The following is a 50,860-nucleotide window of genomic DNA, read 5'->3' as shown; positions in this document are numbered from 1 at the left end:
AGGACACGCTGTCCGAGAAGATCCTGTACGCGGAGCTGCGCCCGGGCTCGATCGTGGTGGTCGGCACCGAGGGCGACGGGGAGAACGAGAAGTTCACCTTCGTCGGCGAGGAGAAGGCCGCACTGCCGGACGTCCCGCCGGTCGAGGCCGCGGGCTCCGGTCCGGACCTCACCAAGGGCGAGGCGAACTGACCCCGCTCTGACGCTCCGTCGCGACACCTAGGCGACACGCGAGGGCCGCCCCCGGGAAACCGGGGGCGGCCCTCGGCCTTTCGGGCCCCGCATATGGAGGGCCTACGCGGGGACCGGGAAGCACGCGCACAGCGCCTTGCGGTCACCCAGGACGAGCGCTTCGACGCGCGACGCGAGCGTCTGCGCGATGAGCAGCCCGCGGCCGCGCTCCTGCTCGTCCCCCGGTTCGTGGAGCCCCGTCAGGTCGGGCACGAACTCCGGTGCGAAGTCGACCACCTCGATCCACAGCACCCCGGGGCCGACCGAGACCCAGACCTCTATACCGCCGCACATCCCGGCGTGCTCCACCGCGTTGCCGGCGAGCTCCGAGACGACCTGGACGGGGCCGAAGCTGTCCACGCCGAACTTGTGGCACAACGTTTCGACGTGGTCGCGGGCCATCGCCACGGACGTCGGGGCCGGGGGCAGCCGGACGATGTACACGGGCTCTGAGTACGCGGCGGTGGCGTGCACAGACTCTCCCTGATGGTTGCTCTCTGTATTGACGTAAGAGCATTGTGTAGTCAAGATGAGTGAAGCACTCGTGAAACTGCACGTGCAAGTAGATGCGGAAAAGTCGCACAAGAATCATGAATCGTCCTCCGGGGAAGGCGAGCAGCGATGGCGACCGACTCTCAGCACACGTTGAAGCGCAAGAGGCTCGGTCAGGAGCTGCGTCGCATCCGCGAGGAACGCGAGATCACCCGCAGCGCGGCGGCCGCGGCGATCAAAGGCGACGTCACCAAGATCAGCCGTATGGAGCTCGCGCGCGCCTACGTGAGCCCGCACGACCTGAACACGCTGTGCCGGCTGTACGACGTGCCGCCTCAACAACAGTTCGAACTAGAGCAGTTGATTGTGGAGAAGCGCCCGCGACATTGGTGGCGCGAGTACTCCGATGTGATGAATACGCACCTGGCCGAGTTCGTCGCGCTGGAGGACGATGCGGTCGTCGAGCGTGAGTATCAGCCGATGGTGGTCACCGGGCTCCTGCAAGTGGTCGACTACATGGCGGCGGTCATGGAGACGGGGCTCTTCGCGCTGGGGCCGGACCAGATCGAGAGCCTCATAGCGGTACGCCTCGGCCGACAGCGGCGGCTCGTTGACCAGCGGGTCTTGGAGTACCACGGCATCGTGACGGAGGCGGCACTGCACATCGACACGGGCGGCCGCGACGTGATGCGGCAGCAGATGCTGCACCTCGTCGAGATGGCGAAGCTGCCCAATGTCACGTTCCAGGTAGTGCCCTTCAACGGGCCGCGAAGGGCGGCGTATGCGACGGGATTTGTCACCCTCGGGTTCGCTGATTCGGCCGATCCCGACGTCGCGTTCATGGAAGGCCTCGGCGGTATGATCCCGCGAGACGCGCGACGCGAAGTCCAGCGATTTGACCGGCTGTTCCACACGATCGAGGCTGCGGCGCTGTCGCCGGACGACACGGTCGCGCTGCTTCTCGAACGAGCGGAAAGTCTGGAATGAACAAGTCCTCGCTGTACAAGGCCGATACGACCGGCGTCACATGGGTCAAGTCGACCTTCTCGGCGGACCAGCACGGCTGTTGTGTCGAACTCGCGCGGATCCCCGGCGGTGTCGCGATGCGTGACTCCAAGGACATCGCGCGTCCGGCACTCTGCTACACCCGTGACGAACTCGCGGCCTTCATCGCCGGTGTCAAAGCCGGGGAATTCGACCACTTCCTGTGACGGCCGCCAGAGCGTCGTGCAGATCGCTCGCGCGTGAGCGCATATCCCGGTGCGAGTAGGCGAGTTCGCTGTCGCACGGAGTCCACGAAACCGCCGCCCGGTCCTCCGGGTGAACCGCGACCGCGGCCAGGTACGCGGCGGGTTCGTCGGGGATGGGTGCGGCGGCGTCCAGGTCGAGTGCGCCGTCCGGGACGTCCGGGCCCCAGGCCAGTACCGTCCGCAGACAGGGCAGGGCGACGGCGGTGGACGCCGGGCGGTGCGGCCCTATGCGGGTGCTGGTCACGATGACGCGTGCGCCGGTGCGCAGTGAGCGGTAGGTGAGCGACCGGTCGCTGAGCCGGGCCGGCAGCGGCATGGCGGCGGCGCCGATCCGCCAGCAGGCCAGGACGGCCTGGGCGAGTTCGACGCCGCCGGGGAGCTGGATCGCGAGCGTGTCGCCGCGGCGTAGGCCGTGGGTGAGCAGGAGCGCGGCGAGCCGGTCGACCTCCTGGTCGAGCCGGCTCCAGGTCCACGTCGCGGGGCCGCGTCCGGTCAGTTCGCGGATGCCCGGCGGGTCGGTGACGGCCGGCTCGTCGGGGTGCACCGCGACGCGGTCGCGCAGCAGGTGGTCGAGGGTCTCGGCGGTCCGGTCGGGGCCGCTTCCGGGCACCGTCCGGGCGGGCGGCTGCGGGGCGTGCGGTCCCATCGCGCTCTCCTCGGTCTGTGTGTGGTGCGGTGCGCGGTCAGGCAGGGGCCAACTACCTGTGGGTGTCCGGACGTTGCCCCACAGTAGTCGCCCCTGCCTGTCGGCGCGAGGGTCACACAGTCCAGGTTCGGACCAAAATCAGACCAGGATCCGCTCGTCCGTGTCGGACGGGCTCTCGCTGACGCCGACCTTGGCGTGCAGGCGGCGCAGGCCGCGCGGCGCGTACCAGGCGGTGGGGCCGAGCAGGCGCATGGAGGCCGGCACGAGGACGCCGCGGATCAGGCTGGCGTCGATCAGGATGGCGACCGCGGCGCCGAGGCCGAACAGCTGGAGGAAGCTGACGCTGCTGGTGACGAACGCGATGAACGTGACGGCCAGCAGCATGGCGGCGGTGCTGACGATGCGGCCGGTGCGGGCGAGGCCGTAGGTCACCGCGTCGGTGTCGGAGGCGCCCGCGTCGTGCAGCTCCTTGATGCGGCTCATGACGAACACCTCGTAGTCCATGGACAGTCCGAAGGCGATGCAGAACAGCAGCACCGTCATCGACGTGTCCATCGGCAGCGGCGTGAAGCCGAGCGGGCCGGACAGGTGTCCGCTCTGGAACACCCACACGGCGACGCCCATGGCCGCGGCGATGCTGAGCCCGTTGAGCAGCAGGGCGCGCAGCGGCTGGACGACGCTGCCGGTGAACAGGAACAGCACGACGAACGTGGTCAGGGCGATGAGTCCGAGGGCGAGCGGTACGCGGTCGGCGATCGCCTTCTTCGTGTCGATGAGCTGCGCGTCGACGCCGCCGACCATGACGTGGGTGTTCTGCGGGCCGTCGAGCGCGCGGATGTCCTTCACGAGGCTCTGCGCGGCGTCCGACTTGGGAACGAGCGTGCTGGAGACGGAGAACAGCTGCGCGTCCCGGGCGGCGAGCCTGGGGTTGCCGGGCGCGGGGACGGCGGTGCCGTGCGCGTAGCTGCCGGTCGAGGTGTCGACGCGGGCGACGCCCTCCAGGCCGGAGATCCGGACGGCGTACCCGGACAGGTCGCCGCCGGCGCCCTTGCCCTCGACGATGACGTCGATCGCGTGCGCCTCGTTGGAGGAGTAGTCGTTCCGCAGTGACTCGCCGACCTTGTACAGCGACGCGCTGCTCGGCAGCACCCGCTCGTCCGGGGTGCCGAACTTGACGCCCAGCAGCGGCGACGCGGCCAGCAGCAGCGCCGCGAGCACGGGCAGCGCGGTCAGCACCGGGCGCTTGGCGACGGTGCCGGCGAGCCGTGCCCAGAACGGCGTCTCGGCGCCCTGCACGCCCTTGATGCCGCGGATGCGCCCGGCCTCGACGCGCGGCCCGAGCACCGACAGCAGCGCGGGGGCGACGAACAGCGCGGCGAGCGCGGAGATGATCACCACGCCGATGCCGGCGTAGGCGAACGAGCGCAGGAAGTACATCGGGAAGACCAGCATCACGGCGAGCGCGGCGGCCACGGTGGCGGCGGAGAAGACGATGGTGCGACCCGCCGTCTGGACGGTGCGGACGACGGCGTCGGGCACGCTCATTCCGCCGTGCACGAGTTCGCGGTGCCGGGCGACGATCAGCAGCGCGTAGTCGATGGCGAGGCCGAGCCCGAGCGCGGTGGTCAGGTTGATCGAGAAGACCGACACGTCGGTGATGTTGCCGAGCACGAAGAGTTCGGCGAACGTGCCCATGATCGCGACGAATCCGATGGCGAGCGGCACGAGCGCGGCGACGACGCTGCCGAACGCGAGCACCAGCAGCAGCATGGTGAGCGGCACGGCGATCGCCTCGGCGATGGCGAGGCTCTTGCCGACCTGGCCGGTGACCGTCGGGGAGAGCGGCGCGTCGCCGCCGAGTTCGAGGGTGATCGGGCCCTTGGGGGCGAGGTCGGCGGCCATCGCTTCGCGCACCGGGGCGGGCAGCTTCTCGACGTCGTCGGGGGAGCGGGCGACGAGGAGCGCCTTGGTGCCGTCCTTGGACTTGAGCGCCGGCGAGCCGGTCGTCCAGTAGGAGGCGACGTCCTTGTAGTCGGGCTGGGCGGCGAGCGCCTGGGTGAGGCGGCGTCCGGCGTCGGCGATCGCCGGGTCGTCGACCGGGCGGCCGCCGGTGCGGACCTCGACGACGAGGTTCGGGGTGCCGCCGAAGGTCTCCGAAACGGTGTGTTTGGCCTTGTAGGAGTCCGAGCCCGGGTCGTCGAAGCCCTCGGACTTGAGGACGCCGAACGCGCCGAAGCCGAGGCCGGCGGCCGCGACGAGCAGGACCAGGGCGGTGACGAGGACGGTGCGGGCCCGGTGGGCGGCGAGTGTGCCGATGCGCTCAAGCATGGGAGCCTCGATGTTTATGCCGTCAACAATGTTGTCACTGATAACTTGGCATCCAATGTTGCCGCTGTCAACATGGAACCGGTGAACGATCACCGGAGGTGAGGCGGGGAATGGCGGAACAGCACGAGCCGGACAGTGGCGGCACAGGCCGCAGACGGCGCGCGTACCACCACGGCGACCTGCGCAACGCGCTGCTCGAGGCCGCGGTGCGGCAGGTCCGCGAGAACGGGCCCGACGCCGTGGTGCTGCGTGAGGTGGCCCGTGCGACGGGAGTGTCCTCGACCGCCGCGTACCGGCACTTCGCGAACCACCAGGACCTCATCGAGGCGGTCAAGCAGACCGCGTCGGACCTGATGGCCGCCAGCGTCCGCGCCGAGCTCGCCGCCGCACCGCCGAGCGCCGACCCCGCCGAGGAGGCCCTGCGGCGCGTCCGCGCGGCCGGAAGCGGCTACGTCAGCTTCGCGCGCGCCGAGCCCGGGCTGTTCCGGATCATGTTCCGCGGCGGCGAGAAGCCCTGCGAGGACCCGGTGATCAAGCACCTCCGCGGGGTCTCCGACGAGGGCATCGACGGAGGCGTGAAGAAGGACGCGTCCTACACGATCCTCGCCGAGGCCCTCGACGACTTGGTCGTCCACGGCGTGCTCAGCCCCGCGCGGCGGCCGTTCGCCGACGTCGCGCTGTGGTCCGCCGTACACGGCATCTGCACGCTCCTGCTGGAGTCGGACCTCGCCGCGCTGCCCGAGGAGGCCAAGCAGGCCGCCGTCGAACGCACCTTCGACGTCCTGCTGCGCGGCATCGACGACCGCGAGCCGCCCCCGGCCGGCTGAGCGCGCCCCGCCGGCCCGACCCCCGCGCGACACGATCGGCTCACCCGGGCTGCCGCCGCCCCCGACCCGGTGTGACCCTGGACGCTATGGGCACTCTGGCCGGTGTGGGCAGCGACTACGCGGAGTTCGAGGGCCGGACCGCGCTGGTCACCGGCGCGGCGTCCGGCATAGGAGCCGCCGTCGCGCTCCGCCTCGCGCGCGGCGGAGCCAACGTCGTCGTCGCCGACATCGACGACGTCGGGGCCGCGCGCACCGCGTCCCGCATCAACGACGCCGGCGGCCGGGCCCGCGCGCTGAGCGTCGACGTCGCCCGCCCCGAGTCCGTCGAGGCCCTCGTCGACGCCGCCGTCGAGACGTTCGGCGACCTGCACCTCGCCGTCAACAACGCGGGCGTCGCCGGGCCCGTCGAGGAGACCGCCGACTACCCGCTCGACGACTGGCGCCGCGTCCTGGCGGTCGACCTCGACGGGGTCTTCTACTGCCTCCGTTACGAGATCCCCGCGCTGCTCGCCCACGGCGAGGGCGGCGCCATCGTCAACACCGCCTCCATACACGGCCTCGTGGGCACCGACCGCGCCGCGCCGTACGTCGCCGCCAAGCACGCCGTCGTCGGCCTCACCCGCTGCGCCGCCCTCGAATACGCCGACCGCGGCATCCGCGTCAACGCCGTCGCCCCGGGCGTGGTGGACACCCCGCTGCTCGGCGGCTTCGACGACGACGCCAAGGCCGCGCTCCGCGCCGCCCACCCGCTCGACCGCTTCGGCCGCCCCGACGAGGTCGCCGAGCTCGTCGCGTTCCTGCTCTCCGACCGCGCCGCCTTCATCACGGGCAGCACCCACGCCGTCGACGGCGGCTACACCGCGCGCTGAGGTCCGCGCCCCGCCGGATAACCGATCGCGCCCGCGCCGGGCCCGGGAACACAATCGGGCCACATCCCGTTGACGGCACTGTCCGCGGCCGACCCCCGCGCGACGACCGCCCTCGGCGCCGAAAGGAGCGCACGTGACGATGCAGACCACCGGCATGACCCTGGAGAACTACCGCTGGGCAGAACAGCTGGTCGAAGCCCGCGACCCGCTCGGCGCGCTCAAGCTCATCGAGCCGGTCCTCGACGACGAGCGCGACAACGTCGCCGTGCAACTCCTCGCCGCCCGCGCCTACTTCGGATCCGCCCAGCTCGGCCGCGCGGAGGCCACGCTGCGCCGCGTCATCGAGCTCGACCCGCGCGACGCCTGGGCGCTGCACGCGCTCGGGCGCACGCTGGAGCGCGCCGGGCGCGGGTCCGAGGCGGGGCCGTACTTCCGGCTCGCCGCGGCCATGTGCCCCGAGCCCGAGTACGTGACGGCCGCGTGGCGCTACACGCCCAGCCCCGAGGGCACCGACTGACGCACGGCGCTCAGACGGCGGCGGACCTGCCCGGGTCCGCCGCCGTCGCGTTTCCGGCGACGGCCTTCCCGTACGGCCACGGCGCCCACGACGTCATCAGCAGCAGCTGCGCGGCCAGGTAGAGCGGCATGACCAGCGCGTCCTGGCCGGGCACGACGTCCAGGTCGGCGATCCCGAACGCGATCACGGTGTCCGACACCAGGAACGCCGCCCCGCCGAGCGCGGTCAGCCGGTCCATGCCGGCCGCGAACGCCGCCATCGTGGTCAGCAGCAGGCTGTAGCCGATCACCGGCACCAGCAGGTCGTCGAGGCCGCGCCACAGGACGGCGATCATCGCCGCCCAGGCCAGCCCGTAACCGACCGGGATCCACGCGTTCTCGACCAGCCTGCGCCCGGCGCCGGCCTTGGCGAACGCCCGGACGTACGCGACGTGCCCGACCGCGAACCCGCCCATGCCCACCATGAACAGGCCCTGCTTGTCGGGCAGCAGGCCGACGTCCCCGACGAACCCGCCCGCGAGCGCGATCAGCGGCAGCCGCAGCTCTTTGACGGGCCGCCGCGCGGCGGTGACCACGAACGCCGCCAGCAGCGGCATCAGCAGGGGCTTCGTCGCCCAGCGCACCGGGCCCGCGTCGACCGCGGCGAGCACCGTGTCCAGCGTGCCGAGGACGAGGTACGCGGCCAGCCACCCGCGCGACGCGCGCGAGCCGGTCACGCGGCGGCCTCGGCGGCACTCGGCGCGGCGGCGACGGGGGCCTTCGGCTCGGGACTCCACCCGGGCCCGCGGAACACCCGGCCGAACCGCTCGCGCCAGGTCGTCGCGTGCCGCACGTCGCGCCCGATCGCCCAGTATTCGTGCACCGCGACCCGGAGCGGGTTGTACGTCGAGATGTTCTTGGTCAGGCCGTAGTCCACCTTCTCGCCCTCCGGCTCGAAGGAACGGAACAGCCGGTCCCACACGATCAGGATGCCGCCGTAGTTGCGGTCCAGGTACTGCCGGTTCGACCCGTGGTGCACGCGGTGGTGCGACGGCGTGTTGAACACGTACTCGATCGGTTTCCACAGCCTGTGGACACGCTCGGTGTGGAACCAGAACTGGTAGATCAGGTTCACCGAGTACGCCGCGAACACCATCTCCGGCCGGAACCCGAGCAGCGCCACCGGCAGCATGAACACCATGTGGTGCGCGCCGGTCCAGCTCTGCCGCAGGGCGGTCGACAGGTTGTAGTGCTGGCTCGAGTGGTGCACGACGTGGCTGGCCCACAGCAGCCGGATCTCGTGCATCGCGCGGTGTTCCCAGTAGTAGAAGAAGTCCACCGCGAGCACCGCCAGCGCCCAGCCCCACCACGCCCCGGGCACGTCCAACGGCGTCAGGTGGTACCCGGCCACCCAGAGAAGCGCGGCGAGCAGACCCCAGACGAGGTTCGCCGCGATGCTGCCGACGCCCATGGAGAGGCTGGTGACCGTGTCCTTGACGGTGTAGCCGCGCTTGTCGTCGTCCGGTGAGTACTTGTAGGCCAGGATCTCGACGGCGAGAAGCAGCACAAATGCCGGGATCGCGTACGTCGTGAGGTCCATGATCCGGAGATTACTCGCGGGTAGCCCCGGGGGGAAGACGTCACTTCCCGACGGAGTGGTGGGTGAAGAAGACCCCTCGAAGCCACCCGTCGTGACTTCGAGGACAGGGCCGGTCACGGCCTGTTCACGGTGAAACAGGCGCCCCCGTCGGCAGCCGGTAGACGCCCTCGGCCACCGGCTCGACCAGTCCGTCGGCGACCAGGCCGTCCAACGCCCGTGCGCGCTGGACGGCGTCCTCCCAGACCTCGTCGAGCAGCGCCTGCGGGACCGGTTCGCTGGCCTCGCGCAGCACGGCCAGGAGCTTGCCGCGGACCTGGCGGTCGGTGCCCGCGTAGGTCTGGCCCCGTCGGGGCGGGCCGTCGTACGCGGGCTTCCCCGCCAGGCGCCAGGCGCACAGGGCGGCCACGGGGCAGTCCCCGCACCGGGGCGTGCGGGCGGTGCAGACCAGGGCGCCGAGCTCCATGATCGCGACGGCCCAGGTGGCGGCGGTCTCGTCGACGTCCGGCATGGCGGAGGCGGCGGTCTTGCGTTCCGCCGGAGTGGTCGACTGCGGCGGGTACTCGGTGCCGTCGACGGTTCGCGCGAAGACGCGGCGCACGTTGGTGTCCAGCACCGCGTGCCGCTGCCGGAACGCGAACGACGCGATCGCCGCGGCGGTGTACTCGCCGACCCCGGGCAGGGCCAGCAAGTTGGCGTGCACGTCGGGCACTTCCCCGGCGTGCAGGTCGCGGATGGCGGTGGCGGCCGCGTGCAGGCGCAGCGCACGGCGCGGGTAGCCGAGGCGGCCCCACGCCCGGACGGCCTCGCCGGGCTCGTCGTCGGCGAGCGCGGTGGGCGTGGGCCAACGGGCAAGCCACGCCTCGTACATCGGCAGGACGCGGTTGACGGGGGTCTGCTGGAGCATGAACTCGCTGACCATCACCGCCCACGGCGTCGCGTCCTCGGTGCGCCAGGGCAGCTCGCGGGCGTGCTCGGTGTACCAGTCGAGGATGGGGTCGTTGAGTGCGTGCGGCATGAGGCCTCGATCCTCCCACGGCCGGCGGTCCGCCGAGGCGCGCCGGTGGGACGTCCGTCTCGCCGTTCGGACCAAGATCGACAACGTGAGCGGGATCACGCGCCTCACTCCTGTGGGGGAGCGTGCGGAGGGGCGCGCGGGTTGCTCGTTTTTGCCCGGGAACGCCCCGCGTGCGACCGTCTCAACATCCAAAATCCCACGTCGCATGCGGCGCGGCTGCGCCAGACGGCCTAACGGGCGGCCCTAGAGTTGCCCGGTGGACTCTGTAACCCGCCCCGTTGGACATCTTCCCCCGTCCGTGTACTGGCGCCGGCGAGCCATCGTGTTGGTCGGCCTCGCTGTGCTCATCGCGCTCGTCGCGTGGGCGTGCAGCGGGGGCGACAGCGGTGACGACAAGGGCAAGGCCGCCGCTGAGAGTTCGGCGTCGCCGAGCGGCGTCGCGCCCGCGCCCGGCCAGATCACGCCCGGCGGCACCGCTGGTGCCGCGGCGGGTTCGTCGACCGGGGCGACCGGCGGCACGAACGGCCAGCAGCCGGGCGCCGCGTCGGGCGGCTCGGCGGGCAACGGCGGTGCGGCGGGCGGCGGTACGGCCGCCGGAGGCTCCAACGGCGGTGCGACCACTGGCGCGACCGCGGGTGCGACCGCGGGCCAGCAGGGCGTCCCGGCGACCGGCGGTGCCGCGTCGGGCGGCGGTGCGCCGCCGATGCTGGGCGGCATTCCGGCGTGCACCTACCAGCAGGGCGGCAACGCGGAGCTGACGCTCTCCGGCGACCGTCCCGCGGACACCAAGTACCGGGTGGGCGAGCAGGTCCAGCTGACCCTGAACGTGCGCAACGTCGGCACGCAGACCTGCGCCGTCGACCTGTCGGCCAAGTCCGCCACCGTCGAGGTCACGTCGGGCAGGGACCACATCTGGTCGCCCGCCGACTGCGCGCCCGCCAACAAGCCGGAGATCGTGCAGGTGCAGCCCGGCCAGTCCGCCGCGCGCAACTTCACCTTCACCTGGACCCGCTCGGACCCCGCGCACTGCACCGGCGCCGCCCCCGCGCTGTCCCCGCCGGCCGCCGGCTCGCTCTTCAGCGCCTCGGGCAAGGTCTCGGGCATGCAGTGGGCGACCAAGCAGTACCAGTGGACCGTCGCGCAGTAGGTCCGACGAGCCGGCCGGGCCCGGCCCGGCCGGCCTCCGGGCACGGCGCGTGGACCGGCCGGGCGTGACGGACAGAGGCCGACAACACGAAAGGGCCCCCACCGACGGTGGGGGCCCTTTCGCGTCGCATGCGCGGGACGGAGCCGTGAGGCGCTGAGACACCCCGGGACACCCCGCGGATACGCCGGAGCCCGCGCACGCCCCCGGAAGGGCGGCGCGGGCTCGGTGTCCGCGGTCGGCCGGACCAGCCGCAGCGCCGTGCGCGGCCGACGACGGCCGCGCGAGCTTCGGCGCACGGTGCTCCGGTCCACCCGGGCCCGGCCCTCGGCGGGCCGGGCCGGTGTGTCCCGTCAGACGTAGCGTTCGAGGATCGACGACTCCGCGAGCCGCGACAGCCCCTCGCGCACGCTGCGCGCCCGGGCCTCGCCCACGCCGTCGACCGCCTGGAGGTCGTCGACGCTCGCCGCGAGCAGCTTCTGCAGGCCGCCGAAGTGCTCCACGAGCCGCTCGATGACCACCGGTGGCAGCCGCGGCACCTTGGCCAGCAGCCGGTAGCCGCGCGGGCTGACCGCCGAGTCCAGCACCTCGGCGCTGGAGGTGAAGCCCAGCGCGCGGGCCACCGTCGGCAGGTCGAGCAGGTCGGTGTGGGTCAGGCCGTCGAGTTCGTCGAGGACGTCCGCCTCGGTGCGGCCGCGCTTGAGCGCCCGCTCCGGGATGTAGTCGCGCGACACCAGCGAGCGGTCCGGCTCGACGCCCGCGATCAACTCCTCGAGCTGGAGCGAGAGGAGCCGCCCGTCGGTACCCAGTTCCGCGACGTACCCGTCGATCTCACGCGCGATCAGACGGACCATCTCGAGGCGCTGCGACACGGCGCACACGTCGCGCACCGTGACCAGGTCCTCGATCTCCAGCGCCGACAGCGTGCCCGCCACCTCGTCGAGGCGCAGCTTGTAGCGCTCGAGCGTGGCCAACGCCTGGTTGGCGCGGGACAGGATCGCCGCGGAGTCCTCCAGGACGTAGCGGCGCCCGTTCACGTACAGCGCGATGAGGCTCATCGACTGGCTGACCGACACCACCGGGTAACCGGTCTGCTTGTTGACCCGCTCCGCGGTGCGGTGCCGCGTGCCGGTCTCCTCGGTCGGGATCGACGGGTCCGGCACGAACTGCACGCCGGCCCGCACGATCTTGGTGCAGTCCTTGTCGACGACCAGGCCGCCGTCCAGCTTGCACAGCTCGCGCAGCCGGGTCGCGCTGAACTCGACGTCCAGCACGAAACCGCCGGTGCACAGCGCCTCGACGGTCTTGTCGAAGCCGAGAATGATGAGGCCGCCGGTCTTCCCGCGCAGGATGCGTTCGAGCCCGTCCCGCAGCGGTGTACCCGGCGCGACAGCCATCAGCGAAGCCCGTACCAGCGCCTGGTCGGTCGTGCCCCTGTCGGTCCGGTCATTCGTTGCCACAGAACTCCCCGTGGTCGTCGCCGTCCCCGGCTACGACGGCGGTGCCGGGCCCGGGTGTCGCCCGGGGATACGGCGCCGCTGCCGCTGAGAAAGATCGGTGGAAAAGTCTACCGGTGAGACACAAGGGAGAATGCGCGCAGCGCCTCGGAGATGTCGGCCACTTCCGTCACACGCATTCCGTCGGGCACCTTGCCGGGGTCCGGCGGCACCAGCGCGTGCGTGAAACCGAGCCGGTGCGCCTCGGCGAGTCGCCGCTGGACGCCGGTCACGCGGCGCACCTCGCCGGCCAGTCCGACCTCGCCGATCGCGACCAGCTTGGGCGGCAGCGGATGGTCCGCGGCGGCCCCGGCGAGCGCGAGCGCGGCGGCCAGGTCGGCGGCCGGCTCGGTCAGCCGCACGCCGCCGACCGTCGCCGTGTAGATCTCGGTCTTGTCGAGGCGCACGCCGCCGCGCCGCTCCAGCACCGCGAGCACCATCGACATGCGCGCCGAGTCCAGGCCGGACGTCGCGCGCCGGGGGGTGGGGATCTGGGACGGCGCCACCAGCGCCTGCACCTCGGCCACCAGCGGCCGCTTGCCCTCCAGCGTCACCGTGACGCAGGTGCCCGCGACCGGAACCTGCCGCTGGGTGAGGAACAGGCCGCTCGGGTCGGGCAGGCCCTTGATGCCCTCGTCGTGCAGCTCGAAGCACCCGACCTCGTCGGCGGCGCCGTAGCGGTTCTTCACCGCGCGGACCAGGCGCAGCCGCGCGTGCCGGTCGCCCTCGAACGACAGCACGACGTCCACGAGGTGCTCGAGGAGCCGCGGGCCGGCGATCGAGCCGTCCTTCGTCACGTGGCCGACGATGATCGTCGCGATGCCGCGTTCCTTCGCGACCCGGATGAGGCCGCCGGCGACCTCGCGCACCTGCGACACCCCGCCCGGCGCGCCGTCGATCTCCGGCGAGGCGATCGTCTGCACCGAGTCGACCACCATCAGCGCGGGCTTCACCGCGTCGACGTGGCCGAGCACCGCCGAAAGGTCGGTCTCCGCCGCCAGGTACAGGTGGTCGTTCAACGCGCCGATCCGGCCCGCGCGCAGGCGCACCTGCGACGCGGACTCCTCACCGGTCACGTACAGCGTCGGGGCCCCGGGGGTGGCGAACGCGCTCGCGACCTCGAGCAGCAGCGTCGACTTCCCGACGCCGGGCTCGCCGGCCAGCAGGATCACCGCGCCGGGCACGACACCGCCGCCGAGCACCCGGTCCAGCTCGTCGACGCCCGTCGAGTGGAAGCGGGCCGCCTCCACGTCGATCCGCGGGATCGGCAGCGCGGGCGAAGTCACCGGACCCGCCGTGACGGTACGCAGCTTCGACGCCGAGCCGTACTCCTCGACGCTGCCCCAGGCCTGGCACTCGGGGCACCTGCCGAGCCACTTGGGCGTGGTCCAACCGCACTCGGTGCAGCGGTACGACGGGCGGGCTTTACCGGTCGTACCGGCGGTCTTGGCCATACGCGGCACGGTAGCCGCCCGAACCGACACCGTGCGGGGCGACCCGCCAGCGGGGTCACCACGGGGGTACGGGGGCTCGTGTGGGGAGTGTCCGGGTGGCGCCAGGTGGCGCCCGGAGGGCGGGTTTGTCACGGGAGGGTGACAGCGCGACCGGAATCGGGTGGTCCTCCGCCAAAACCATGGTGGGCCCGCTCGCGCGTGCGTACGGTGAGGCCTCATGCATGGTGGGGGAGCACCGGGCGTGGGGCCCGGGCTTGCCGCGGCGCTTGCCCGCGGCCACGAGGAGGGGACGCCGGAAGGCGTCGCGGAGCTCTACGACACCTACGCGGACGAGCTGTTCGCGTACCTGCGCACGCTGACCGGCGACGACCGGATCGCGGGCGAACTGCTGCACGACACCGTGGTCGTCGTCCGCTCACGGGCACGCGGCCTCGGCGGAAGCGCGGGCGCGGGGGGCGCCGGCGCCTCCGGCGGGGGCCGTGGTCCCGGGCGTACGGCCGGCGGCCCCGAGGGCGTCGGCGGCCGTGCGGCGGGGCGTGGGGACGGCACCCTGCGGGCGCTGCTGTACGCGGTCGCGCGCAGCGAGGCGGCACGGCACGGCGGCGTCGCGGTGGGCGCGGCGGCGTCGGACGGATTCGGGGCCGCCAGCGCGACGGGAGCCCCGGCCCGCCCCGACGCAAGGGCGGCGGAATTCGGTCAGGTCTGGCGGCCGGGCGTGGTCGACCTCGGCGCGGTAAGGGACCGGGCGCGGCTGCTGCCGCTGGTGCCGACCGCGCTGAAGGGCGTCGAGCCCGCCGAACGCGAGGCCCTCGAACTGACCGTCCGGCACGGGCTGGACGCGGCCGAGCTGGGGCGCGTCCTGGAACTGTCCGAGCGCCAGGCCGTGCGCCTGGTCGCGCGCGGGCGCACGCAGTTCGCCGAATGCCTGGTGGTGCACGCCGTGTGCGTGCACCCCGACCAGGAGTGCGCCGAACTTGCCGTGCTGCTCCCGTCCGGCGTGGTGTCGGGCGCCGCGCTGCCGGGACCGATCGAGCCGGAACTGCGCGTACCGGCCCGGCTGCACGTCGAATCGTGCGGCGCGTGCAGGCCGTTCATCCCGGAGGGGCTGCGGGAGGACGGTGCGCGGTACACGGGACCGCGCGCGGAGTCACGGGCACACGGAGCCGTCGCGCCCGACGCGGGAGCCGTGCACGTCGGCGCCACGGAGCTTGGGCGGGGCGCGGGAGGCCCGGCCAGGGACCGGCAGACGGGAACCACCGCGACAACGCACTCGGGCACGACGGCACCGCCGCACCCGGACCGCGAATCCGCCGCCGCCGTCACCGCGGAGCGGCGCCCTGACGAAACCGGCACCCGACGCACCTACCCGCGATCCCCGGGCGAGCAGAGCCCGTTCAGCGCGGGACCCGGCGTCCCGCCGGGATTTCGGGCGCGAGGTGTGGACGCGAGCGGCGCGCAGGCGCCCGGAGGTTCCGCACGGCGCAGCGGCACGGCCGGGGCCGAGGACCCGAGCGCGGAGAGCGCCCGGCGGGGAGACGGTCGGGCCGCCGGCCGTCATTCCGCCGAGGGAGGCTCCGCGCACCATGGTTCGCGCGGTCCCGGGGGCGAATCCGCGTGGCAGGGGGCGGGCGCCGGATCCGCAGCGAGGCGGACTCGGCCGGACAGTGCCCTGAACCTCGGCGACGCGGCAACGGAAGGCGCGGCGCGGGGGAGAAGCCTCGGCGGGGCGCCTGATCTGTCGTCAGCAACGCGTCGTTCGACGGTCCCCGGGCCGAGGCGTCGGGCGAAGGCATCCCGCGAAGCCACCCAACCCCTCGCCCCGACAGTCGTGTTCGGCCAGGTCGAGGCCACCGCGGAGTCCGGCTCGCCGGGCCTCGCGGCGACCGTGGACGCGTTGCTGGGCACCGGGCCCGCGCGGCCGGCGCCCCTGGCGGTGCGGGCCGAACTGCTCCGTACCACCTCGCACGGCGCACGCGCCGCGCACGGGCTCGTCGTCGCACGCGCGGTGCGCGCCGGGCGCGACGGGTTCCCGCGCACCAAGAAGCGCCGGATACGCACGCCGCTCGCGACCACCGCGGCAGCGGCGGCCGCCGCTGTGCTGCTCGGCGTGGCCCTGACCACCGGCGGCGACGCGCATCCGAGCACCCAGGCCGACGCGCCGGTGGCCCTGGCCACGCACACAGGCGCCGAGTCCACCGAACCCACGCCGGGCCCGGGCGTCGCGGGCGCGGGCGGGCCGGGCGCCGGCGTCGAACTGCCGCCCCCGGCACGCGACGACGGTGCCGCAGCGGCCACGACGCAGCCGCCGAGCCCGTCGAGCACACCGTCCCCGACCGCCCGCCCGTCCGACAGGACCACCGCCGGCGCGACCAAGGGCTCCGGAAACGGCAACGGCAAGCCCGGCGGCGACGCGCGGATCGCCGGCGCGATGGACGGCGCCGACACCGGAGGCGGCAACGGGCCGCGAGTCCTCACCCCGTCGGTCGTCCTGACCGCCGGAAACCCGGTCGGCACACTGCGCCTTTCGGCCGCCGACGCTCCGGTGAACTGGACGCTCGGCGTGTCGGGCGCGCCGTGGGTCTCGCTGTCGCGCACGTCGGGCACTTTGCGGGCGGGCGCCACGGTGTCGGTCACGGTCGCGTGGGACACCGCGCGGGCACCCGCGGGCGGGCCGGTCACGGTCACGATCGCGGTCGGCCCCGGCGGTCAAACGATCACCGTCACAGGCCCTGGGAGGTCATCCGGTCCGCGATGAACGCCGATGATCACCATTCACTCGCAAGTGTGATTATCGCTCCCGAAAGAAGTATGAAAGTGCAATTCACCTGAGTTCCGGAGCGTGCGCCGCCTACGTTCGCCCCTGTGATGGAATCGGTGACGACGGGAGCCCCCTCAGCTTCGACGCGCGCGGCGCACTACGCGGCGCGCTCCTGGGGGCGGGCCGCGTACGACGCGTACGCGGAAGGGCTGTACACGTACTGCCTTTCCGTCCTGCGCGACCATGCCGCGGCCGCGTCGTCGCTGCGCAGCACCTTCGTGCTCGCCGACCGGCACATCGGACGGCTCCCGGACCTCGGCCTGCTCAAGCCCTGGCTGTACGCGCTGGCCCGGTACGAGTGCCTGGTCCGGCTCGACGGCGGCCTGCCCCCGAGCGAACCCGCCCCCGCCCCGGAGGCCGACGACGACACGGGCGTGATCCCGCTCCAGGCCCGCCGCGAGGCCCGAGAACGCGCCGAACTCGCCACGCTGGCCTGGCCCGAGGCCATCGGCCTGGAACCCGAGCAGCGCGAGGCCCTCGAACTGTCCGTGCGGCACGGCCTGGAGCCCAGGGGCCTCGCGGCCGTGCTCGGCTGGAACGAAGAGGCCGCCCGGCACACGCTCCTGCACGCCGGCCGCGAAGTCGACCGCACCCGCGCCGCCCTCGAAGGCGCGGCCGCCGCCCTCAGCTGCCCCGACGGACCCGCCCTCGCCGCCGACGCGTCGGTGCCGGGCGTGCGCGACAAACTCGTGGCCCACGTCGACGACTGCCGCCGCTGCGGCCCGCACGTCCGGCTCGCCGCAGCCCGCCTGGTGCCGACCACCGGCGCGGCCGCCACACCGGAATCACTGCCGACCATTCCGCCGCCGAACGCACTGCGCGACCAGGTCCTCGGCGACGTGGGACGCGGCCGAGCCGCCCACCGCCCCGCCGAACTCACCAGGCGCGTAGCCGAGTTCGACCGGGCCGGGTTCCCGGTGTTCCGCTCCAGGGCGGGCCGGGGACGCGGCGGACGGCGGCGCCTCACCGCGTTCGCGGCCGCCGTCATCGCGATCGTCGCCGCGGTCCCGGCGATCGTGCTGTGGGAGGCGGCGCAGCGAGGAGACGACGCGGCGCCGCGAGACACCACGATCTCCGCCGCGCGCGTCGTCACCGTGCCGACTGCCCCCGGCGAAGCGGACATCACCCAAGCGGGCGCCGGACACGCGGGCGCGGCCCAACCGACCGCAGGCAGCGCGGCACAGCGCCCGGTCCCGTCCGCGGGCACCGGCGCCCCTGCGGCCCAAGCCGGCACCCGCTCGGGCCCCCAGGCGGCGGCGATGCCGGGCCTGGTCGTCCTGGGCCCGGCCGCACCCCAGGCCGTCGTCCCGCCGCCGGCCGAGGCCCCGGCCCCAGGCCCCGCGGGCGGCTCCGGCACTCCGGTGGGCGGGCGGCCTCCGGTCACGCCGGTGCCGCCCGCGGTCGACGTCACCCACGACAAGAACCGCACCGTCGTGACCCTGCGGAACACCAACGCCACGGCAGTCGACTGGACCGCCGACACGACGGCGAACTGGCTCCAACTCAGCCGCACCTCGGGCACCTTGGCCCCGGGCGCGAGCGACACGATCGTGGTGACCGTTGATTCGACGAAGGCCCCGACCGGAGCCTGGAGTGCGAACGTACGGATCCAGCCCGGCAGTTCGCAGGTCACCATCGAGGGCAACACGGGCGCCACGGACCCGACGACGAGCCCGAAGCCGACCACGAGCCCGACGGCAAGCGGCCCGGCGACGACAGGCGGCACCGGCACGACGGCCCCGACCGCCCCCGCGAAGCCCTAGACCCAACCCGGCCACCGAGCCCCACCCGGTGACGCGAGTGTGACGCCGAGACCCCCCGATGAGGGAGTTCTGGTGATTCGCATACGTGACGGCACAGTGACCAGGGGGAAGAGCCTGGCGCGCGCCACCCTGGAACGAAGCCCTGGCAGCGCAACGAAGCCCGGCAACACAACCCGCACCGCGATCCGCACCGCAACGGAGGCGTCCTCCCCCTCCCGCGTGGCGATGGTACGCGGGGCCGGACCGGCGTCAAGGCGCGCTGCGGGCACGCCCGTTCACGCGTCCTCCCCCCCGACACAAGGGGGCGCCTTGACCCCGCCCCGCCCCCGCGAAAAACCTCGGCGACTGCGCGGGAGGGGGAGGAGGTGTGGAGCAGCAGAGAAGCCGGCGCGCCCCACGCTGGGACCGCAACACGGCAGCGAAAGCCGTCCGCGACCAAGCCGCACCGCACCACAAGCAACACCGCAGCCCGGCAGGGCAACGAACCCAACGTGCGTCCACACCCCGCGCCCCTCCCGCCAGTCGCCAAGGTAGTCAGCGCGGACGGCCCGCGGGTCAAGGCGCCCCGTCGAAGCCAAGACAGGTCACCTGACCCGCATCAGCGACAACGCGCCTTGACGCGCGGGCCGTCCGCGCGAAAATCCCAAAGCGGGAGGGGCGTCAGGCCACCACCACAAGCCAGGTCAGGAACGGTGCAGCCACCGCAAGACCAGGCCACCCCGTCCAAGGCCTAGGCACACTGCTGCTGCATAGCCACCTTGTCGGCATCCGTCACCGGCAGGTCGTACTTCAGACTCACCTGCGCATACCGCACGACGTACGCACAGCGGATGTCCTTGTTCGGCGGCAGCCAGGTCGCCGGGGAGCCGTCGCCCTTCGCATTGTTGGTCGGCCCGTCGACCGCGATCAGGTTGAGGGGGTCGTTGGCCAGTTGCTGGCGCTTGTCGGCCGGCCACCGCGCGGCGCCCATCTGCCAGCTGGCGCTGAGGGCCACCACGTGGTCGATCTGCACGGTGCTGGCCTTGCTCTTCGTGAAGGCGATGGTCTTGCCGGTGTACGGGTCGGCCAGCGTCATCGTGTTCACGACACACGTGGACCCGCTCTTGAACTGCACGCCGGTGCCGTCGCGCTTCAGTATGTCGTCGCGCGTCCCGCAGCCGTTGCCGCTCATCGGGACGCCGGCGGCCTTGTCGGTCCAGGCCGGCCCGTACTGGTCCCGGTCGTAGCCGGTCTTCGCGCCGCGCCCCGCGGTGCGGACCTTGTCGATCACGGCGCGCGCGGCGGTCCGGTCGGCGTCGGCGGTGACGGGCCCTAGACCGGGCGCGGTGCCGTCGGTGTTGGTCAGCGGGACGGCGCCGGGACGGGCCGCACCGGGGGCCACGGGGGCGGCGGCTCCGCCGGGGCTGACCTTGTCGCCGTCGTTCTTGCAGCCGGACGCGGTCAGCGCCGCGGTGACCAGCAGTGCCGCCGCGGCTATGCGGCGGCCGCGTCCCCATCCCCTGGACATCTCCCCGAGTCCCCTCACCTGTTGTTGACGCAGTCTCGTCGACAGTCGTCAGTTTGTTGACGCAGTCTCGTCGACAGTCGACAGTCGTCACTCGTCAGTCGTCGTCTGCCGCGACCTCTCTACCCGCCGCGCCCCCGCTGATTCGCGGTCGACGCGCAGGCTTTCCCCCTCTGGTTCGGGACCCCGCGGTGCGGTGTCCCAGTCGGCAGTCAGCGGCGTCGGCTGCACGCACTCCGCGAGTGCGGCGAGCGCCGCCAGGGGGACACGGAACCGCATCGCCAGGCCTTCCGCAGGGATCTTGGGAAAAACCCTAGCCACCCTGGGGTGATTCGTCCCGAAATGCCGCGAGTGGGCGTGTCCTGGTGTCCAGGACACGCCCACTCGGGTCGGGCTCTCGCGAGGCCGGGTCGGCGACGACCCGGCCGCGGTGCGTCAGTAGCGGTAGTGCTCCGCCTTGTACGGGCCCTCGACCGGGACGCCGATGTACGAGGCCTGGTCGTCGGTCAGCTTCGTCAGCTTCACGCCGAGCGCGTCGAGGTGCAGGCGCGCGACCTTCTCGTCGAGGTGCTTCGGCAGCACGTACACGCCGATCGGGTACTCGGCGGTCTTCGTGAAGAGCTCGATCTGCGCGATGGTCTGGTTCGCGAAGCTGTTGGACATCACGAAGCTCGGGTGCCCGGTCGCGTTGCCGAGGTTGAGCAGGCGGCCCTCGGACAGCACGATGAGGACCTTGCCGTCGGGGAAGGTCCACGTGTGGACCTGCGGCTTGACCTCGTCCTTCACGATGCCGGGGAACTTGGCGAGGCCGGCCATGTCGATCTCGTTGTCGAAGTGGCCGATGTTGCCGACGATCGCCTGGTGCTTCATCTTCGCCATGTGCGAGGCGAGGATGATGTCCTTGTTGCCGGTCGTGGTGACGAAGATGTCGGCGATCTCGACGACGTCGTCCAGCGTGGTGACCTGGTAGCCGTCCATGGCCGCCTGGAGCGCGCAGATCGGGTCGATCTCGGTGACGATGACGCGCGCGCCCTGGCCGCGCAGCGACTCGGCGCAGCCCTTGCCGACGTCGCCGTAGCCGCACACGACCGCGACCTTGCCGCCGATGAGGACGTCGGTGGCGCGGTTGATGCCGTCGATGAGCGAGTGGCGGCAGCCGTACTTGTTGTCGAACTTCGACTTGGTGACCGAGTCGTTGACGTTGATCGCCGGGAACAGCAGCGTGCCGGCCTGGAACATCTCGTACAGGCGGTGGACGCCGGTGGTGGTCTCCTCGGTGACGCCCTTGATGTGCGGGGCCATCGCGGTCCACTTGTTGGCGTTCTCGGTGAGGTTGCGGCGCAGCAGGTCGAGGATGACCGCGTACTCCTCGGAGTCGCCCGCGGCGGTGTCCGGGACGGCGCCGGCCTTCTCGAACTCGACGCCCTTGTGGACGAGCAGGGTGGCGTCGCCACCGTCGTCGAGGATCATGTTCGGGCCGTCGTGGCCCGGCCAGTTGAGCGCCTGCTCGGTGCACCACCAGTACTCCTCCAGCGTCTCGCCCTTCCAGGCGAACACCGGGACACCCTGGGGGTTGTCGACCGTGCCGTTCGGGCCGACCGCGACGGCGGCGGCGGCGTGGTCCTGCGTGGAGAAGATGTTGCAGGACACCCAGCGGACCTCGGCGCCGAGCGCGACGAGGGTCTCGATGAGGACGGCGGTCTGCACGGTCATGTGCAGCGAGCCCATGATGCGCGCGCCGGCCAGCGGCTGGGTGGCCGCGAACTCCTTGCGGATCGACATCAGGCCGGGCATCTCGTGCTCGGCGAGCTGGATCTCCTTGCGGCCGAACGGCGCGAGGGAGAGGTCGGCGACTTTGAAGTCGGTGAAGGTCATGGGAAAGCAGCCTTCCGCGGGTCGAGGTCTCGTACGGGAACCGGGTACGCGTCGGTGGCAGGCGTGCGAACAGGCACACCACACCCTCGGCGCGATCCAGTCGGAGGCCTTCTGTGCCCTCAGCCGCGGGGCGCTGTGACGCCCGGGGCGGTACTGACTGCCGTCTGCAGCGACTGTGCTCGCCTTGCTCCGCACGACGTTAGCACCTGTGCTCAGGCCTCCGGGACCGCAGCGGCGCCGGGCGCGCGGTAGATGTCGGGCTCCAGGTAGATCACCCGCGCGATGGGCACGGCGGCGCGGACGCGGGCCTCGGCGTTGTCGATCGCGTCCGCGACCTCGGCGGCGGTGTCGCGCGCGTTGACCGCGATCTTCGCGGCGACGAGCAGCTCCTCGGGGCCGAGGTGGAGGGTGCGCATGTGGATGATGCGCTCGACCTCGTCGCCGTCGACCATCGCCTTCTCGATGGCGCGCACGGTGTCGAGGTCGGCGGCCTCGCCGAGGAGCAGGCTGCGGGTCTCCATGGCGAGCACGATGGCGATGACGACGAGCAGGAGGCCGATGCAGAGCGTGCCGACGCCGTCCCAGCGGCCGTTGCCGGTGAGCACGGTGAGGCCGACGCCGAACAGCGCGAGGACGAGGCCGACCAGCGCGCCGAAGTCCTCCAGGAGCACGATCGGCAGTTCGGGCGACTTGGCGCGGCGCACGAACTGCGGCCACGAGAGCTTGCCGCGGATCTGGTTGGACTCCTGGATGGCGGTGCGGAACGAGAAGCCCTCGAGGACGAGCGCGAAGACCAGCACGCCGACCGCCCAGTACCAGCTGTCCAGCTCGTGCGGGTGGACGATCTTCTCGTAGCCCTCGTAGACCGCGAAGACGCCGCCGATGGTGAACAGCACGATCGAGACGAGGAAGCCGTAGATGTAGCGCTCGCGGCCGTAGCCGAACGGGTGCTCGGGAGTGGCCTCGCGTTCCGAGCGCTTGCCGCCGATCAGCAGCAGCACCTGGTTGCCGGAGTCGGCGAGCGAGTGGACGCCCTCGGCGAGCATCGAGGAGGAGCGGGTGATGGCGAAGGCGACGAACTTCGCGACCGCGATGCCGAGGTTGGCGGCCAGCGCCGCCACGACCGCCTTTGTTCCGCCGCCCGCACTCATGCTGTACCGCCCCGTCGTCGCGTGTCAGTGGTCGTGATCCGAGGCATTGTGCCATCGGAGCGCCGGCGCCGAATCGATTCTCCCGAGACTGCCTATATGTGTGTCGGACGCACCGACGCTCCGGTACGGATCAGGCCGCGGCGCCGTTCGGGCTCGGCACCGTCGCGCGGAACACCAGGCCGTCGCCGGCCAGCGACACCGCCGGGTCGGACGCCGGCACGTACACCGACTGGCCGCGCGCCAGCTCGACCGTGCCGTGCGCACCGGCCAGCTTGGCGCCGCCCGCGGTGCACAGCAGGATCTGCGGCCGCCCGTCCGGCAGCAGGCGGGCCGCGCCGCCGTCCAGGACGTAGCGCGACAGCCGGAAGTCGGGCACCGGCGTGTGGTAGACCTGCTCGCCGTCCGGCCCCTCGATCGGCGCGAGCACGTCGACGGGCCCGGCCCGGAACTCGAGCACGCGCAGCAGCTCCGCCACGTCGATGTGCTTGTCCGTCAGTCCGCAGCGCAGCACGTTGTCCGAGTTCGCGAGGATCTCAACGAACGTGCCGCTCAGGTACGAGTGCGGCAGCCCCGCCGCGAAGTAGACCGCCTGCCCCTCGGTCAGCCGCATGTGGTTCAGCAGCAGCGCCGCGACCACGCCCAGGTCGGCCGGGTGCCGACGGGCCAGGTCGGCGACGGCCAGGCACGCGGCGGCGAACGGCGACGGCGTCCCGGCGACCCGCAGGCACGCCGACGCGACCTCGCCGACGACCGCGGCCTTGCGGTTGTCCGGAAGGGTCAGCGCCTGCGTCATCGCGCTGCGCAGGCCCTCGGACTCGGGGCGCTCGCGCAGCGCGTCGGCGCACGGCTGCAGCTCGGGCACGCCGAGCAGGTCGAGCAGCTTGACCGTCGCGGCGACCTCCCGGAAGCCGCACAGCGCCTCCAGGTCGGTGAGCGCGCAGGCCAGCTCGGGCTTGTGGTTGGCGTCGACGTAGTTGCGGAACGGCGCCTCGCGCGGGATGCCGCGCGCGTCCTCGTCGGCGAACCCGGCGGCGGCCTGCGCGGCGTTGGGGTGCACCTGGAGCGACAGCGGCTTGTCGACCGCGAGCACCTTGAACAGGAACGGCAGCTGTGCGCCGAACCGCGCGGCGGTCGCCGCGCCCAGCTCGTCCACGGGGTCGGCGGCGATGACGTCGACCAGCGAGCGCGGGCCGGCGCCGCGGTCGACGCGGGACGGGTCGCCGGGGTGGGCGCCCATCCACAGCTCGGCCTGCGGCTCGCCGGTGGGCGTTGCGCCCAGCAGCTCCGGGATCGCGGTCGCGGACCCCCAGCCGTAGGCGCGCACCCGGTTGATCAGGCGGTCCATAGCTATCGGGCTCCGTCCCTACCTGGCCCGTCCGGCCGCGCCGGGCCGCCGGGCAGGTCGGCGAAGCAGCCGCCCGCGCCCGTGTCGTGTCCCGTGGTCAGTCCGAGGTAGGTGGCCGTGAAGTCGGCGAGCGCGACGAGGTCCCCGAGCCGGGCCAGCGGGTCGCGGCCCTCGGCGGTGACCTCGTTGCACGGCAGCGCGAGGTCGGCGGCGACGCGCCGCACGTGGTCGACCTGGCGGCGGACGGCCGGGGCGTCGTCGTCGACGAACAGCACCGGGCGCAGCCGCATCGGTTCGGGGTCCTCGACGCGGTCGCGGAAGAAATCGTCGGAGTCGGTCGCGGCGCCGCCGAGCGAGCCGTCGAACAGGTTCCCGGACGTGACGGCGGCGTCCGGCAGCGTGCCGGACAGTGCGGGCAGGCCCGCGACCGAGCCGAGCGCGGCGGCGAACCGGGCGGCCGCGACACCGGCGATCGGCCCGGTGCCCCAGACCACGGGGACGGTGCCGGCCAGGTCGAGGGCGAGCGCCTTCGCCGGGTTGGAGTACGCGTCGGCGGCGGGGCGGCAGCGCAGCCCGACGGCGTCGAGCCGGTCGGCCAAGCCGTCCAGCGCCTCGCCGGGCCCGTACCCGCCGACGCCGCACGACTGCCCGATCGAGAGCAGTGCGGCGAGCAGCGGCCAGAACGCGGTGTTCGGGGCGAGCGTGTCGGGGCCGCCGGCGGTCGGGGCGAGCGCGTGAACGCGCAGGCCGCGGGACTGCTCGGCGGCGCCGTCGAGCGGCGATCCGGCGCGGGTGACCGCGGCGACGCCGCAGCCGCGCCGGTAGGCCTGCTCGGCGAGCCGGAGCAGCTCGGGCTCGGTGCCCTCGGGACCGGCCAGCACCAGCAGGTCGAGCGGGCCGACCCAGCCGGGCAGTATGTCGCCGGTCACCGCGACGACGGGCACCGCGGCGGACGCGGCGGTCAGTGCGGCGAGCGCCGACACGACCGGGCCGCACTGCGGCGGCACGGCGACGGCGAGGACGCGCGGCCGGTCGCCGGGCGCGACCGGGCGCAGGCCCGACTCGGCGACCGCCCAGGCGGCGCGGCGCACCTGCGCGCCCGCGCCGGCGAGGGAGAGCAGCGCCTGCCCGCCGTCGGCGCGGCCGAGGCCGTCGGCGTCGTCGAGCAGCGCCTCGTCGACGGGGATCATGCCTTGCCGGTGCCGCGGGTGTCGGAGCCCGGGCGGCGCGCCTCGTCGGCGAGCAGCACGGGGATGTCGTCGCGTACCGGGTAGGCCAGTCCGCAGCTGTCGGACGTGCAGACCAGCTCGGCGGCGCCGTCGTCCGCACGCAGCGGGGAGTGGCACACCGGGCACGCGAAGATCGCAAGGAGCGAGGGTTCGATCTTCAAGGCTTCTCCCACGAGGACGGTCAGGGGCCGCGGCCGGACGGACAACGTCACACCCTACTGACAGGTTCCAGGATTCCAAGATCGGCCACCCGCCGCAGGCACACGCCGGAGTCCGGCGCTCCGCGGCGGGGGCCGAAGAGGTTCACACGGAGGACGGATCGTCAGCCGCGCACGAGCGCGAGGACCTCGTCGCGCAGCGCCGACATGGTCGCGGTGTCCTTGGCCTCGACGTTCAGGCGCAGCAGCGGCTCGGTGTTGGACGGGCGCAGGTTGAACCACCAGCCCTCGCCGGCCACGGTCATGCCGTCCATGTCGTCGACCGTGACGCCGGGGCGGTCCGCGAACGCGGCGCGCACGGTCTCGGTGGCGGCGGCCTGGTCGGCGACCTCGCTGTTGATCTCGCCGGACGCGGCGTACCGGTCGTAGTCGGCGACCAGCGCGGACAGCGGGCCGTGCTGCCCGCCGAGCGCGGCGAGCACGTGCATCGCGGCGAGCATGCCGGTGTCGGCGCGCCAGAAGTCGCGGAAGTAGTAGTGCGCGGAGTGCTCGCCGCCGAAGACCGCGTTGGTCTCGGCCATCTCCTGCTTGATGAAGGAGTGGCCGACGCGGGTGCGCACCGGGGTGCCGCCGTGCTCGCGGACGATCTCCGGGACCGCGGCGGACGTGATCAGGTTGTGGATGATCGTGGCGCCCGGGTCCTTGGCGAGCTCGCGGACGGCGACCAGCGCGGTGATCGCGGACGGCGAGACGGGGTCGCCCTTCTCGTCGACGACGAAGCAGCGGTCGGCGTCGCCGTCGAACGCGAGGCCGATGTCGGCGCCGGTCTCGCGGACCCTGGCCTGGAGGTCGACCAGGTTCTTCGGGTCGAGCGGGTTGGCCTCGTGGTTGGGGAACGTGCCGTCGAGCTCGAAGTACATCGGCACGACCTCCAGCGGGAGGCCGGCGAGCACCGCGGGGACGGTGTGGCCGCCCATGCCGTTGCCCGCGTCGACGACGACCTTGAGCGGGCGGATGCCGGTCAGGTCGACGAGTCCGCGCAGGTAGTCGGCGTAGCCGGGCAGCACGTCCTGCTCGGTGATCGTGCCGGCGGCGCCGTCGGCGTCGGGCACGCCGGCCTCGGCGAGCGCGCGGATCTCGGCGAGCCCGGTGTCGGCGCCGATCGGGGACGCGCCTGCGCGGCACATCTTGATGCCGTTGTACTGGGCCGGGTTGTGGCTCGCGGTGAACATCGCGCCGGGCAGGCCGAGGCTGCCGCTGGCGTAGTAGAGCTCGTCCGTGGAGGCGAGGCCGATCTCGGTGACGTCGGCGCCCTGCGCGGCGGCGCCTTCGGCGAAGGCCCGGGACAGCGCGGGCGAGCTGGGGCGCATGTCACGGCCCACGACGATCGCGGCGGCGCCGGTGACCTTGGCGAACGCGGCGCCGAGGGCGCGCGCGGTGGCTTCGTCCCATTGGTCGGGGACCACGCCCCGGACGTCGTAGGCCTTCACGATCTGGGAGAGGTCGCGCACCGGGGCTCCGCTCGTTGTGTGCAGATACGACGGTTGTCTGGACGGCCGCTGCGGTGTCCTTCGGCCGGGACAACCCTAGCGCCGTGGCGCCCGCCGCCGAATCTGACCGTATGTCAGTCCCATTGTGGCGGTGCCGGATCAAGAGTCGGGTGAGCGCAGGACACGCAGGTGGCCGCGGCGCCCGGAGTCCGACTGCCCGCCGCGGTCGGCGGGTTCGGGCACGGTGGGCTGCGGCGGGCGGGCGGCCTCGCGGACCGCGTTGGCGAGCGCTTCGAGGTCGTCGCTGCTGGGCTTGCCTGCGGCGGGGTCGGGCGCGAGGCGGACGACCTCCCACCCGCGCGGCGCGGTCAGCCGCTCGGAGTGCTCGGCGCACAGGTCGTAGCAGTGCGGTTCGGCGTACGTGGCCAGGGGCCCGAGCACCGCCGTGGAGTCCGCGTAGACGTACGTCAGCGTCGCGACCGCAGAGCGGCCGCATGCAGTCCGCGAACAGCGACGTACAGGGCTCACGGGGATGGACGGTACCGCACGCGGAGCGCGCACGGGTCACATACGCCCCACGTCAGGCTCTCGTGTCGCCGTGACGTGCGGCGACCGCACGATCGTGGGACCCGGGCGGCTAAGCTCGAAGGCGTGCACAGTGAGCACCCGCCAGGCCCGTCCCACCGCGATCGACCACCGCGGCGGCGCCGCCGCGACCGGCACGGCCGGGGTATGCGCGGCCCGTTGGCGCCGCGCCCGGTGCCGATCGCGCTGACGCGCGCGGAGAAGTTCGACGACCTGGCGTCGGACTCGGTGGAGCGGCTGACCAAGCGCTGGCCCGAGTTGGAGCGCGTGCGGTTCGCCGTGCTGGACGTCCCCGAGGCCGAGACAGAGCTGCTGACCGACGAGCCGGTCGCGCTCGGGCGCATGGTGCCGGCGACGCAGCACGAGACCGCGATGATCATCCTGTACCGGCGGCCGCTCGAACTGCGCGCGGAGAGCCGCAGCGAGCTGGAGATGCTGGTGCACGACATCCTCGTCGAGCAGGTCGCGGACCTGCTGGGGCTCGACCCCGAGGCGGTCGACCCGGACGACTGAGGTCCGGGCCGACCCTCGCGTGCTACTTGGCGGCGCCCTTGGGCTGCGGCACCGTGATCGCCACGTCCTCGCGCACCGTCGGCAGCGCCACCTTCTCGCGCACGCCGGTCATGCCCTGGATCGTGAACATCTGCTGCTTGTCGACCTGTTCGGCGATCATGCGGGCGCCGTACACCGGCCCGGAGCCGGGGAGCGCCTCGACGGTCACGGCGAACTGCGTGGCGCCGGCCGGGACCGGCACCGGGACCTCGACGGTGGTGCCGCCGGGGACCTCCACGTCGCTGGTGGCCGGGTCGGCGCCCGCGGTCGAGGTCAGCCGCACCTTCGCGTTGCCCTCGGGGGCCGTCAGCATCATGGTGCTCGTCTGCGTCCCGCCCGCGCGGTTGTCGGCGAACACCGCCTTGCCGTCAAGGGCGGGGGTGGGCGCCAGGAAGGCGACGTCGCCCTGGTCGTTGGTGCCGCGGCGGACCTTCACGCCGACGAGGACGTCGGCGCGGGCCGCGGTCAGCTTGAGCGCGGACGACTCGCCCTGCGTGATCGGGCCGAGACCCACCTCGAGGACCGAACCGCGCTTGACCGTCGCCGACTCGTGCCCGGCCGGCTTGAACGTGCTGGCCTTGCCGACCAGTTCGATGGACACCTCGGTGTCGGTGTCGCTCGCGCCGAACAGCGTCAGCGTCACGTCGGTCGCGTTGCCCGGCAGCCCCGGCACGATGAACTGGCGGCCCGGGAGGCCGGCTTGCGGGAGCCAGTCGACTCCCATGTTGTCCTCCTGGTCGCGCACCGCGGCGGCGATCCGCCCCGAGCGCACCAGCACGTGGACCGCGGCGGCGTCGATCTTGGTGGCCTGGTTGAGCGTCGACAGCAGGATGTTCTCGGTCTTGCCCGGCTCGATGTTCAGGCTGCGCACGCCGTCGACCTGTACCTGGCCGTCCTTGCCGTAGAGCTCGACGTCGACCTGCGCGGACACGTTGGTGCTGTTGCTCAGGTACAGGTACGCCTTGCGCTTGTCGGCGGTCGACGTCCCCACGAACCACTGGTCGGTGCCCGGCGCCTGGCACACCGCGCCGCTGAGCCCGCGGCCCGACCCGCTCGCGAGCCGGGTCGTGGACTGCGCGGTGAAGCCGGGCGCGAACCCGCCGGTGGCGACCCAGCCGAGCGCCGGGACCTCGGCGGTCTCGACGTTGACCGCGGCCGGCTTGCCGACCGTCTCGAGCTTGCCGCGTTCCTTGGTCGCGTCGGCGAGTTCGGCGAGCCGCGCGCCGCCCGGCTGGGCGGACGACGCGCTCGGCGTGACGGCCGTGTAGAGCGTCGCGGCGCCGGGCATCGCGGCGACCTGCGGGCACACCGCGTCGGCGCGCTGTATCGGCACCTGGCGCGGCGGCTTGGCCTCGACGGCGTGCCCGGCGGACGGCCTGGTCAGCGTCGCGATGCCGACCACCAGCGCGAGCACGGCGACCGCTACGGCCAGGGACAGGGTGGTGCGCTTCACCGGGTGCCTCCGGGTCGGGGCGGCTGCTGCGGGGGCCAGGGGTCGTCCTCGCCGGGCTGCCACGCGCGGGTCGCGGCGTCGTCACCGGACTCGGGCGGGTAGCCCGCGGTGCCGTCCGGCTGGTACGGGACGAAGCCGTCCTGCGGGTAGCCGGGTTGGCCGTAGCCGCCCTGGTCGTACCCGGGCTGCCCGTAGCCCTGCTGCGGCCGGCCCGCGTCGTACGGCTGCCCGGCGTAGCCGGCCTGCGCGTACTGGTCGGGCACCGGGTAGCCGCCGCTGTCGTAGCCGGTGCCGTAGCCGCCCTGGTCGTACTGCTCGTAGCCGGCGCCGTAGCCGGGCACGGCCGGGTACTCGCCGCTGGAGACGTCGGACTGGCCGGTCTCGGCGGAGACGGGGCTCTCGCTGGGCTGGAAGCCGCGGGCGTACTGGCCGAGGTCCCAGTCGTCGTCCTCCGGGCTGACCGGCGGGTCGGGCGCGGTGCTGGGCGCGGGCACGAACAGCGAGCCGGTGGGCGGGCCGTCGGTGTCCGCCGTGGCGTCCGGCTCGTCGGTGTCGGACACGGGTGCGTCCGTCCCGGCGGCCACGGCCGCGGCACGGGCGCGGCGGGCCCGCCGCCCCCCGCCGGGCAGCGACGCGGACACCTCGGAGACGCCGGGCTCCTCCGTGCTCTTGACGGCGGCCGCGGCGGTCTCCGGCAGGTCGTCGTCGTTGGCGCGGCGCCGCGCGGGCAGCGCGAGCACGACCACGACGAGCAGCAGGACCGCCTCGGCGATCAGCCACACCGGGCGTGCGCCGCTGGAGTGCTCGATCGTCAGCCGGCCGCCGGCGGCGGGGAGTTCGAAGCCCTGCTGCCAGCCGTCGAGGGTGACGGGCGTGAGCTTGCGGCCGTCGAGCGTCGCGCTCCAGCCGGAGTCGGCGCGCTCGGCGAGGCGCAGCTTGCGGCCCTCGGGACCGGCGTCGATGCGTGTGCCGACGGTGTCCTCGCCGGAGACGACCGGGATGCTCTGGCCGTCGCCCTGCTGGATGGTGACGCGCGCGTTGACGCCTTCGACGCGCCACAGCGTGCTGTCCTTCTCGGCGGCCTTGCGCAGCAGTCCGGGGGCGCCGTCGAGGCGCGCGACCAACTGCGGGTCGGCGGGCGACTGGAGGAGCACGTACCGGATCGCGAAGGCGGACAGGCCGCGTGCGTCGGCGCTGCCGGTGCCGGAGAGGAAGGCCGCGACGTAGTCGTCGAGGACCTGGTGCTGCTTGGTGTCCGGGGCGACCTCGGCGTCGCCGAGGTGCAGGCCGCTGCCGCGCACGAGGCTGGTCGTGATGGCGCCCGACGCGTCGGTGCGCAGCACGAGCGTGCGGGCCCGGTCGGCTCCGCCGTTCTCGGACGCGATGAAGGGCGGGACGTACGGGCTGTCGGCCCGGGTGACCGGACCGTCCGTGCCCTGCCACACCCAGGCGGCCGCGGCGAGCAACGGGGTGGCCGCCGCGACGGCCGCGACCACGACGGAGGCGGGCTGCCGCCAGCCGAAGCTGCTCGCGGCGACGCGGGCCTTGGCGTCCTCGGCGCCGACCATCGCCGCGGCGACGTAGCCGAGGCCGATGACGACGGTGGCGAGTCCGGGCCAGGCCGCGACCTTGCCGCTGTCGGCCGTGCCGGCGACGTCGAGGCGGCTGACCGCGACGGCGAACACCAGGCCGACGAGCGCGACCGCCCAGGCGGCGAGCACCGCCTGGCGGCGCGAGTCGCGCAGCAGCGCGGCGAGCGCGGCGAGCAGCAGGCCCGCGCCGAGGAAGGCGGGGATGGTGCCGGGGCCGCCCGGGTCGAGGAGCAGCAGGCCGAACGGGTTGGCGCCCTTCTCGGCGAGCCCGGCGGGCGCGAGGCCCGCTTCGAGGAAGAGCCGGTCGCCGCTGAACATCGAGGGCGTCCACGGCATGAGCAGGACGAGCGGCAGGCCCAGTGCGACGGCGAGCCGCGCCACCAGGCCCGTGCCGAGGCGTCCGGCGAGGAACGCGGCGGGCAGCGCGCACAGTCCGAGCACGACCGCGACGACCCACGTCAGCGGGACGAACGCGGTGGCGATCGCGAGCACCAGCGCGGTCCCCCACGCGGCCCGCCACGACGCGGCGAGGGTGCCGAGCCCGGCGACCTGGACGGCGCCGCGGGCGATCACCGGTGCCAGGACCAGGACGACGGCGGTGCCGATCCGGCCCGAGGCGATCGCGCCGGTGGCCACCGGCAGCAGCGCGTACACCGCCGCGCCCCACGCCCTGACCAGGGTGTTGGGCACGAGTCGGCGCGCGCTGAGGTACGCGGTGAGGCCGGCGAGCGGGACGCTGCCGACGAGCAGCACGGTGACCGCGGCGGACGCGCTGCCGAACAGCAGCGTGCCGAGCGCGGCGACCACGGCCAGATAAGGGGGTGCGGTCTCGTCGCCGCCGAGGCCGACGCCGTGCCAGGTCTCGGTGAAGCGGCCCCACAGGTCGCCCGCCGAGTCGGGGGCGGGCAGCAGGGCGCCGCCGAGCAGCCGGCCGCCGGTCAGCAGGTCGCGCGCGGCGACCAGGGTGACGAGCGCGAGCAGGACGGTGACGAGGATGCCGGGCCGCTGCGCGAGCGCGCGCAGCCGGGCGAAGTTCTCGACCTCGAGGTCCTCGGCGTCCTCCGAGGTGGGCCCGGACTCCAGCACGCTGTGCCGGCCGCGGGTGCCCTCCGGTTCGACGCGGCGGCTGATGCTGCCGACCAGCGAGTCGAACGCGAGCCGCACGGTGGCGCCGCGTGGCGGGAACAGGTCGCGGAAGTCGGCGTCGTCGACCGAGCGGGTGCGCGCCCGCGAGCGGCGCAGGCCCATGACGCGCACGGGGCGCAGCAGCGCGGACATCGAGCCCAGGAACTCGTCGAGGGCCATGCGCGGGAGCTTGCCGACCAGGTAGCCGAGCGCGCGGACGAAGCTGCCGAAGAACAGCCGCAGCCACGCCAGTGGAAGGGTCTTGCCGGGGGCGTTGCCGAGCAGCGTCAGGGTGGCGCCCGCGCGGTCGACGCGGTGCGCGTGGTGCACGCGGCCGGCGTCGATCGGGCGGCGTTCGCGGGTGACGGCCTCGGCGTGCAGCACGACGGCGTCGGGGACGACCACGACGCGGTGCCCGGCGGCGTTGACGCGCCAGCCGAAGTCGGTGTCGTCGCGGCCGAAGGAGAGCCGGTAGTCGAGGCCGCCGAGGGCCTCCCACACGTCGCGGCGCACGAGCATGCCGGCGCTGCCGACGGAGAGCACGCCGCGGACGGCGTCGTGCTGGCCCTGGTCCTGCTCGCGGCGTTCGAGTCCGGTCCAACGGCGGCCGCTGCGCGCGATGGTGGTGCCGACCTCGAGGAGCTGGCGGCGGTCGTACCAGCTGCGCAGCTTGGGTCCGAGCACGGCGGCGGACGGGAGTTCGTCGGCGGCGCGCAGCAGCAGGTGCAGCGCGTCGGGCGCGGGCTCGCTGTCGTCGTGCAGCAGCCAGAACCACTCGACGAGTTCGCCGGAGCGCGGGCCGCCGGGGTACTCGTCGGAGGCGCCGAAGGAGTCCGGGCCGTACGGGTCCGCCGCGCCGTAACCGCCGCCGCTTTGGGCGATGGAGTACGGGAGCGACGCCTCGTCGGCGACCGGGACGGTGCGCACCGCCTCGGCGAGCGCGTCGCCGTAGCGGGTGTTGCGTGCGGTGGTGATGACCGAGGCCGGGCCCAGGGCGTCCTCGAGGAGCCGGGGCGTGGCGTCGGTGCTGCCGGTGTCGACGGCGACGACGCGTTGGACGGGGCGTTCCTGGCCGAGCAGCCCGGTCAGCGTGCCGGGCAGCCAGCGGGCGCCGTCGTGGGCGACGAGAATCGCGGTGACGACATGTCTCGGATACGCCGGCGCGTGCGCGTAGGCCGACTGTTGCGTGAAAAGTGGCATCAGGGCTAAGGACCCCGGGAGGCTCGGGAGCGACGGCGATGATCGTCCAGCACCCTGCTGGACGGCCCCACACTACGACACCGCGACCGTGCTTCCCGGCGGGTCCGCGACCCCGACCCCGGATCCGGGCGGGCTACCCGGGGGTTGGTGGTGCGGTTGCGGTCAGACCGCGCGCTTCTTCAGCCGACGGCGCTCACGCTCGGAGAGCCCGCCCCAGATGCCGAAGCGCTCGTCGTTCGCGAGCGCGTACTCCAGGCATTCGTCGCGGACCTCGCAGGAGAAGCAGACCTTCTTGGCCTCGCGCGTCGAACCGCCCTTTTCCGGAAAGAAGGACTCGGGGTCGGTCTGCGCGCACAGCGCGCGCTCCTGCCAGGTGAGTTCCTCCTCCCCTTCCATGACGCCGTCCTCGACCAGCAGCTCCAAGAGCTCGCCCATCGCGTGCCTCCTCGACCCGTTTTACGTCCCCGTTATTAAGCCGTTACCGGCCATGGTCACAGCATGTGTGAAATTACAAGCGCGTCGTTACTGTCCCGTCAAGCCGAGCTCTGCTATTGGGGCTCGGATTCACCCCCCGGGACCACACCACCCCGCGAGGTTGGACGTATTCCACCAAACTCGGACATATCAATCAACCCCGAGTCCCCGTCCGGCACCGCGCCCGTCACGCCGGCCCCGTCGACACGATCCGGGCCAACCCGGCCGATGCCGACTCGTAATGGACCTACGCGCCGCGCGACCACCAGGGTTCCCCGCTTCCGCCGAAATTCTCACCGGAATGACCGACGTCACAGCAGGAAGAACCAGGGGGGACGCGCACAGGCGACATGTCAGGAAATCACTCCCCCAGCACCTTCAATTTCAACCCTCCCGACATTCTCGTCACCCGAATCGGCGATCCGTGACACGGCCGGAGCAGCCAGGGTCTCCCGGACGGGCGAACCCGAGTTGACAGACGGGCCTCCTTCCAGGTGTCCTTTTGGGCATGTCCGCACACCGCATGCCGCTCCGGAGTCGCGCCGCCGACCTCCCGAGGACCGACGCTGCGCTGTGTTGTCGCACCTGTACGAGCTGAGGGCGGCCTTCCCGCACGCCCTCGCCGCGCAGGCGGTGCCCTGGACCAGGTACGTCCGGCACATCCCTCCGGTTCGATCCCGCGGTTGACGACCTGACGAGTCGGCGCGCCACACGCGCGCGGTCGTCGGACTCCCGCCGGTGCCACTGGCCCGCCCGCCACCCCCGGAACCAGTCCGTACCCGCGCGCCGGCTGCCACCGCCGCGCCACCGCTCCCGAGGACTCCCGCGCATGTCCAGTGACATCACGGTCGCCGGCGACCCGCTCGCCGCTCCCCCGCACCTGGCCGTTCCGCCGGCCCCCGTCACCCGTCCCACCGTGGCCCGGCTCGCCGGCCTCGCCGACAGCTACGCCCGCGAGGCCGCCGCCGCGCTCGACACCGTGGAGTTCGACCCGGTGTCGCGCTGGTACCGGCTCCTGCACTCCGCCGACGACCACGAGGTGTGGCTGCTCAGCTGGCTGCCCGGACAGGGCACCGGGCTGCACGACCACGGCGGCTCGTCCGGCGTGTTCACCGTCGTCACCGGCGAACTGCACGAGCGCTCCCTGGTCGTCACGCCGCTGCGGCGGGCGGGTGCCCGCGAGCGGGTGCTGCGGCCGGGCACCCAGCGGGTCTTCGGGCCCAGCTACGTCCACGAGGTCACCAACATGGGGACCGAGCCGGCGGTGAGCGTGCACGTGTACGCGCCGCGGCTGACCTCGATGACGCTGTACGCGGCGGACCACGAGGCGTTGGAGCGCTCCGACGGCCCGTTGCCGCAGCTGCGCGTCGAGCGGTCGGGTGAGCACTGGTGAGCGCCCGGGCCGTACGTCCCGGAGTGGACGGGCTGCTCGCGGCCTCGCGGGCGCGCTTCGTGCGGGTCACCCCGGAGGAGGCCTACGACGAGGTCACCCGCTCGGGGGCCGTGCTGGTCGACACCCGCAACGCCGGGCAGCGGGCCGCGGACGGCACCGTGCCCGGCGCGCTCGTCGTCGAACGCAACCACCTGGAGTGGCGGTTCGACCCGGCGGGCGAGGCGCGGCTGCCGGAGGCGACCGGCTACGACGTCCGCGTGATCGTGCTGTGCGACGAGGGCTACGCGTCGAGCCTGGCGGCGGCGTCGCTGCTGGACCTGGGGCTGCCGCGTGCGACGGATGTGGTCGGGGGGTTTCAGGCTTGGCGGGCGGCCGGGTTGCCCGTGGTTCCGACGGGCTCCGGCACCACGGCCTCGGCCTCGGAGGGCGGCACGGGTTCCGCGGCGCACTCGGGCTGACGGTGCGTCATGCGTGTGCGGCGGCCGCGCAGTGCCGCGGTGGACACCACCACGGCGAGCGCGGCGCCGTACGCGATGTGGTGCACGGCCGCCATCTGGGTGTCGGTGATGCCGAGCATCCAGGTGAAGTAGAGGGCGTACCCGGCGAGGCCTACCGCGAGCCATTCCGCGCGGCCGTCCAGGACGACGAGGGCCACCAGGATGAGTGAGTACCAGGGGTAGTTCGGGGCCAGCACCAGCAGCAGCGTGCCGGTCATCGTGAGGGCGGCGTGCCAGGGGCGGTCCGGGTCGGAGCGGCGCGACACGACGACGGCGGTGACGACGAGGACCGCGACCGCCGCGAACGGTGTGGCGGCCTCGGGCAGCACGAGGTCGAGCAGGCCGAACCGGGCGCCGTCGTTGTAGTCCTCCTCCTTGAGGTAGCCGGGCAGGTAGCCGATGACGGCCGAGCCGGAGATCAGCAGGTACGGGACGTAGGAGAGAAGCACCGTCGCGGCGGCCGTCCCCCACGTGAGCCACGGGCGCCTCCGGGCCGCCCCGACGAGCGATGCGGCGGGGAACATCTTGGTGGCGATCGCGGCACCGGCCAGCAGGCCGCCGAGCAGGGGGCGCTTCGCGGCGACCGCGCCGAGGCCGAGCACGAGGAAGAACACTCCGAGTGCGTCCACGTGCGCGTTGTTGCCGCATTCCAGGGCGACCATCGGGCACCACGCCCACAGCACGACGTGCCTGGGGTCCCGACCGATGCGGCGGAGCAACCAGAGCAGCGCGAGCGTGACGGCGATCGCGGTCAGCGCGGCTGCCGCCTGCACGGGTTCGCGGCCGTCGGACGGGGTCGCCGCGTGGACCAGGCGGTACCAGGCCTGCGCGACGGGTGGATAGATCGTGTGGACGGCGGGGCGGTTCATGAGGGTGCAGGCGCCGTCGGGGAGCGGGTGTTTGAACCACCCGACGCAGGGGCCCTGCTCCGGCGGCGGGAACAGCCAGTCGTCGCGCAGGCGTTCGAGGGCGGGGTCCTGAGGGGTGTAGCGGTACGGCGAGATCCCGGCGGCCTGGACGCGGCCGTCCCAGGCGTAGCGGTAGGCGTCGTCGCTGGTCTGGGGTGGGGCGGAGAGGGCGATCAGTTGGAAGGCGACCGCGCCCAGGAGGATCAGCGGGACGGCTGCCCGACGAGGGACGCGGCGGATCGTCAGCCAGGCCGCGACGGCGAAGACCGACCAGGCGACGGCGTAGACGACGTACGTGCCGTAGTCGCCCGACCGGGTGTGGGCGCCGTGGACCGCGTAGGCGAGCACCGCGGCCTGGAGGACGACGAGCAGTACGGCCAGCGCTGTGGCCAGGTGGGTCTCGGGGCTCTTGGGGCGGTGGGCTTCCGAGGTCTCCCCGGGTCGGGTTCCTGAGGTCTTCCCGGGTCGGTTTCCGGGCTGTGTCGCCGCTGGCATGCCCCGACCATGGCAGCCCCGGACCGGCTTGTGAGTCCGCCTCGTCGATGCGTCAGGAGTCTGTAAGGAGGCGAAGCGGTGCAGCGGGGGCACTTTGGGGGTTGAGTGCGGACATGAGCAGGATCCGTATCCCCCGCCTGCCGCGCGCCGCCGGGGCACCCGACATTCCGCTGCCCGAGCCGCCCGCCGCGCTGCGCCGAGGTCCACTGCGGGAGGGCGCGTTCGGTTCCGCGCTGCACGATCCGCGCACTGCGGTCGTGGTGGGTCGGCTGCTCGGGCCGGCCTTCGCGGTGTGCTTCCTGACCGGCGTGCTCAGCCACCTGATGCAGCATCAGCCGGGCTGGCTGGCGCTGCCGAGCCGACCGGTGTGGGGCTACCGCGTGACGCAGGGCCTGCACGTCGCCACCGGCATCGCGGCGGTCCCGCTGTTGCTCGTGAAGCTGTGGGTGGTCTACCCCCGGCTGTTCGCGTGGCCTCCGGCCCGGTCGGTGCGGCACGCGCTGGAGCGGCTGTCGGTCGCGGTGCTCGTCGCCGCGGCGGTCTTCGAACTGGCCGGCGGGCTGCTCAACATCGTGCAGTGGTACCCGTGGCCGTTCCCGTTCGTCCCGGTGCACTACTGGATCGGGTGGGTGGTGACCGGCGCGCTGGTGCTGCACATCGCCGTGCAGCTGCCGACGATCGTGGGGCACTGGCGGCGAGCGCGGGGAACTGCGGTTCCACAGGCTGTGGACGGGCCGTCGCGTCGTGGGCTCATGGCGGCGCTGGGCGCCTCGGTGGGTGTCGTGACGCTGGCGACCGTGGGGCAGTCGTTCTCACCGCTGGGCAAGGTCTCGCTGCTTGCGCCGCGCCGGCCCGGGGTCGGTCCGCAGGGGCTGCCGGTCAACAAGACGGCGGCGGGCGCGGGCGTCCTCGCGCCGATCCGCGATCCGGCGTGGCGGCTCACGGTGGTCGGGCCGCGCGGATTCAGCGTCTCGCGCGAGGAGTTGCTGGCCATGCCGCAGCACACCGTCACGTTGCCCATCGCGTGTGTGGAGGGCTGGAGCGCGTCGGCGTCGTGGACGGGGGTCCGGATCCGCGACCTGCTGGAGCGTGCGGGCGCGCCGGAGCACGCGACCTTGCGGGTGTTCTCGCTGGAGCGGTTCAGCCCGTACGCGGTCATGGAGATGCGGCGCGAGTACGCACGCGATCCCTTGAGCCTGCTGGCCCTTTCCCTCAACGGGGAGCCGCTCGCGGAGGACCACGGGTACCCGGCCCGGGTCATCGCGCCGAACCGTCCGGGTGTGCTCCAGACGAAGTGGGTGTCGCGGATGGAGGTGGTCCTGTGAGCACGACGGAGCGGGCGCGTGGGTCGCGCGTGGTGTGGTGGTCGCGGGCGGTGCTGGGTGCGGGCGGGTTGGCGTTGATGGGCTACGGGACGGCGGGGCTGCTCGACGAGCCCTCGTACGTCGACAAGTGGGGTGTGGCCCGGTGGCTCGTCGGTGGACTCGTGCTGCACGACGCGGTCTTCGCCACGCTGGTCTTCGGCGTGGGGTTCGTGGTCATGCGGGCCGTACCGGCGAGGGGTCCGGCTCCGTGGGTGCGCCGCACGTTGCTGGGCGGTCTGGCGGCGGGCGTGGCGGCGACGTTGATCACCTTGCCGGCGCTGCTTCGGCCGCTTCCGACGCAGAACCCGTCGGTGCTGCCGCTGGACTACGGACGGAACCTCGCGGTGGTGTGGGGGGTCGTGGCGGCGGCGACGGGCATCGTGATCGCGCTGCGGACGTGGCGCCCCGGGCTGTTCCGGCGTGACCGCTGACCATGCGCTGTGGCGTCACACCCGCGTCACACGCCGATGCGTATCAGCTCGGCGAAGGCACGGTCGTCGGTGTGCCAGGTCCCGGTGGTCTTGAAACCGCATGTCGGCGCGAGGCGTTCGAGGGCGTGGAGGCCTAGGGCGGCCCAGCGGAACGGGGTTCCTCGGTGGCCCGCCGCGTCCTCGACGCGCGCGGCGAAGCGTTCGCTGCGGTCGGGGTTGCGGGGGTCGGTCTCGACGAGGAGGACTCCGTCGCGGCGCAGGAGGGCGGCGGTTCGGGTGAGAAGCGCCTCGGGGTCGCCGCCGATACCGATGTTGCCGTCGGCCAACAGGGCGCTGGACCAGCGGCCTTCGCCCGGCAGCGGGTCGAAGACCGAGCGGCGCAGGGCCGCGCCGCCCGCGTGGACGGTGAGGCGGACGGCGGTGGCGGCGAGGTCGATGCCCAGGGCCGGTGTGCCGCGTCGGACGAGCGCGGCGACGAGGCGACCCGGGCCGCAGCCGATGTCGAGGGTCGGGCCGGCGCAGCGGGCGAGGAGGGTCTCGTCGGCGGTGTCGGCGGCGGCCTTCCAGCGGTCGACGTCGAGGGGTTCGCGGCGGCCGTCCGTCCTGACGAGGTAGAGCGGGCCGCCGTCGCGCAGCGCGGTCTCGTAGGGCGCGAGTGGGCCGGGGCGGGGGTGGTCGGCGTGGGGGCCGACCATGATCGCGGTTGTCACGCCAGGGCCTTCGTGCGCTCGGTGACGCCGAACAGGCGGGCGGTGCGCGCGCTGCGGGTGTCCGGTGCGGTGGCGGCGACGTCGGTGAGGTCGGCCACCGTGTCGATGTCCGTGAGGGTCGGCAGGTCCCGCACGGTGAGGGCTGCCGCGGTGAGCCTGGCCCGCTGTACGGCGCCGGTGCGGGGAGTCGACATCGGGACGCCGAGGAGCAGTGCCGGGTCGGGCCGCCGGAGGCCAAGCGCCCAGAACCCTCCGTCGGCGGCCGGGCCGAACCACGCGTCGGCAGTGTCCCAGTCGACGGTGCCGAGGAGTTCGGGCGTGATCTGCGGGGTGTCCATGCCGACCAGCAGCGCGGGTCCGCCGCACAGGGCGAACGCGGCGGCGAGGCGTACGTCGAGGCCGCCGGCGCACTGCGGGACGACCTCGAAGCCGGCCGGGAACCACGGCCTCGGGGCTCCGTCGAGGACGAGGACGCGGCGGCGGGCCGGGGTCGCCCGTACCGCGTCGAGGGTGTCGGCGAGTGCCGCCTCGGCGACCTCCGCCGCCTGGTGCGGGGTGAGCGCGGGCGTCAGCCGCGTCTTGACCCGTCCGGGCACGGGGGATTTGGCGATCACCAGGAGCGTGGTGTCGCGGCTGTGGTCAGACATGGGCGAGCACCGCGCTCATGTCGCGGACGGCGGTGAGGGTGCCGCGTAGAGTGCCGGTCACCTTGGAGCGCCCGGTGCGCGGGAGGTACCGCACGTCGGTCTCCTGGATGCGCCAGGAGGCCTCGGCCGCGCGGACGACCATTTCGAGCGGGTAGCCCGATCTGCGGTCGGTGAGGCCCAGGGCGAGGAGGTCTTCGCGTCGGGCGGCGCGCATCGGGCCGAGGTCGTGGAGGCGTGCTCCGGTGCGGGCGCGGAGCTTGTGGGCGAGGACGCGGTTGGCGAGGCGCGCGTGGGGCGGCCAGGCGCCGCGCGTGGCCGGGCGGCGGCGGCCGAGCACGAGGTCGGCGTCGCCGTCGCGGACCGGTTCGGCCACGTACGGGAGTTCGCGCGGGTCGAGGGAAGCGTCGCAGTCGCAGAAGCAGACCACGGGCGCGGTGGCGGCGGTGAGGCCGGCGTGGCAGGCGGAGCCGAAGCCTTTGACCGGCTCGTGCACGACGAGGGCGCCGAGGTCCCGGGCGAGGTCGGCGGAGCCGTCGGTGGACCCGTTGTCGACGACGATCGCGCGGTAGCCCGGGGGCATGCGTTTCAGGACCCACGGGAGGGCGCCGGCTTCGTCGAGGCACGGCAGGACGACGTCCACGGCCGCCGCGGCGTCGGCCTGGCGGCGTGCTGGGGTCGGGGCGGGTGTCGGCGTGTGCGGGGGCTTGGCCCCGGCGGAAGAGGCGGCATCCATGGCTTTCACGCTAGGGAGCCAACGGGGCGATTCCGGTGCGCGGCGTGCTTACGAAATTCGTACGGAGGCTTGGGGGCGGGGTTGGGGGGCGGGTGCTTCTTACGGATTCCGAACGGCCTCGTCGTGAGTGGCGGGCGCCCCCGTGCGCATCCCTACACTCGGCCCATGACAGGCACCGCGGGCACCGTTCTCGTCGTCGACGACGATCCGACCGTCGCCGAGGTGGTGGTCGACTACCTGCGCGCGGCGGGCTTCGCGACGGCGCACGCGCCGGACGGGCCTACCGCGCTCGCCATGGCGGAGTCGACGCCTCCGGACCTCGTGGTGCTCGACCTGATGCTGCCCGGCATGGACGGGCTCGAAGTGTGCCGCCGGCTGCGCGAGCGCGCGCCGGTGCCGGTGGTGATGCTGACGGCGCTCGGCGAGGAGAGCGACCGCGTGCTGGGCCTGGAGATCGGCGCGGACGACTACGTGACGAAGCCCTTCAGCCCGCGCGAGCTGGTGCTGCGGGTCCGGTCCGTGCTGCGCCGCACGGGTGCCGCGGCCGCCGGGGTGGGTGGAGCGCCGTTGCGGCACGGGCTCCTCGAGGTCGACGTCGGCGCGCACCGGGCGACCCGCGGGGGTCGGGAACTCGCCTTGACCGCACGCGAGTTCGATCTTCTGTGCTTCCTGATGCAGCATCCCGGCCGGGTGTTCTCGCGCGAGGAGCTGATGCACGAGGTGTGGGGCTGGTCGTTCGGCGACCGCTCGACCGTGACCGTGCACGTGCGGCGGCTGCGGGAGAAGATCGAGGACGATCCGGCGGCGCCGCGCATGCTGGTGACGGTCTGGGGCGTCGGCTATCGGCTGGACGCGGTGGAGCCGGAGCTCCCCGATCCGGCGGTGGCGTCCCCGGGTGCTGCGAGTGACGCGTGATGCCGCTCGACGACTTCCTGCTGGTCTGCCTCATCGCGAGCCTGTGCGGCCTGGTGGTGACGGTCGTCGGCATGGGCGCCCTGCGGCTGGCGCGGCATCGGCCGCTGTCCGTCGCGCTGGCCGCGGTCTCCGTGGTGACGGTCGCGGCGATGGCGGCGGGAACGGTCGGGGTCGCGCAGGCGATGTTCCTGTCCTCCCACGACCTGACCGTGATGATGGTGGTGTGCGGGGTCGCCGCGGTGCTGGCGGTCGGCGTCGCGGCGGTGCTGGGGCGTCCGGTCGTCGCCGACGTGCGGGCGCTGCAGCGGGCCGCGCACGGGCTCGGCTCGGCGTCCTCCGACGGCGAGCCTGCCGCGTACCAGCCTCCGCGCCCCTCGTCGATAGCGGAACTGGCTGACTTGAGCAGCGAGTTGGAGCGCACAAGCGCCCGGCTGACCGAGGCCCGGGCCCGGGAACGGGCGGTCGAGCAGTCGCGGCGCGAGCTGATCGCGTGGATCTCGCACGACCTGCGCACGCCGTTGGCGGGCCTGCGGGCGATGGCGGAGTCGCTGGAGGACGGCGTCGCGGCCGATCCCGCGCGCTACCACCGGCGCATCCGGGTCGAGGTGGACCGGCTGAGCGGCATGGTGGACGACCTGTTCGAGCTGTCCCGCATCCAGGCCGGCGCGCTGCAGCTGTCGTTGTCGCGGGTCTCGCTGTACGACCTGGTCGGCGACGCCCTCGCGGGCACCGAAGTCCTCGCCCGGTCCCGGTCGGTGCGGCTCGAGGGCGGCGCGATCGAGCCCGTGCCGGTGCGCGTGGACAGCAAGGAGATGTCCCGGGCGCTCACGAACCTGCTGGTCAACGCGATCCGGCACACGCCGTCCGACGGCGCGGTGGTGGTCGGCGTGGAGAGTGCGCCGGACGCGGTCGTCGTGACGGTGACGGACGCGTGCGGCGGCATCCCCGAGGACGACCTGCACCGCGTCTTCGACACCGGCTGGCGCGGCTCGCACGCCCGCACCCCCGGTCCCGACGGCGGCGCGGGGCTCGGCCTGGCGATCGTCCGCGGCATCGTGGAGGCGCACCGGGGGTCGGTGGGCGTCGTCAACGTCACCGGCGGCTGCCGGTTCGAGGTGCGGCTGCCGGTGCAGGGCCCTCATGTAGGGGCCCTCGCCTAGGGCGGCCAGGATGCGCTGACCGGCCGCCTTCGGCGTTCCGGTCACCGCATCCCGGCTGCCGCGAACTCCCGCATACCGTCCTCGAAGTCCACTTCCGCCCGCCAGCCCAGCTCGCGTTCCAGCCGGGCCGGGGACGCCGTGATGTGCCGGACGTCTCCGAGCCGGAACTGTCCCGTCACCATGGGCTCGGGGCCGCCGTGCGCGGCGGCCAGCGCGTCCGCCATCTGGCCGACCGTGCGCGGGTTGCCGGTCCCGACGTTGTAGGTGCGCAGCCCGACGTCCTCACGGCCGAGCGCGGCCACGTTGGCGCGGGCGACATCCCCGACGTGGATGAAGTCGCGGCGTTGGCCTCCGTCTTCGAACACGCGCGGGGCGGTCCCGGCGGCGAGCGCGGAGCGGAAGATGGACGCGACCCCGGCATAGGGCGTGTCGCGAGGCATCCTCGGCCCGTACACGTTGTGGTAGCGCAGCGAGGTGGCGGTGCCGCCGACGGTACGGGCCCAGGCGGCGGCGAGGTGCTCCTGGGCGAGCTTGGTGGCGGCGTAGACGTTGCGCGGGTCCGGTGCGGCCTCCTCGGCGACCCGGCCCGGCGCGAGCTCGCCGCCGCACGCCGGGCAGCGCGGTTCGAAGCGCCCGCGTTCGAGGTCGGCGGCGGGGCGCGGGCCCGGCACGACGGCGCCGTGCTCGCCGCACTCGTAGCGGCCCTCGCCGTAGACGACCATCGACCCCGCGAGCACCAGGCGCGCGACGCCCGCGCGGGCCATGGCGGCGAGCAGGACGGCGGTGCCGAGGTCGTTGCAGCCCACGTAGTCGGGGGCGTCGTCGAGGTCGAGGCCGAGGCCGACCATCGCCGCCTGGTGGCTGACGGCGTCGACCCCGCGCAGGGCCGCGGCGACGGTGTCCGGGTCGCGGACGTCGCCCCGCCGGAACTCGGCGTCGCCCGGCAGCGCGGGGGCCGCGCGGTGCACGGCGGGCAGCAGCGCGTCCAGCACCCGCACCTCGTGCCCGGCGGCGAGCAGCGCCTCGGTGACATGCGATCCGATGAACCCGGCTCCGCCGGTGACGAGGATCCTCATGCCGTCGACGCTAGGCCCGGCGGGCCCTGCCGGGGCGGCGGCATGACCGGACGTCAGGCTTTCGTAAGGGGTGGCCCGCGCGCGTCGTGCGGGGTGATCGGCGCGGGTGTCGCCCCGCTGCGGGAGGTCGTGCGCCCGGCCTGCGAGACTGGTCGGTATGCGCATCGTGGTACTGGCCGGCGGGATCGGCGGAGCACGGTTCCTGCGGGGCCTCAAGGCAGCGGAACCCCAGGCGGACATCACTGTCGTCGGCAACACCGGCGACGACATCCACCTGTTCGGGCTGAAGGTGTGCCCGGACCTCGACACCGTGATGTACACGCTGGGCGAGGGCATCAACGAGGAGCAGGGCTGGGGCCGTCGCGACGAGACGTGGAGCATCCGCGAGGAGATGCGCGCGTACGGCGTCGAGCCGACCTGGTTCGGGCTGGGCGACCGCGACTACGCGACGCACATCGTGCGCACCCAGATGATGGGCGCCGGCTACCCGCTGAGCGCGGTCACCGAGGCGCTGTGCGCGCGGTGGAACCCGGGGGTGCGGCTGATCCCCATGTCCGACGACCGGGTCGAGACACACGTCGTCGTCGACGACCCCGACCGCCCGGAGACCCGCAAGGCGATCCACTTCCAGGAGTACTGGGTCAAGCTGCGCGCCGAGCCGACCGCCCACGCGATCGTCGCGGTCGGGATCGAGGAGGCCAAGCCGGCCCCCGGCGTGCTGGCGGCCATCGCCGCGGCGGACGTGATCCTGCTCCCGCCGTCCAACCCGGTCGTGTCGGTCGGCACGATCCTGGGTGTCCCCGGGATCCGGGACGCGCTGGTCGAGGCGGCCGCGCCGGTCGTCGGCCTGTCGCCGATCGTCGGCGGCGCACCGGTGCGCGGCATGGCGGACAAGGTGCTGGAGGCGGTCGGCGTGGAGACGTCGGCCGCGGCGGTCGCCAAGCACTACGGGCCCGGGCTGCTCGACGGCTGGCTGGTGGACAGCACCGACGCGGCGGCGGTCGCCGACGTCGAAGCGGCCGGGATCCCGTGCCGCGCGGTGCCGCTGATGATGACGGACGTCGAGGCGACGGCGGCGATGGCCCGGGCCGCGCTCGACCTGGCCGCCGAGGTGCGCGTGGACGCGGGCCCGTCGGAGGCCGGCGCGTGACGCCGCCGAGCGGCTACGAGGTCGTCGGCCTGCCGGGCATCCCCGAGGTGCGGGACGGCGACGACCTCGCGGCGCTGGTCGCGGACGCCGCGGCGGCCTCCGGCGTGGGCCTCGCCGACGGCGACGTGCTGGTCGTCACGTCCAAGATCGTCAGCAAGGCGGAGGGCCGCCTTCTGCGCGGCGTCGACCGCGAGAAGGTCATCGACTCCGAGGCCGTGCGCGTCGTCGCGCGGCGCGGCAACACCCGGATCGTGGAGACCCGGCACGGATTCGTGATGGCGGCGGCCGGCGTCGACGCCTCGAACACCGAGCCCGGGACGCTGCTGCTCCTCCCCGAGGACTCCGACGCGTCCGCGCGTGCGCTCCGCGCCGGGCTGCTCGCCCGCACCGGGCGGCGGGTCGGCGTCGTGGTCAGCGACACGTTCGGGCGGCCGTGGCGCACCGGGCTGACCGACGTCGCGATCGGCGTGGCGGGCCTGGACGCGCTCGACGACCACCGCGGGCGCACCGACACGCACGGCAACGAACTCGCCGTCACGGTGACCGCCGTCGTCGACGAACTGGCGTCGGCCGCCGAGCTGGTCAAGGGCAAGTCGGGAGCCGTGCCGGTCGCCGTCGTGCGCGGGCTCGGCCACCTGGTGACCGAGGAGGACGGTGCCGGGATCCGGGCCGTCGTGCGGAGTTCGGCCGACGACATGTTCCGGCTCGGCACCGACGACGCGCTCGCCGAGGGCGCCCGCCGGGCCGTTACCGCGCGGCGCACCATCCGCGCCTTCACCGACGAGCCGGTCGACGGCGACGCCGTCCGCCGCGCGGTCGACGCCGCGGTCACGGCCCCGGCACCGCACCACACGGTGCCGTGGCGCTTCGTCCTCCTCGAATCGCCTTCCGCACGGGTCGCGTTGCTGGACGCGATGCGCGACGCGTGGATCCGCGACCTGCGGGCCGACGGCCTCTCCGACGAGGCGGTGGCCCGGCGGGTCTCCCGGGGCGACCTGCTGCGCAACGCGCCGTACCTGGTCGTCCCGTGCCTCGTCACCGACGGGGCGCACACCTATCCCGACCCGGTCCGCTCGGCCGCCGAACGCGAGATGTTCGTCGTGTCGGCGGGCGCGGCGGTCGAGAACCTCCTGATCGCGTTGACGGCGGAGGGCCTCGGTTCGGCGTGGGTGTCGTCGACCATGTTCTGCCGCGACGTGGTGCGGGACGTGCTCGAACTCCCGTCCGGCTGGGACCCGATGGGCGCCATCGCGGTCGGTCACCCGGCCGAGCCGCCGCGGGAGCGGCCCGCGCGGTCGGCGAACGACGTCATCGTGGTGCGTTAGCCGCGGACGACCCGCGGCCCGCGCCCCGGCGCGGCGGCCCTGCGCGCTGAACCGGTGCGACTCGCCGGATCAGCGCGCAGTAGCCCGTGATCAGCGCGAACCACCCGCCCGCCACGGCGAATCCGGTGTACCCGGCCGCGAACAGGGCCAGGCACCAGGCCGCCAGCGCACTGTGGGCAACGGCGGTAAAGGTAAAGGCCCTGGACCGCAAGGCCACACTGCGCACGACCAACCCGAAGATCGCGCAGAAGTCCGCGCCCGCCATGACGACCGCGATGTCGGCCGAAAGGTCCCGGCCGTCCGACGCGACACCGTAGCCGTCGACCCGGCTCGGCCCGAGGAACGGGCCGGTCAGCGGGTCGGAGTAGGTGTTGCTGTTCAGTCCCTCGTGATCCGGGACGACCGTCATGAAGTGCCATAGCCAGACGGGCAGTTCGACCGCGAGAAGCAGGCCGAGCCCGATGCACAGTGCCGTCAACAGGCGCGGGTGCTTCGGGGGTTCGTACGTCGCGGGGCTCACCTCGTCGCGCATCCGCCGACCTTAGTGGTTGGCGCCCGACCCGGGTTGCCCCCGGCACAGTGTGGGGCTCACCGCGCACAGCGACCTCACCCTTCGTGCAACCCAGCGCTGATCATGAGCTCTCACCCCCCGGATCCCGGACCAAGGAGTTTTCATGGCCAAGTTCACGCGGCGCATCGCGAGCGCGGGCCTCGCCGCGGCGGCGGCGACCGGCATCGTCGTCGCCACGGCCGGCGCCGCTTCGGCGTCACCCGTGGCGTACTACCGGACGTACAGCGAATGCGCGAGCGTCGGGCAGATGTACGTCCACTACACGAGCGCGACCAGCTACAACTGCAAATGGACGGGCTACGACGCGGGCTACGCGCTGTACATCAACTACGACGCCTGACGGCCCCGGCTTCCGAGAGCGCCGAGGAGCGCACCCCAGCCTTCATGCGTGAAGGCCAGGGTGTCGCTCCCGGACCGCTTCGAGTCGCGGACGCGGAACGCACGTGCGGCGGTGGCGACTTCAACACAGTCGCCGCCGTCGGACCCGCTGTGGCTGCTCTTGCGCCAGACCAGAGCTGCCGCGTCATGGGTCTGCCTGACTCGGTTCATCGCTCTCCCAACAGCCGCCGGATGAACAGCGCGGACTCTTCGCAGTTGAGTGCGTGCGACCGCAGCTTGCCATAGCGCAGCGCGAGCGTGCCAACGGTTCGGACGCCGCTGGCCACGCGCCCGAGGCCTTGCGACTCGATGTAGCCGAAGCGCCGGTTGCCGTCGGTCTCCAACAGCACGAACGGGCCGTTGAGGCCTGGATGAAAGCAGTTCGTCTGCCGCATCACCTGAATCTCCATGTTGCGTTGCTGCACCACGTCGACAAGTCGGCGGCGCTGTTCCGCCATTGCCGCGTCGCCCCCGATCACGTTCAGCAGAGCAGTGTCTCCGATGATGAAGGAGAGCTCGATCAGCGGTTCGCGGCCAAGCAGTCGTTGCCGCGCCAGCCGCGCTTCAACGTTCTGCTCGACCTCATCCGCACTCATCGGCGGGCACTGGCCCTCGAAGACCGCCCTCGCGTAGGCCTCGGTCTGAAGCAGCCCGGGGACCAACAACGGGTCGTACGAGAACCGACTGACCGCGTCCGCCTCGAGCTGCGCGAAGTCCTGGAAGAAGATCGGGAGTTTGGCCAGGTCGACCTCGTCCTGCAGGGCCGCCAGCGCGCCCTGGGTTCCCAGGACCCGTTCGGCCGCGGTCGTGAACGCCTCCTTGGCCGGCCGCCTGCCCAGCTCGATCGACGCGACCTGGTCCTTCGAGTAGCCCACCGCGTCGCCCAACTCCTGCCGCGTGATGCCCAGGCGTTCGCGGAACTGCTTCACGATCCGGCCGTACCCGATCCAGATCGGCGGGTTCTCGTTCTCCCGGCGCGGCCGTCGCCGCCGGGCGACTCCCTCGTGCCCGTCCTGTCCGGCGTCTCCTGCTCCCGTGGCACTCATGCGCGTTCACACCCCCAGGGTCGATTTCCGGCCGAGCCCAGGCTAGATCGAGTAGTCGCTCGAACACGCTGTGAAACGTCGAACTCGTTGGGTCGACACGGCAGATCAGCTCGTACAGATTTCGCCGCCGCGTGTACACCGCAGGTGGGCACGTGTCGCGTTGGCTCCCATACATCCGCGATGCACCGACTCGTCGGCGATCGCCCTTCCCGCCTGCGGCGATGATCAGTAGCCTCCGCGCACCCGAGCCGTCTCCGGCACGCGCAGCGCGTGGTCCGGCCGGCTCCGTCTGTCCGAAACGGGGGAAGTCGTGCCCAAGCGCATCGAGGACGCCGGCACCAACCGGAAGCTGATCGCGTCCGTGTGCGGCCTGGTGTTCATCCTGCTCGGCGTCGGCCTGTTCTTCGCCAACCCGACCGGCGAAATGGCGGCCGTGTCCCTGGTGGCGATCGTGCCGGGCGTCGTGCTGGCCCTACGCGCACCAGGGCGCGGCTGACCTGCTCCGAGGTCCCGGTCATGCGGATGCCTTAGGGCATGCCTCAGGCACCTTAGGGGCGGCCCAAGGGACCTCAGCCCGGCACCCGGCCGAGCTGCCCGTCCAAGATCGGGCAACCGCCCGATGCCCGACACCTCACTGGGAGACGAATCTTGAGTCATGCCCCGGAAGACACCGGGGGCCCGGAGCGGAAAGCCCGCCGAGGGGCAGGACCCAAGGGGAGTCACCATGATCGAGTACCAGCTCTTCCAGACCCGGGCCCACGAGATGCACGAGGTCGCCGCGCACGAGCGGATGGTCCGATCGGCTCTCCGCACCCGCCGCGCCGCCCGCCGGGCCCGCCGCACCGCCCGCCGCGCCGCATGACCCCGGCGCACAGCCACGGGCCGCCGCGCACCGACGAAGGACCGCCGAGGGGTCCGGACGCCCCAAGCCGCCGGCCCCCCCGGCGGTTCCGCGCCCCCAGCGGCCTCCGGGCCCCCCGCGCCCGCACCACGCCCCGCGGGGGGGCCCGCCCCCCCCCCGCGCCCGCACCCCTCGGCGTTTCCGCGCCACCTGAGCCATCCTGGTCACACAGCCAGCCCGGCAGACGGCAAGTTCGGGCAAGCGGGTCGCATCTCCGCGATGCCGCACCGTTGTCGACGCGGAGCGGCGGAGTACGGGCAGCGAGGTCCCGCCGTTCGTCGTAGCCGAGTGGCTCGACAAACCGCGCAGGCTGATCCGCGCGCACTCGACCACGCCGGAGGACGCCGTGGCGTGGCTGCGCGGGACATACGAACGGACGGTGCCCGAGCCCATACGCAGCTCCGGGTCCGACGAGGAGACCGCTCATCGACCCGTTACGGCCGCGTGTGCACCGAGGGGTGCGTCGAAGTCGCGACGAACATCCCCGGCACGGTCGGCCTGAAGGACACGAAGACCGGCGCCGTCATGCAGTTCACGCGTGACGAGTGGACGGTGTTCCTGGCCGGCGCGAAGGCCGGCGAGTTCGACCTGCCGGACGCGGCCTTCAGCGCGTAGCAGCGGAGATCGGTCTGACCTGTAACGCCACCGAGGTGGGCGTGTCCCCCCTCCCCCGGTTGGGGGGGGGGGGGCGGTGGCCCCCCGCCCCCCAACGCTCGTTCCTGTGCCGCTGGGTTCGGGCCAGTGGCTAGGCGGCGGGGTTCGTGTTTGTGCGCACCGAGCTTGCTCGGCGCGCACAAACACCAAGGCTCCATCGCCGGCAGGCGGGGTTTGTTCCAGCGCGCCGCCTTTGGTTGGCGCGCAATCCCCTACCTCCGTGGGCGGTGCAGGCCTGCACATGCGGTGCGCGGGTGTTGTCGGGCCGCGCCGCGCCAACGTTGTTCTGGGGGCTACGTGGTGGGTCGGGGACTGGGCGGCGGGTTTTCGGGGTGCGGCGCGGCCC

At 73.3% G+C, this 50,860-nt stretch carries 49 protein-coding genes; 22 read left to right on the top strand and 27 right to left on the bottom strand.

Going from position 1 to position 50,860, the window contains the following annotated elements:
* Nucleotides 1-191: hypothetical protein (locus QI554_RS41550; RefSeq protein ID WP_281478181.1), on the top strand; the 191-nt coding region annotated here is incomplete at its 5' end.
* A gap of 102 nt (nucleotides 192-293) precedes the next feature.
* On the opposite strand, the gene QI554_RS41545 is transcribed toward QI554_RS41550, so the two are convergent.
* Nucleotides 294-704, bottom strand: coding sequence for an ATP-binding protein (locus tag QI554_RS41545; protein WP_281478179.1), 411 nt, complete (start codon nucleotides 702-704; stop codon nucleotides 294-296).
* 147 nt (nucleotides 705-851) lie between these two features.
* Here QI554_RS41545 and QI554_RS41540 point away from each other — a divergent pair, with 147 nt between their 5' ends.
* Together QI554_RS41540 and QI554_RS41535 are read left to right on the top strand one after the other, a co-directional pair.
* A complete protein-coding gene (locus tag QI554_RS41540; RefSeq protein ID WP_281478177.1) occupies nucleotides 852-1,709 on the top strand; it encodes a DUF5753 domain-containing protein in 858 nt (285 codons plus the stop codon).
* Nucleotides 1,706-1,933, top strand: coding sequence for a DUF397 domain-containing protein (locus QI554_RS41535; RefSeq protein ID WP_281478174.1), 228 nt, complete (start codon nucleotides 1,706-1,708; stop codon nucleotides 1,931-1,933). Before QI554_RS41540 ends, QI554_RS41535 begins: the two co-directional genes overlap by 4 nt.
* On the opposite strand, the gene QI554_RS41530 is transcribed toward QI554_RS41535, so the two are convergent.
* Both QI554_RS41530 and QI554_RS41525 read right to left on the bottom strand, forming a co-directional pair.
* The gene (locus tag QI554_RS41530; protein ID WP_281478172.1) at nucleotides 1,902-2,618 is read right to left on the bottom strand and encodes an AMP-binding protein; all 717 of its coding nucleotides are present in this window, start codon (nucleotides 2,616-2,618) and stop codon (nucleotides 1,902-1,904) included. The genes QI554_RS41535 and QI554_RS41530 overlap by 32 nt on opposite strands.
* Nucleotides 2,619-2,756: 138 nt before the next feature.
* Nucleotides 2,757-4,946: an MMPL family transporter gene (locus tag QI554_RS41525; protein WP_281478170.1), complete on the bottom strand. Its 2,190-nt coding sequence runs from the start codon at nucleotides 4,944-4,946 to the stop codon at nucleotides 2,757-2,759.
* 110 nt (nucleotides 4,947-5,056) lie between these two features.
* On the opposite strand from QI554_RS41525, the gene QI554_RS41520 reads away from it, so the two are divergent.
* The 3 genes from QI554_RS41520 to QI554_RS41510 all read left to right on the top strand — a co-directional run bounded on the left by QI554_RS41520 (nucleotide 5,057) and on the right by QI554_RS41510 (nucleotide 7,159).
* Nucleotides 5,057-5,773, top strand: a complete 717-nt coding sequence (locus QI554_RS41520) for a TetR/AcrR family transcriptional regulator (RefSeq protein ID WP_281478168.1) — start codon at nucleotides 5,057-5,059, stop codon at nucleotides 5,771-5,773.
* Nucleotides 5,774-5,859: 86 nt separating this feature from the next.
* A complete protein-coding gene (locus tag QI554_RS41515) occupies nucleotides 5,860-6,642 on the top strand; it encodes an SDR family NAD(P)-dependent oxidoreductase (RefSeq protein ID WP_281478166.1) in 783 nt (260 codons plus the stop codon).
* Between the two features lie 139 nt (nucleotides 6,643-6,781).
* Nucleotides 6,782-7,159 (top strand): tetratricopeptide repeat protein, encoded by a 378-nt coding sequence (locus QI554_RS41510; RefSeq protein WP_281478187.1) that lies wholly within the window; start codon nucleotides 6,782-6,784, stop codon nucleotides 7,157-7,159.
* Between the two features lie 10 nt (nucleotides 7,160-7,169).
* On the opposite strand, the gene QI554_RS41505 is transcribed toward QI554_RS41510, so the two are convergent.
* From QI554_RS41505 to QI554_RS41495, 3 genes are all read right to left on the bottom strand, one after another.
* On the bottom strand, nucleotides 7,170-7,874 hold the full coding sequence (locus QI554_RS41505; protein WP_281478164.1) for a lysoplasmalogenase: 705 nt from the start codon (nucleotides 7,872-7,874) through the stop codon (nucleotides 7,170-7,172).
* On the bottom strand, nucleotides 7,871-8,737 hold the full coding sequence (locus QI554_RS41500; protein ID WP_281478161.1) for a sterol desaturase family protein: 867 nt from the start codon (nucleotides 8,735-8,737) through the stop codon (nucleotides 7,871-7,873). Before QI554_RS41500 ends, QI554_RS41505 begins: the two co-directional genes overlap by 4 nt.
* Nucleotides 8,738-8,861: 124 nt before the next feature.
* Nucleotides 8,862-9,752 carry an HhH-GPD family protein gene (locus tag QI554_RS41495; protein WP_281478159.1) on the bottom strand — a complete coding sequence of 297 codons (891 nt, stop codon included), beginning with the start codon at nucleotides 9,750-9,752 and terminating at the stop codon, nucleotides 8,862-8,864.
* 322 nt (nucleotides 9,753-10,074) lie between these two features.
* Between QI554_RS41495 and QI554_RS41490 the strand changes: the two genes are divergently transcribed.
* Complete coding sequence (locus QI554_RS41490) at nucleotides 10,075-10,899, top strand: hypothetical protein (protein ID WP_281478157.1); 825 nt, start codon at nucleotides 10,075-10,077, stop codon at nucleotides 10,897-10,899.
* Between the two features lie 350 nt (nucleotides 10,900-11,249).
* Here QI554_RS41490 and disA read toward each other — a convergent pair whose 3' ends face one another.
* Nucleotides 11,250-12,356, bottom strand: a complete 1,107-nt coding sequence (disA, locus tag QI554_RS41485) for a DNA integrity scanning diadenylate cyclase DisA (RefSeq protein ID WP_281478155.1) — start codon at nucleotides 12,354-12,356, stop codon at nucleotides 11,250-11,252.
* 107 nt (nucleotides 12,357-12,463) lie between these two features.
* Nucleotides 12,464-13,846 carry a DNA repair protein RadA gene (gene radA, locus QI554_RS41480; RefSeq protein WP_281478153.1) on the bottom strand — a complete coding sequence of 461 codons (1,383 nt, stop codon included), beginning with the start codon at nucleotides 13,844-13,846 and terminating at the stop codon, nucleotides 12,464-12,466.
* A gap of 241 nt (nucleotides 13,847-14,087) precedes the next feature.
* On the opposite strand from radA, the gene QI554_RS41475 reads away from it, so the two are divergent.
* Nucleotides 14,088-16,601 carry a hypothetical protein gene (locus QI554_RS41475; RefSeq protein ID WP_281478151.1) on the top strand — a complete coding sequence of 838 codons (2,514 nt, stop codon included), beginning with the start codon at nucleotides 14,088-14,090 and terminating at the stop codon, nucleotides 16,599-16,601.
* A gap of 119 nt (nucleotides 16,602-16,720) precedes the next feature.
* On the top strand, nucleotides 16,721-18,427 hold the full coding sequence (locus QI554_RS41470; RefSeq protein ID WP_281478150.1) for a BACON domain-containing protein: 1,707 nt from the start codon (nucleotides 16,721-16,723) through the stop codon (nucleotides 18,425-18,427).
* Nucleotides 18,428-19,157: 730 nt separating this feature from the next.
* On the opposite strand, the gene QI554_RS41465 is transcribed toward QI554_RS41470, so the two are convergent.
* The 8 genes from QI554_RS41465 to QI554_RS41430 all read right to left on the bottom strand — a co-directional run bounded on the left by QI554_RS41465 (nucleotide 19,158) and on the right by QI554_RS41430 (nucleotide 27,707).
* The gene (locus QI554_RS41465) at nucleotides 19,158-19,934 is read right to left on the bottom strand and encodes an HNH endonuclease family protein (protein ID WP_281478148.1); all 777 of its coding nucleotides are present in this window, start codon (nucleotides 19,932-19,934) and stop codon (nucleotides 19,158-19,160) included.
* 432 nt (nucleotides 19,935-20,366) lie between these two features.
* Nucleotides 20,367-21,806, bottom strand: coding sequence for an adenosylhomocysteinase (ahcY, locus tag QI554_RS41460; protein WP_281478147.1), 1,440 nt, complete (start codon nucleotides 21,804-21,806; stop codon nucleotides 20,367-20,369).
* Nucleotides 21,807-22,018: 212 nt separating this feature from the next.
* Nucleotides 22,019-22,957, bottom strand: a complete 939-nt coding sequence (locus QI554_RS41455) for a cation diffusion facilitator family transporter (RefSeq protein ID WP_281478145.1) — start codon at nucleotides 22,955-22,957, stop codon at nucleotides 22,019-22,021.
* 130 nt (nucleotides 22,958-23,087) lie between these two features.
* The gene (gene manA, locus QI554_RS41450) at nucleotides 23,088-24,302 is read right to left on the bottom strand and encodes a mannose-6-phosphate isomerase, class I (protein ID WP_281478143.1); all 1,215 of its coding nucleotides are present in this window, start codon (nucleotides 24,300-24,302) and stop codon (nucleotides 23,088-23,090) included.
* Between the two features lie 2 nt (nucleotides 24,303-24,304).
* Nucleotides 24,305-25,492, bottom strand: a complete 1,188-nt coding sequence (locus QI554_RS41445) for an SIS domain-containing protein (protein WP_281478141.1) — start codon at nucleotides 25,490-25,492, stop codon at nucleotides 24,305-24,307.
* A complete protein-coding gene (locus QI554_RS41440; RefSeq protein WP_281478140.1) occupies nucleotides 25,489-25,692 on the bottom strand; it encodes a Trm112 family protein in 204 nt (67 codons plus the stop codon). The genes QI554_RS41445 and QI554_RS41440 overlap by 4 nt, the downstream gene beginning before the upstream one ends.
* Before the next feature lie 161 nt (nucleotides 25,693-25,853).
* On the bottom strand, nucleotides 25,854-27,200 hold the full coding sequence (locus QI554_RS41435) for a phosphomannomutase/phosphoglucomutase (RefSeq protein WP_281478139.1): 1,347 nt from the start codon (nucleotides 27,198-27,200) through the stop codon (nucleotides 25,854-25,856).
* Between the two features lie 138 nt (nucleotides 27,201-27,338).
* Entirely contained in the window at nucleotides 27,339-27,707 is a 369-nt protein-coding gene (locus QI554_RS41430) for a DUF3499 domain-containing protein (RefSeq protein ID WP_281478137.1), read from the bottom strand.
* Nucleotides 27,708-27,911: 204 nt separating this feature from the next.
* Here QI554_RS41430 and QI554_RS41425 point away from each other — a divergent pair, with 204 nt between their 5' ends.
* Nucleotides 27,912-28,277: a metallopeptidase family protein gene (locus QI554_RS41425; protein ID WP_281478135.1), complete on the top strand. Its 366-nt coding sequence runs from the start codon at nucleotides 27,912-27,914 to the stop codon at nucleotides 28,275-28,277.
* A gap of 22 nt (nucleotides 28,278-28,299) precedes the next feature.
* Here QI554_RS41425 and QI554_RS41420 read toward each other — a convergent pair whose 3' ends face one another.
* The 3 genes from QI554_RS41420 to QI554_RS41410 form a co-directional block, all read right to left on the bottom strand.
* Nucleotides 28,300-29,769, bottom strand: a complete 1,470-nt coding sequence (locus QI554_RS41420; RefSeq protein WP_281478134.1) for a DUF5719 family protein — start codon at nucleotides 29,767-29,769, stop codon at nucleotides 28,300-28,302.
* Nucleotides 29,766-33,686 carry a glycosyltransferase gene (locus QI554_RS41415; RefSeq protein WP_281478132.1) on the bottom strand — a complete coding sequence of 1,307 codons (3,921 nt, stop codon included), beginning with the start codon at nucleotides 33,684-33,686 and terminating at the stop codon, nucleotides 29,766-29,768. The genes QI554_RS41420 and QI554_RS41415 overlap by 4 nt, the downstream gene beginning before the upstream one ends.
* 162 nt (nucleotides 33,687-33,848) lie before the next feature.
* Entirely contained in the window at nucleotides 33,849-34,121 is a 273-nt protein-coding gene (locus QI554_RS41410; protein ID WP_281478130.1) for a WhiB family transcriptional regulator, read from the bottom strand.
* Between the two features lie 868 nt (nucleotides 34,122-34,989).
* Between QI554_RS41410 and QI554_RS41405 the strand changes: the two genes are divergently transcribed.
* Together QI554_RS41405 and QI554_RS41400 are read left to right on the top strand one after the other, a co-directional pair.
* Nucleotides 34,990-35,553 (top strand): cysteine dioxygenase, encoded by a 564-nt coding sequence (locus QI554_RS41405; protein ID WP_281478129.1) that lies wholly within the window; start codon nucleotides 34,990-34,992, stop codon nucleotides 35,551-35,553.
* Nucleotides 35,547-36,011 carry a rhodanese-like domain-containing protein gene (locus QI554_RS41400; RefSeq protein ID WP_281478185.1) on the top strand — a complete coding sequence of 155 codons (465 nt, stop codon included), beginning with the start codon at nucleotides 35,547-35,549 and terminating at the stop codon, nucleotides 36,009-36,011. The genes QI554_RS41405 and QI554_RS41400 overlap by 7 nt, the downstream gene beginning before the upstream one ends.
* On the opposite strand, the gene QI554_RS41395 is transcribed toward QI554_RS41400, so the two are convergent.
* A complete protein-coding gene (locus QI554_RS41395; protein WP_281478127.1) occupies nucleotides 35,909-37,453 on the bottom strand; it encodes a glycosyltransferase 87 family protein in 1,545 nt (514 codons plus the stop codon). The genes QI554_RS41400 and QI554_RS41395 overlap by 103 nt on opposite strands.
* Before the next feature lie 113 nt (nucleotides 37,454-37,566).
* Here QI554_RS41395 and QI554_RS41390 point away from each other — a divergent pair, with 113 nt between their 5' ends.
* Entirely contained in the window at nucleotides 37,567-38,778 is a 1,212-nt protein-coding gene (locus tag QI554_RS41390; protein ID WP_281478125.1) for a molybdopterin-dependent oxidoreductase, read from the top strand.
* Nucleotides 38,775-39,248 carry a hypothetical protein gene (locus tag QI554_RS41385; RefSeq protein ID WP_281478123.1) on the top strand — a complete coding sequence of 158 codons (474 nt, stop codon included), beginning with the start codon at nucleotides 38,775-38,777 and terminating at the stop codon, nucleotides 39,246-39,248. Before QI554_RS41390 ends, QI554_RS41385 begins: the two co-directional genes overlap by 4 nt.
* 26 nt (nucleotides 39,249-39,274) lie before the next feature.
* Here the strand turns inward: QI554_RS41385 and QI554_RS41380 are convergent, their stop codons facing one another.
* From QI554_RS41380 to QI554_RS41370, 3 genes are read right to left on the bottom strand one after another with little or no spacing between them, the layout of a single operon-like run.
* Nucleotides 39,275-39,958, bottom strand: coding sequence for a class I SAM-dependent methyltransferase (locus QI554_RS41380; protein WP_281478121.1), 684 nt, complete (start codon nucleotides 39,956-39,958; stop codon nucleotides 39,275-39,277).
* Nucleotides 39,955-40,605 carry a TIGR04282 family arsenosugar biosynthesis glycosyltransferase gene (locus tag QI554_RS41375; RefSeq protein WP_281478119.1) on the bottom strand — a complete coding sequence of 217 codons (651 nt, stop codon included), beginning with the start codon at nucleotides 40,603-40,605 and terminating at the stop codon, nucleotides 39,955-39,957. Before QI554_RS41375 ends, QI554_RS41380 begins: the two co-directional genes overlap by 4 nt.
* A complete protein-coding gene (locus tag QI554_RS41370) occupies nucleotides 40,598-41,245 on the bottom strand; it encodes a glycosyltransferase family 2 protein (RefSeq protein WP_281478183.1) in 648 nt (215 codons plus the stop codon). The genes QI554_RS41375 and QI554_RS41370 overlap by 8 nt, the downstream gene beginning before the upstream one ends.
* A 258-nt stretch (nucleotides 41,246-41,503) precedes the next feature.
* Between QI554_RS41370 and QI554_RS41365 the strand changes: the two genes are divergently transcribed.
* Entirely contained in the window at nucleotides 41,504-42,253 is a 750-nt protein-coding gene (locus QI554_RS41365; protein WP_281478117.1) for a response regulator transcription factor, read from the top strand.
* The gene (locus tag QI554_RS41360) at nucleotides 42,253-43,413 is read left to right on the top strand and encodes a sensor histidine kinase (protein WP_281478115.1); all 1,161 of its coding nucleotides are present in this window, start codon (nucleotides 42,253-42,255) and stop codon (nucleotides 43,411-43,413) included. Before QI554_RS41365 ends, QI554_RS41360 begins: the two co-directional genes overlap by 1 nt.
* 41 nt (nucleotides 43,414-43,454) lie before the next feature.
* Here the strand turns inward: QI554_RS41360 and QI554_RS41355 are convergent, their stop codons facing one another.
* Nucleotides 43,455-44,489: an NAD-dependent epimerase/dehydratase family protein gene (locus QI554_RS41355; protein WP_281478113.1), complete on the bottom strand. Its 1,035-nt coding sequence runs from the start codon at nucleotides 44,487-44,489 to the stop codon at nucleotides 43,455-43,457.
* Between the two features lie 157 nt (nucleotides 44,490-44,646).
* Here QI554_RS41355 and cofD point away from each other — a divergent pair, with 157 nt between their 5' ends.
* Together cofD and QI554_RS41345 are read left to right on the top strand one after the other, a co-directional pair.
* A complete protein-coding gene (gene cofD / locus QI554_RS41350; RefSeq protein WP_281478111.1) occupies nucleotides 44,647-45,639 on the top strand; it encodes a 2-phospho-L-lactate transferase in 993 nt (330 codons plus the stop codon).
* Nucleotides 45,636-46,964, top strand: a complete 1,329-nt coding sequence (locus QI554_RS41345; protein WP_281478109.1) for a coenzyme F420-0:L-glutamate ligase — start codon at nucleotides 45,636-45,638, stop codon at nucleotides 46,962-46,964. The genes cofD and QI554_RS41345 overlap by 4 nt, the downstream gene beginning before the upstream one ends.
* Here QI554_RS41345 and QI554_RS41340 read toward each other — a convergent pair.
* Nucleotides 46,948-47,496 (bottom strand): hypothetical protein, encoded by a 549-nt coding sequence (locus QI554_RS41340; RefSeq protein WP_281478107.1) that lies wholly within the window; start codon nucleotides 47,494-47,496, stop codon nucleotides 46,948-46,950. The genes QI554_RS41345 and QI554_RS41340 overlap by 17 nt on opposite strands.
* A gap of 142 nt (nucleotides 47,497-47,638) precedes the next feature.
* On the opposite strand from QI554_RS41340, the gene QI554_RS41335 reads away from it, so the two are divergent.
* Entirely contained in the window at nucleotides 47,639-47,875 is a 237-nt protein-coding gene (locus QI554_RS41335; RefSeq protein ID WP_281478104.1) for a hypothetical protein, read from the top strand.
* Here the strand turns inward: QI554_RS41335 and QI554_RS41330 are convergent.
* Together QI554_RS41330 and QI554_RS41325 are read right to left on the bottom strand one after the other, a co-directional pair.
* Entirely contained in the window at nucleotides 47,863-48,084 is a 222-nt protein-coding gene (locus tag QI554_RS41330) for a DUF397 domain-containing protein (RefSeq protein ID WP_281478102.1), read from the bottom strand. The genes QI554_RS41335 and QI554_RS41330 overlap by 13 nt on opposite strands.
* Complete coding sequence (locus tag QI554_RS41325; protein ID WP_281478100.1) at nucleotides 48,081-48,842, bottom strand: helix-turn-helix domain-containing protein; 762 nt, start codon at nucleotides 48,840-48,842, stop codon at nucleotides 48,081-48,083. The genes QI554_RS41330 and QI554_RS41325 overlap by 4 nt, the downstream gene beginning before the upstream one ends.
* A 427-nt stretch (nucleotides 48,843-49,269) precedes the next feature.
* On the opposite strand from QI554_RS41325, the gene QI554_RS41320 reads away from it, so the two are divergent.
* From QI554_RS41320 to QI554_RS41310, 3 genes are all read left to right on the top strand, one after another.
* A complete protein-coding gene (locus QI554_RS41320) occupies nucleotides 49,270-49,455 on the top strand; it encodes a hypothetical protein (RefSeq protein WP_281478098.1) in 186 nt (61 codons plus the stop codon).
* Between the two features lie 228 nt (nucleotides 49,456-49,683).
* Nucleotides 49,684-49,821, top strand: a complete 138-nt coding sequence (locus QI554_RS41315; protein WP_281478096.1) for a hypothetical protein — start codon at nucleotides 49,684-49,686, stop codon at nucleotides 49,819-49,821.
* Nucleotides 49,822-50,304: 483 nt separating this feature from the next.
* Nucleotides 50,305-50,475: a DUF397 domain-containing protein gene (locus QI554_RS41310; RefSeq protein WP_281478095.1), complete on the top strand. Its 171-nt coding sequence runs from the start codon at nucleotides 50,305-50,307 to the stop codon at nucleotides 50,473-50,475.
* Nucleotides 50,476-50,860 lie beyond the last annotated feature (385 nt).

Origin of the sequence: Yinghuangia seranimata, assembly GCF_029953285.1 — a bacterium.
Classification (GTDB): domain Bacteria; phylum Actinomycetota; class Actinomycetes; order Streptomycetales; family Streptomycetaceae; genus Yinghuangia; species Yinghuangia seranimata.
Note: the sequence above shows the minus strand (reverse complement) of the source record. Positions and strands in the feature narration are given on the sequence as shown.

Coding starts and splice junctions, on each gene's coding strand:
- QI554_RS41315 (WP_281478096.1), top strand. CDS start 49,684: ATGATCGAGTACCAGCTCTTCCAGACCCGGGCCCACGAGATGCACGAG.
- QI554_RS41365 (WP_281478117.1), top strand. CDS start 41,504: ATGACAGGCACCGCGGGCACCGTTCTCGTCGTCGACGACGATCCGACC.
- cofD (WP_281478111.1), top strand. CDS start 44,647: ATGCGCATCGTGGTACTGGCCGGCGGGATCGGCGGAGCACGGTTCCTG.
- QI554_RS41415 (WP_281478132.1), bottom strand. CDS start 33,686: ATGCCACTTTTCACGCAACAGTCGGCCTACGCGCACGCGCCGGCGTAT.
- QI554_RS41410 (WP_281478130.1), bottom strand. CDS start 34,121: ATGGGCGAGCTCTTGGAGCTGCTGGTCGAGGACGGCGTCATGGAAGGG.
- QI554_RS41405 (WP_281478129.1), top strand. CDS start 34,990: ATGTCCAGTGACATCACGGTCGCCGGCGACCCGCTCGCCGCTCCCCCG.
- manA (WP_281478143.1), bottom strand. CDS start 24,302: ATGGACCGCCTGATCAACCGGGTGCGCGCCTACGGCTGGGGGTCCGCG.
- QI554_RS41540 (WP_281478177.1), top strand. CDS start 852: ATGGCGACCGACTCTCAGCACACGTTGAAGCGCAAGAGGCTCGGTCAG.
- QI554_RS41530 (WP_281478172.1), bottom strand. CDS start 2,618: ATGGGACCGCACGCCCCGCAGCCGCCCGCCCGGACGGTGCCCGGAAGC.
- QI554_RS41330 (WP_281478102.1), bottom strand. CDS start 48,084: ATGAACCGAGTCAGGCAGACCCATGACGCGGCAGCTCTGGTCTGGCGC.
- ahcY (WP_281478147.1), bottom strand. CDS start 21,806: ATGACCTTCACCGACTTCAAAGTCGCCGACCTCTCCCTCGCGCCGTTC.
- QI554_RS41455 (WP_281478145.1), bottom strand. CDS start 22,957: ATGAGTGCGGGCGGCGGAACAAAGGCGGTCGTGGCGGCGCTGGCCGCC.
- QI554_RS41355 (WP_281478113.1), bottom strand. CDS start 44,489: ATGAGGATCCTCGTCACCGGCGGAGCCGGGTTCATCGGATCGCATGTC.
- QI554_RS41360 (WP_281478115.1), top strand. CDS start 42,253: ATGCCGCTCGACGACTTCCTGCTGGTCTGCCTCATCGCGAGCCTGTGC.
- QI554_RS41340 (WP_281478107.1), bottom strand. CDS start 47,496: ATGCGCGACGAGGTGAGCCCCGCGACGTACGAACCCCCGAAGCACCCG.
- QI554_RS41375 (WP_281478119.1), bottom strand. CDS start 40,605: ATGTCTGACCACAGCCGCGACACCACGCTCCTGGTGATCGCCAAATCC.
- QI554_RS41495 (WP_281478159.1), bottom strand. CDS start 9,752: ATGCCGCACGCACTCAACGACCCCATCCTCGACTGGTACACCGAGCAC.
- QI554_RS41335 (WP_281478104.1), top strand. CDS start 47,639: ATGGCCAAGTTCACGCGGCGCATCGCGAGCGCGGGCCTCGCCGCGGCG.
- QI554_RS41395 (WP_281478127.1), bottom strand. CDS start 37,453: ATGCCAGCGGCGACACAGCCCGGAAACCGACCCGGGAAGACCTCAGGA.
- QI554_RS41525 (WP_281478170.1), bottom strand. CDS start 4,946: ATGCTTGAGCGCATCGGCACACTCGCCGCCCACCGGGCCCGCACCGTC.
- QI554_RS41510 (WP_281478187.1), top strand. CDS start 6,782: ATGCAGACCACCGGCATGACCCTGGAGAACTACCGCTGGGCAGAACAG.
- QI554_RS41515 (WP_281478166.1), top strand. CDS start 5,860: ATGGGCACTCTGGCCGGTGTGGGCAGCGACTACGCGGAGTTCGAGGGC.
- radA (WP_281478153.1), bottom strand. CDS start 13,846: ATGGCCAAGACCGCCGGTACGACCGGTAAAGCCCGCCCGTCGTACCGC.
- QI554_RS41390 (WP_281478125.1), top strand. CDS start 37,567: ATGAGCAGGATCCGTATCCCCCGCCTGCCGCGCGCCGCCGGGGCACCC.
- QI554_RS41425 (WP_281478135.1), top strand. CDS start 27,912: ATGCGCGGCCCGTTGGCGCCGCGCCCGGTGCCGATCGCGCTGACGCGC.
- QI554_RS41535 (WP_281478174.1), top strand. CDS start 1,706: ATGAACAAGTCCTCGCTGTACAAGGCCGATACGACCGGCGTCACATGG.
- QI554_RS41465 (WP_281478148.1), bottom strand. CDS start 19,934: ATGTCCAGGGGATGGGGACGCGGCCGCCGCATAGCCGCGGCGGCACTG.
- QI554_RS41445 (WP_281478141.1), bottom strand. CDS start 25,492: ATGATCCCCGTCGACGAGGCGCTGCTCGACGACGCCGACGGCCTCGGC.
- QI554_RS41520 (WP_281478168.1), top strand. CDS start 5,057: ATGGCGGAACAGCACGAGCCGGACAGTGGCGGCACAGGCCGCAGACGG.
- QI554_RS41500 (WP_281478161.1), bottom strand. CDS start 8,737: ATGGACCTCACGACGTACGCGATCCCGGCATTTGTGCTGCTTCTCGCC.